The following is a 57,671-nucleotide window of genomic DNA, read 5'->3' as shown; positions in this document are numbered from 1 at the left end:
CTGACGCATCGCCCCGGCACCTGCCACGCGAGACGCGGTAACGTAATCGCGATTCACCTCCACCAGCACGGCGGCGCGTGTTAAGCGCACATAGTGCGGCAAGGCAACGAAGGTCAGCGCCAGCGCGGCGTTACCAATCGACGGGCCGAAAATCGCCACCAGCACCAGTGCCAACAGCAGACTTGGCAGCGCCAGCATGATATCGACCACGCGCATGATGATGTTATCGACCAGGCCGCCGAAGTAACCGGCGATCAGGCCGAGAATAACGCCCATAATCAGCGATAACACAACTACCAGACAGCCAACCAGCAGCGACAAGCGCGCGCCGTACATCAGCCGCGACAGCACATCACGCCCCACGTCATCAGTGCCCAGCAAGTGCGCCATGCTGCCGCCTTCCTGCCAGGCTGGCGGGGCGAGCAGTGCATCGCGGAACTGTTCCGCCGGGTTATAGGGTGCAATCCAGTTGGCAAAGATCGCGATAAACAGCACGATGACGACGTAAACCAGCCCGACAACCGCGCCTTTGTTGCGTTTAAAATAGTGCCAGAACTCCTGTAACGGGGTCATCGGCACCGGTGCGCTAATCACTTTATTTTCAGTAACCTGTGACATGATGCCCCCTTACTTCTTATGACGAATACGCGGGTTCACCACGCCGTACAGCAGATCGACCAGCAGATTGACGAGGATAATCATCGTCGCCACCAGCAATACGCCGCCCTGCACTACCGGATAGTCGCGGCGTTGCAGTGCGTCAATCAACCAGCGCCCCAGACCGGGCCACGAGAAGATGGTTTCGGTCAGAATCGCCCCCGCCAGCAATGTTCCCACCTGAAGGCCGATAACGGTCACTACCGGCAGCATCGCGTTACGCAGCGCGTGGACGATAATCACCCTAAGGCGGGTCAGCCCTTTGGCACGCGCGGTGCGGATATAATCTTCACCCAGCACTTCAAGCATCGAGGAGCGCGTCATACGTACAATGACCGCCAGCGGGATAGTACCCAGCACAATGGCGGGCAGGATCATATGGGCGACGGCATCGATAAAGTTACCGTCTTCACCCCAGATGGCGGTGTCGATCAGCATAAAACCAGTTAACGGATTGGAATCATCGAGGAACACCATGTCGCTCACGCGACCGGAGACGGGCGTCAGGTTCCAGTGCACCGAAACCAGCATGATCAGCATCATGCCCCACCAGAAGATCGGCATGGAGTAGCCGGTCAGCGCCAGGCCAACCGCTGTGTGATCGAAAATGGAACCGCGTTTAACCGCAGCCAGCACACCAACCGGAATACCGACCGCAGTCGCAAAAATCATCGCGCAGACGCCAAGTTCCAGCGTGGCCTGGAAGCGCGGCACGAACTCTTCCCAAACCGGGATGCGGCTTTTCATCGAAATGCCTAAATCACCGTGCATTACGCCCCAAATATAATGGAGATACTGCTGCCACATCGGTTTATCCAAGCCGAGTTCTGCCAGCAATTGTGCGTGACGCTCTGGGGAGATCCCACGTTCGCCCGCCATGATCATCACCGGATCGCCCGGGATCATGTGGACAAAGGCAAATGTGAGAAGGGTAATACCGATAAACGTGGGGATGACGAGTCCCAAACGTCGGAGAATAAACTGCAACATAACCCGGATTCTCTGTAGTGACCCGCAGCCTGGAACTGCGTGTCTGTATTGCTCACAAATCAATTCCCGCCCGTGCCGGACAGGGAATGAAGTATTGCTGCCGGATGGCGCTGCACGCAGAGATGCAGCGCCACCGGGTATGCAGATTGTTGACAAAGTGCGCTTTGTTCATGCCGGATGCGGCGTGAACGCCTTATCCGACCTACAAAATCGTGCAAACTCAATACATTGCAGAATTTTCGTAGGCCTGATAAGCGGAGCGCATCAGGCAGTTTTGCATTTGCCATCAGTCTTGTATGGCTTTTAATTATTCGATAGAGACATTTTCGAAGTGATGTTTGCCTAATGGATCAACCACATAGCCTTTAACTTCTTTGCGTACCGGTTCAAACACGGTGGAGTGAGCGATGATCAGTGCCGGAGCCTGATCGTGCATCACCACCTGTGCTTGCTTATACAGCTCAATACGCTTGTTGTGGTCGTCAGTAGCACGTGCCGGTTGAATCAGATCTTCAAACGGTTTGTAGCACCATTTTGAGTAGTTGGAACCTTGTTCAGAAGCAGCGCAGCTGAACAGGGTGGCGAAGAAGTTATCCGGATCCCCGTTGTCGCCAGTCCAGCCCATCATTACCGTCTGATGCTCGCCATCTTTCGCGCGCTTGAGGTACTCACCCCATTCGTAGGTGACGATTTTGGCCTGCACGCCCACTTTCGCCCAGTCTGCCTGAATCATCTCCGCCATGCGGCGAGCATTCGGGTTATACGGACGTTGTACAGGCATTGCCCACAGGTCGATGGAGAAGCCTTTTTCCAGGCCCGCTTCTTTCAGCAAGGCTTTCGCTTTTTCAGGATCGTAGGTGTAGTCCTGAACGTCGTCGTTATAGCCCCACATGGTTGGCGGGATCAGGTTTTTCGCTGCCACGCCCGCGCCCTGATAAACCGCTTTGATGATAGCGTCTTTGTTCACCGCGTAGGTCAGAGCCTGGCGAACTTTCACGTCATCGAGTGGTTTTTTCTGCACGTTATATGAAAGATAGCCGACGTTAAGCCCCGGCATTTCCATCAGGTTGATGGATTTATCCTGCTTCATGCGAGCGATGTCTGCCGGGTTCGGGTACGGCATCACCTGGCATTCGTTCTTCTGCAATTTAGCGTAACGCACGGAAGCGTCAGGGGTAATAGAGAAAACCAGCGTATCGATCTGCGGTTTGGTGCCCCAGTAGCCATCAAACGCTTTGTAGCGGATACGGGAATCTTTTTGGTACTGCTGTAACTGGAACGGACCGGTGCCGATTGGGTTGAGGTCCAGTTTTTCCGGTGTACCGGCTTTCATCATCGCGTCAGCATATTCTTTTGACAGAATAGAGGCGAAGTCCATTGCCAGGTCAGCGAGGAACGGCGCTTCCGGTCGAGTCAGCACAAACTGAACGGTGTTGTCGTCCACCTTTTTCACTTCGCTGATCAGCTCCGGCAAGCCCATGCCTTCAAAGTATTCGTAGCTGCCGCCAGAAACTTTATGGTACGGGTTTTGCGCGTTTTTCTGACGATCGAACGAGAACACCACGTCATCGGCGTTCAGTTCGCGCGTCGGTTTGAATTCTTTGTTGTCGTGCCACTTCACACCTTTACGCAGATGGAAGGTATAGGTTTTACCGTCTTCGCTGACTTCCCACTTTTCAGCGAGGCCCGGGATTACTTCGGTGGTGCCGATTTTAAATTCAACCAGGCGGTTATAAAGCGGCACGGAAGAGGCGTCATAGGTGGTACCGGAGGTAAACAGCTGCGGGTTAAACCCTTCCGGAGATCCTTCTGAGCAATAAACCAGAGTTTTAGCCTGAACACTTGCTGCGACGGTCATAGCCACCAGGCTGAGACCAAGCTTCAGCATCCCTGACTTTTTCAAGGAAATACGCATTATTCTGCTCCAATTGTGATGTTTGTTGTTTTAACCCTTTGCAGTGGGTTGTCGCCGCCTGACCTTTTTTGTTTTTTGCCCGGTCGGGTCAACGTTATGAGGTGGGGATGCCGTACTAATTAACATCAGTGTAACAGTGCGGATCCTCCATAAAATGCCCCTCGTGACCTACAATCTGTCAACAGAATGTGAAAACGTCAATACAGCCAACCGGGATTTACACCAACGGTGAGAATCCACAAACAAAGATTAAAAAAACTTCAAACAGCTATTTGCAGCAGAGAAATTTGTGCTACTCCAACATGACCAGAACAATCAGCTTAATATTTAGCAACAATTGGTGATTAAGTTTTATGCATTTAGTGAAAAAAATCTGAGGAAAAGGTGGATATCTGAGCGATTAATACCATGAACGCTAAAACGCACAGCGGAAAATGCCAGCGCCAGCCATAAGTAACGCAAAAAAAGATTTAAGCAAATATAAAAAAAGACAATGGTTTCTGTCACAAATCCGTTAATGGATAGTGAGATATGGGGCGCAAATTTGGCAGGGAAATGTGTGGTGTGTAGGTCGAATAAGGTGTTCACGCCGCATCCGACAATGGGCCGGCACATTTGCCTGATGCGACGCTGGCGCGTCTTATCAGGCCTACGTCGAATCGAACCTCCCTGCCCCCGGAGGTTCTCTTCCTCATGAGTTACAGATGCAAAAAAGCCTGCTCGTTGAGCAGGCTTTTCGAATTTGGTCGGTGATAGAGGATTCGAACCTCCGACCCCTTCGTCCCGAACGAAGTGCGCTACCAGGCTGCGCCAATCACCGAATGCGGGGCGCATCTTACTGCGCAGATACGCCCTCGTCAATCCCTTAATAGCAAAATGCCTTTTGATCGGCGAGAAAGTCAGCAGGCCGCTTAGTTAGCCGCCGCCTCTCTTGCCTGCGGGATGTGGCACCAGTTGTTGTTTTCGTTAATTCCACCATCCGGTGAAGTATAGCCAAGACAACCCATGATGGTGTCGTACAGCTCTACGTGACGGCGTGGCACTTTCATGTCGGCTTCTTTTTTCAGCTGCGCAAATGCTTGCGCATTGACCGGATTTTCCAGATATTTATCTGACATCCAGACCATCATCGGCACACGGAACTGCTCCGGCGGTGCCAGTTCACGCGGCGTGCCGTGCAGGTGCTCGCGTTCATTAATTGACTCACCGTGGTCAGCTGCGTAGAACACAATCGCTTTCTTATCGCGAACCTGATCAATCACGCTGGAGATAAAGTGATCCACATAGGTCACCGAGTTGTCATAGGAGTTGATCATCTGCGCTTTGGTACAGCCGCTATCAACACCAATACATTCCGGCTTCCACTGCGCAAAGCTGCGCGGGTAACGCTGGGTGTAGTTAAAGTGCGAACCTTTGGTATGCAGAATGATCAGATGCTTACCATCCGGGTTGCGCCCCAGCGATTGCTGCATTTCGTCTACCAGCAACATATCATCTACCGGCTTGCCACGGTTACGTGGCTCCGCACCAATCTGCTCACGATAAGCAATGTTGTCCGCCATCGTGTTGCTGTAGAACCACATTTCGCTCTGCATAGCGTAGAGGTCAGAACTGAATCCTAACTGCTTCAGCACCGCGAAAATGTTCTGTTCTTTTAATGTGCGCTGCGGATTATCTTCCGCTCCACCCTCTCGTACAAACATGCAACGCAGAGAAAGTTTGGTCGCCGTGTCACAAGAATAGCCACGGAACGCTGCCAGATTTTTCTCCTGGGCCAGCTTCGGCGTGGTATTACGCTCATAGCCAAAAATGCCCATATGGTCCCAACGCGTGGTTTCACCGATGATAAACACGACATAAGTGTCATCAACGTTTTGCGGTGCCTGATAAGTGAATTTCTTCGCCGGATTAAGCAATGAATTATTATCGGAAGATTCATCGACCCGCGCCCAGGCATACAGCCCCAACGCAGAAAGCCAGTTTGATGGCAGATAAGAGTTCGCTACGACACCGCCATAACTCGGCAAATCAACGCCGGTCGCCCTCTCCACTTTCTTCTGCTGGATATCCAGCAAACGAATCGGTGCCCAAACCATAATACCCGCCAGTACGACGACCGCTAGGCTGCGAATACGCTGCCCTGGGGTTCGCAGTTGTCGGAGCAAGGTGTAGCGACAGCGGTTATTCCAGATAAGGATAAGAGGCAATGCACTAACGGCGATTAACCAGAGAATAAGGTTCAGACCAACAACTTCTTTTGACAGGTCGATATCGGTGGTCATGACGGAAGCGATGATGCCATAACCAATGACCACATTAAGGAAGGTCATGTAATAGCTGGCACCGGCGGAAAAGAGCACAACCAGCGATGCCAGAATACGCCAGCTGCGGCGGCCAAACAGCGAAAGAAGACGTAGTAAAAAGAAGGTCACCAGTACGGTGGCGGCCAGTTCAACAACAGCAGAAATGCCTTTCCAGACGGTAAAATCGTGCGCATAGCTGCCGAAGCGGCGGTAAAAAACCGCGCCATTCATAAAAAGGCCAATATAGATTGCAAGCAAAAAGCTCAGCTTCTGCTGTGTAATCGATTTGATGTATCTCATGCAAACAAACCCTGGACAAACAGGTGATAACACCCTGCTTAGTGGCTTTTCAGGCCAGGCAGGGGAAAAGTGCGGAGGTAGTCAGATAAGTAAAATCTACACGCGCGAATAAGTAGACCACAGCAAAGGGAAAAAGTGTGGGGAAAGAGTGTGCATGAAGCACAAATTTACAAAAATGCAAGTTTGAAAAGAGACTTTAGCGTTACAAAAAGCAGTAAAAAGGGCCAGTTAACTGGCCCAAATTTTACGCGTCATTGTTTATACATTGCGTTGAAGCGTTTGATTCACACTAAGGCTAAAGCCCAGTAGCTCGCGGCAGATGATTAAAGGGAGCCATGCGCCTCACGCAACATTTTCTGCTCTGGCTGACGAATCGTCGTAGAGAGCGCCAGTGACAGAATCAGCAGGGCGAAAATCACGTAGAAGGTCACATAGAAGCCGCCAAACAGTGAGGCGATAATCGACCCACAAATGCTGCCGATACCGAAACCGAGATAAATCACACCGTAGTTTTTCGCCAGGTTATTGAGGCCGAAGAACTCACTGACCAGTGACGGGAAAACGGTAATGGTGCCGCCAAAGTTAAACGCCACGCAGGCAATCGCTGCAAAGAACGTCACTGCATTCAATGGTGCAAACAGCAGGGCCGCCATACCCACCAGCGAAATCACCTGACCAATGGTGATAACACGGATTCGGGCGATTTTGTCAGACAGTATCCCCAGAACCAGACGACCTGAAAGGTTGGCGATGGAAATAACAGTGACTGCATTGGCTGCGGAAACCACATCAAGGTGTGCCAGACTTTGGGCGATATCTTTCGCTACCCCAATCACGTACAGGCCGCTCATGCAGGCAGTCAGGAACATTACCGCTAACATCCAGTACTGCGGTTTACGCATCGACTCTGCCAGCGTGTAATCTTTCTCCACCACACCATTGCTGGTTTTCACTTCCTGTTTTGGTGCGTCTTTCATTAATGTTGCGCCGAAAACAATCATCACCAGCGCAATCGCTCCCCAAATCACAAATGTTTTTTCCAGACCCACCGTTTCCAGCAGCTGCGTGTCGATAAATTTGAAACCCAGGCTACCCAGACCATAAGAACCGATAGCGAACGCGGAGATCAGACCTTTACGCTCCGGGAACCACTTCACGCAGTTAGAGAGCGTCAGCAGGTAACCCGCGCCATCCGCCAGACCGACCAGCACACCGGCGCTTAACCACAGCATCATCAGGTTGTCAGAATGCGCTGTCAGGAAGAAGCCTAATCCCAGCAAAATGCCGGAAGCCATAGTGACGCGTTTAACGCCAAAACGTTCCTGTAATTTCCCCGCAACAGAAGATGAAATTGCCAGCCCCAGACTTAACAAGCCGAAAGAGAAAGCGACCTGGCTTACCGGCGCATCCAGCTTGGCAGAAAGCGCGCCGTTAAACAGGCTCCAGGTATAAACCGACCCAAGGGCAAACTGGGTAATGATAGTACCGATGAGTGTCAGCCAGCGGGTACGCTGATAATTTGAAGGTGTCATGGCAGTATTCCTGCAGTAATAAAAAGGAAAAATCTCTGCCGACAACCATAACGAAGTGCACTTTATGCCTGGGGAAAAACGGCATGAAATGCCATCAGAACGGAATGAAATGCCTTAGTTCAGGAATGAATGACGTGACAATTATTCACCAAATTTATTATTTGGTGAGTTAGCACCCACTATCACCACAAGCGTTGTTATTCAATGGTTTCAATTGTGACTGTTACGTTAAAATCTGGCGCTAACCCCCATCGTATACAGATAGTCGCTATTGTTAGTGGTATTTTCTGCCTGAGATAGCGCCGCATAGGCGGCAATATTTTGATTGAGCAACATATCAGCGCCTACGGTGACATCCAGCCAGTTGCCGTTCTGGTTTGTCGCCGTCATCCGGCTCAGGCCTGATTGCGCCTTCCAGATATTCTCGCCAAATTGCTGGTTATAGCTGATTTGCGCCCAGGGTCGGAGATCGCCAAGCCGGGAGTCAACACGCCAGCCTAAAGTACTCACGCTGGCATGCCATAACGGATCGGTCAGCGTGGTAGTACTGTCGCCAAACTCGTTATACATCGAGGTGGTTGTGCCATCGTAATGTAATGCCGCGACCGGGCCAGTTGTAACCTGTTCATATAAAGGAAAATTCCAGCCCATACTCATACTGCTGGTCACATCCACAGGGGTTTCTTCTGCCAGATTGACTTCCAGTCCCAGCGCCCTTTGGCTACTTTGAATACGTTGCGACAAAATATCGTTGTAATCAGGTTGATGATCGCTATCCCAGGTGTAACGCTCTGTGGAATGTCCGGGTTGCGTATAAACGATATATTCTTGTTGCCAGGCGTAAGCTGTGTTGAGAAAAAAGGCACTGATTACCACGCTCACCAGCAGGCTTAGCTGCTAGCGACCACCGCTTTTTTTTATGATCATTAACACGACTCCAGGGAAGAGCCGAATTCGGCAATATTATTGTCATTGTATGAAGGATATCGGGCGTAGTAGCCCTGTATTAAATATTGACTTTTTCACCGATGCGTCAAGAAAAGCGGCTGAAATTTTTACGATCGGGTACATAGCGAGGGAAAGTATGGAACGTTGCGGCTGGGTGAGTCAGGACCCGCTTTATATTGCCTACCATGATAATGAATGGGGCGTGCCTGAAACTGACAGTAAAAAACTGTTCGAAATGATCTGCCTTGAAGGGCAGCAGGCTGGATTATCGTGGATCACCGTCCTCAAAAAACGTGAAAACTATCGCGCCAGCTTTCATCAGTTCGATCCGGTGAAGGTGGCTGCAATGCAGGAAGAGGATGTTGAAAGACTGGTACAGGACGCCGGGATTATCCGCCATCGCGGGAAAATTCAGGCAATTATTGGTAATGCGCGGGCGTACCTGCAAATGGAACGGAACGGCGAACCGTTTGCCGACTTTGTTTGGTCGTTCGTAAATCATCAGCCACAGGTGACACAAGCCACAACATTGAGCGAAATCCCCACATCTACGCCCGCCTCCGACGCTCTATCTAAAGCCCTGAAAAAGCGTGGTTTTAAGTTTGTCGGTACCACAATCTGTTACTCCTTTATGCAGGCATGTGGGCTGGTAAATGATCATGTGGTTGGCTGCTGTTGCTATCCGGGAAATAAACCATGATTCGGGAAGCGCAACGTTCAGAACTCCCCGCGATCCTCGAACTGTGGCTGGAAAGTACAACCTGGGGGCATCCCTTTATAAAAGCGAATTACTGGCGTGATTGCATTCCGCTGGTGCGGGATGCCTATCTTGCCAACGCGCAAAACTGGGTCTGGGAAGAAGACGGTAAGCTTCTCGGTTTTGTCAGCATTATGGAAGGCCGATTTCTGGCTGCAATGTTTGTCGCACCGAAGGCCGTCAGACGCGGTATTGGTAAGGCGCTGATGCAGTATGTGCAGCAGCGCCATCCCCATCTGATGCTGGAGGTTTATCAAAAAAATCAACCGGCGATAGATTTTTACCATGCGCAGGGTTTTCACATTGTCGACTGCGCATGGCAGGATGAAACCCAACTACCCACCTGGATTATGAGCTGGCCGGTGGTTCAAACGCTGTAAGTGTCAGTTCCGGACCGTTGTATTTTTCCAGCCATGCCAAAGCCGTGTTGCCTGCACAACCATTCCCCAGCCGCGAGCTGGGGAGGTCTTTAGTCAATACATTCACCGCGCCGTTTTTACAAATACCGTCAGCGGTTAAATCCAGATCCGGCCATGCGCCTTCGTGAATGCAAATCACGCCAGGTTTAATTCCCTCGCTAATGACCGCTCCGGCAAGAATTTGCCCGCGTGCGTTCCACAGCCGAACAGTATCGCCATCTTGTATGCCGCGCGCCTGAGCATCGTCAGGATGAATGGTGACAGGCTCACGGTTTGCCACCGCGTACAATTCGCGCAGAGAACTGTAATTCAGCTGGCTGTGCAGACGATGTGCCGGATGAGCAGAAAGTACCTGCAACTGTTCCGGTTCGGCATTGCCCTGCCATTCGTCCGGCTCCAGCCATATTGGATGCCCAGGGCAATCCGGATAAGCGTAATCAGCAATACGCTGCGAGAAGATTTCAATCTTACCACTGGCAGTTTTTAATGGATGCGCCTGCGGATCGCGGCGAAAATCGGCGAAGCGAATAAACCGCTCGCTGTCCGGGTTTTCCGGCATCTCAATTAACTGGTTGGCTTCCCAGAACTCAGCAAATGGCGGCAATTCAACCTGCTGGCTTGCCCCGCGCTGCCGGGCAACGTTATAAAACGTTTCCAGCCATTGCAGCTCACTTTTTCCTTCCGTAAACCGCGCATAGCCGCCCTTCTCCCAACGTTCACTCAACTCGGCAAAGACATCAAAATCATTACGCGCTTCATAACATGGAGGCACCACTTGCTTCATCGGCACCAGATGCTGATTACTGTAATCGCCGGTCATGGTGAGATCATTACGCTCAAACGAGGTGGTCGCAGGCAGAACGATATCCGCGTGTTTCGCCGCCGCCGTCCAGAAACATTCAGAGATAACCACCAGTTCAGGTTTTTGCCAGGCACGGATCAGGCGATTGGTATCCTGATGATGAGTAAAGTTGGCACCGCCCGCCCACCAGATAAAACGAATATCCGGGAAATGTCGGTCCATACCGTTATGTTGATATGCGCCACCAGGGTTTTCCAGTGCTTCAACAATGCGGGCAACAGGGATTTTATCTACCGCATCGCAGCCACCCGGCAAGCTGCCCTGCATGGAAGAGAGCACCGCAGCGCGGCGCGTGGGGTTACCACCATTGGCAAAATGGTAAGAAAGACCAAAACCGCCGCCGGGTGTGCCGATTTGCCCCAACATTGCCGCCAACGTGACGATCATCCAGTGTTTTTGTTCACCAAACTGTTGGCGCTGCATTCCCCAGCCAGCCATCAGCATGGTGGTGTTTTGGTGGAAAATAGCCGCCAGTTCGCGGATTTTCTCTGCGTTAACCCCACAAATCTCTGCCGCCCATTCGGCGGTTTTCGCTATTCCGTCGCTCTCGCCCAGCAAATAAGAGGCGAAGACGGCATAACCTGTGGTGCAACGTGCCAGAAACGCTTCGTCGTGCCAGCCATTTTCCACCAGCGTATGGGCGATCCCCAACATCAGCGCAACATCGGTGCCCATGTGCGGTGCCACCCACTCCATTTTATTGCCAAAGAAATCGACGGTTTCCGATCGCATTGGATCAATACAGATCAGCTTTTTCCCACTGTCACGCAGTGCAGAATAGTAAGAAAGCCCCTGCTCATCGGATGCATTCCACGCAATTTTCAGCGTATTGAGTGGGTTAGCACTCCACAGCACCACGACATCGCTATGTTCCAGCACCAACGGCCAACTGGTTTGCTGTTGATAAACTTCGCTGCCCCCCACGACATACGGCATGATCGCCTGTGCTGCACCGGTCGAATAATCCCCCAGATGCCCGGTATAACCGCCTGCAAGCGCCATATAGCGTTGTAATAATGTCGAGGCCTTATGCAGCACGCCGTTTGAACGCCAGCCGTAGGAACCAGCAAAAATCGATGCCGGACCATAAGCCTCACGAATACGTTTATGTTGTTGGTGAATAAGCTCCAGCGCCTCATCCCAACTCACACGAACAAATTCATCCTGCCCGCGAATGCCTTGCGGGTTTTCCGGTGACACAAGAAAGCCTTTGCGCACCATTGGAAATCGTACCCGCGTATTGCTGTGAACCTGGTCGCGAACCGCACTCTGCAAGGAGTTTTCCATTCCTGTGGCTAACGCGCCACGCGAGCTAAGCACGGTTTCGCCGTCGGTTTCAACCAGCATGGGCCCCCAGTGGGCGGCAGTCAGAACGGAATATCGTGAGGATGAGTTGGCCAAACCGAAGGCTCCTGAAAGGTTAGATGTATTGAGCAGTTAAATATTACTTACAAATTTCCGAGTATTCCCAGGAATAATCTTCATGTTCACGCGGCATAATCTCCCGCCACGGAACCCGTGGCAAAGAATAAAAAGGTTATTAAGGATTAACAATGAAGAAACGTGTTTATCTTATTGCCGCCGTAGTGAGTGGCGCTCTGGCGGTATCTGGCTGCACAACTAACCCTTACACCGGCGAACGCGAAGCAGGTAAATCTGCTATCGGCGCAGGTCTGGGCTCTCTCGTTGGCGCGGGTATTGGTGCGCTCTCTTCTTCGAAGAAAGATCGCGGTAAAGGCGCGCTGATTGGCGCAGCAGCGGGTGCAGCTCTGGGCGGCGGCGTTGGTTATTACATGGATGTGCAGGAAGCGAAGCTGCGTGACAAAATGCGTGGCACTGGTGTTAGCGTAACCCGCAGCGGGGATAACATTATCCTCAATATGCCGAACAATGTGACCTTCGACAGCAGCAGCGCGACCCTGAAACCGGCAGGCGCTAACACCCTAACCGGCGTGGCAATGGTGCTGAAAGAGTATCCGAAAACGGCGGTTAACGTGATTGGTTATACCGACAGCACGGGTGGTCACGACCTGAACATGCGTCTCTCCCAGCAGCGTGCGGATTCCGTTGCCAGCGCGTTGATCACCCAGGGCGTGGACGCCAGCCGCATCCGTACTCAGGGCCTTGGCCCGGCTAACCCAATCGCCAGCAACAGCACCGCAGAAGGTAAGGCGCAAAACCGCCGTGTAGAAATTACCTTAAGCCCGCTGTAATCCCTTTCATGCCAGGTGATGCAAAAATCACCTGGCATTCTTCAGTTTTCCTTCATCATATTTCAGGCTAAGGTGATCGCCTTATCAGTGAATGGAGAGAAGAATGAAGCCGTCCGTTATCCTCTACAAAGCCTTACCTGATGATTTACTGCAACGCCTGCAAGAGCATTTCACCGTTCACCAGGTGGCAAACCTCAGCCCACAAACCGTCGAACAAAATGCAGCAATTTTTGCCGAAGCTGAAGGTTTACTGGGTTCAAACGAGAATGTTGATGCCGCATTGCTGGAAAAAATGCCGAAACTGCGTGCCACATCAACGATCTCCGTAGGCTATGACAATTTTGATGTCGATGCGCTTACCGCCCGAAAAATTCTGCTGATGCACACGCCAACCGTATTAACAGAAACCGTCGCCGATACGCTGATGGCGCTGGTGTTGTCTACCGCTCGTCGGGTTGTGGAGGTAGCAGAACGAGTAAAAGCAGGCGAATGGACCGCGAGCATAGGCCCGGACTGGTATGGCACTGACGTTCACCATAAAACACTGGGCATTGTCGGGATGGGACGGATCGGCATGGCGCTGGCACAACGTGCGCACTTTGGCTTCAACATGCCCATCCTCTATAACGCGCGCCGCCACCATAAAGAAGCAGAAGAACGCTTCAACGCCCGCTACTGCGATTTGGATACACTGTTACAAGAGTCAGATTTCGTTTGCCTGATCCTGCCGTTAACTGATGAAACGCATCATCTGTTTGGCGCAGAACAATTCGCCAAAATGAAATCCTCCGCCATTTTCATTAATGCCGGACGTGGCCCGGTGGTTGATGAAAATGCACTGATTGCTGCATTGCAGAAAGGGGAAATTCACGCTGCCGGGCTGGATGTCTTCGAACAAGAGCCACTATCCGTAGATTCGCCGTTGCTCTCAATGGCCAACGTCGTCGCAGTACCGCATATTGGATCTGCCACCCATGAGACGCGTTATGGCATGGCCGCCTGTGCCGTGGATAATTTGATTGATGCGTTACAAGGAAAGGTTGAGAAGAACTGTGTGAATCCGCACGTCGCGGACTAAGCCGCGACTGCGTGGAGTAAAGCCCGATAATCGCCCGGGCTTTTACTCTTTATTGGGTTGCAGTAACTGCTGTAGTCCAGGCCTGATTAAACGCCTGATGCTGTGCCGGTAATGGCGCAATCAGTTTGTTATATTCACTTGCCTGCTGTGACGTCGGGAACTGGATGCCATTTGCTACAAAGCTCACCTGAGTACCTTGCTGAGCAATGTAGTCTCCAACCATCACCAGTTGTTGCGTGAAAGTTTGTGCCGCCGGAATCAACGGTTGCAACGCATCAGCTGGCGTCGTTACCACTTTGGTGAATGCCTGATCGAAGACTGGTTTCAGGTCATCGCTCTGTTTTAGCGCAGAGTGCGCAGCATCGGCCTGCAACTTCGCATTTTGCAGCTGTTGCGCCAGTACACCCAGAGAACCGTTCATTTCACGCAGTGGGCCGCTTTGCGTAACGTAATCCTGCGGTACGCGAATTGCGTTAACGCTGTCTACGACCGGGCGCAGACCGGAATCCATCGCCTGATTCACCTGCTGAGAATAACCATACAGAATCGCGTAATCAGAGACAAAAGGACCAAACTGTTTTTTCTGATCGGCAGTCAGGGTTGGTAGACGTTCACCGCTACGCATCACTGTATTCTGCAGGAAGTCGATAAACGCTTTACGCTGATCGCCTTCTTTATCAAAACACCCACTCAGGCTAACTACCATTAATAACGCCGCAAGAGGCGCAAACCAGCGAGAGCAGGACTTTCCTGTCGCCATTTTCTTACTCCTTTCACCCAAAAAAAGCGCACAACGACACACGCGTGTCTGACGTGACAAGGATAGTCCAGGACAGGCTTGCAGGATACCCTTTCTACGTAATCTTCCTGGTAAAATCATGGAGAAAATGAAACAAGGTTAATTTGTTGTTTCATTGTTAAAAAATGATAGTGCCGTTGCTTTTTTTGTAGCCAGAGATTTACGCCTTCTCAGAACGTTAGATTTTCGAAATCTTTACAAACCGGGAGTGGTAAGAGATATATCGGCATTTATCAGATCGTTAGGTGGCTATAAGTCACGCTAAATGACTGGCTGAATCGAATCATAGCCAGAGCATGCCCTGACTACACCCCGCTGTGTCTGTTTTTCCCGACTATTCTTAATGAGCTTCGATGCAATTCACGATCCCGCAGTGTGATTTGAGGAGTTTTCAATGGAATATAAAGATCCAATGCATGAGCTGTTGAGCAGCCTGGAACAGATTGTTTTTAAAGATGAAACGCAGAAAATTACCCTGACGCACAGAACAACGTCCTGTACCGAAATTGAGCAGTTACGAAAAGGGACAGGGTTAAAAATCGATGATTTCGCCCGGGTTTTGGGCGTATCAGTCGCCATGGTAAAGGAATGGGAATCCAGACGCGTGAAGCCTTCAAGTGCCGAACTAAAATTGATGCGTTTGATTCAAGCCAACCCGGCATTAAGTAAGCAGTTGATGGAATAGACTTTTATCCACTTTATTGCTGTTTACGGTCCTGATGACAGGACCGTTTTCCAACCGATTAATCATAAATATGAAAAATAATTGTTGCATCACCCGCCAATGCGTGGCTTAATGCACATCAACGGTTTGACGTACAGACCATTAAAGCAGTGTAGTAAGGCAAGTCCCTTCAAGAGTTATCGTTGATACCCCTCGTAGTGCACATTCCTTTAACGCTTCAAAATCTGTAAAGCACGCCATATCGCCGAAAGGCACACTTAATTATTAAAGGTAATACACTATGTCCGGTAAAATGACTGGTATCGTAAAATGGTTCAACGCTGACAAAGGCTTCGGCTTCATCACTCCTGACGATGGCTCTAAAGACGTGTTCGTACACTTCTCTGCTATCCAGAACGATGGTTACAAATCTCTGGACGAAGGTCAGAAAGTGTCCTTCACCATCGAAAGCGGCGCTAAAGGCCCGGCAGCTGGTAACGTAACCAGCCTGTAATCTCTGCTTAAAAGCACAGAATCTAAGATCCCTGCCATTTGGCGGGGATTTTTTTATTTGTTTTTCAGGAAATAAATAATCGATCGCGTAATAGAATCTAGTGTTATTTTTGTGAAGAATAAATTTGGGTGCAATGAGAATGCGCAACACCGTAAGAAAGGCGGGAATAATTTCCCGCCGAAGACGCTTACTCTTTCAATTTGCAGGCTAAAAACGCCGCCAGCTCATAACTCTCCTGTTTAATATGCAATTCACACAGTGAATCTCTTATCATCCAGGTGAAAAATAAAAGCGTGAAACAAATCACTATTAAAGAAAGTAATCTATATTTCTGCGGCATTCCCAGCCCCCTATGTTGATTTCCAACGAGTAAGAGGCTAACCTTATGGTGTCTATGCATAGAGGGGCCTCACTTTGATTTATAGTCAGGTGGGGCTTTTCTCTGTCTGCCTTTCGGTGAATACCTGAGACAAACAGTCTCAAGTACCCGTGGCTATTCTAGCTTAATAAGTTCGTTTCTTCTCCTTGATATAATCCTAAAAAAATCTCATAAAATTAATATATGAGATAATCTTTATTCATCAGAAGATTATTAAAGGTTGCTGTATTATTTAGCGATAAAAAAAGCCTGCCAGATGGCAGGCTTTTTAATAACGGCGTTATTACTGTAACAGCGAAATATCCGCAACGCGCAGGAATAATTCGCGCAGTTTCTCCAGCATGGTCAAACGGTTGATACGCAATTCTTTGTCATCAACCATGACCATCACTTTATCGAAGAAGGCATCAACCGGTTCACGCAGCTCAGCCAGTTCGACCAGCGCATCCTGGTAACGACCTTCAGCAAAGTACGGCTCTAGCTTGTCACGTAGCACCACAACCTGCATCGCCAGTTTAATTTCTTCCGGCTCTTTCAGAGTAGAGGCATTCACGCGGTCGCTCAGCACTTCGTCAGATTTCGCCAGAATGTTAGATACACGCTTGTTCGCCGCCGCCAGTGCTGCAGCTGCATCCAGGGTACGGAAGTGCGATACCGCTTTCATTCGGGCATCGAAATCAGCCGGACGAGTCGGACGACGCGCCAGTACCGCCTGGATGGTGTCAACGGTGTAACCTTCGTCCTGATACCAGGCGCGGAAGCGACCGAGCATAAAGTCGATAACATCATCAACCACGTTGGCATTAGTCAGCTTATCGCCATACAGACGCACCGCTTCTTCGGTCAGCGTTTGCAGATCAAGGTTGAGGTTCTTCTCAACGATAATACGCAGCACGCCAAGTGCGGCACGACGCAACGCAAACGGGTCTTTGTCGCCTTTCGGATGCTGACCGATACCGAAGATACCCGCCAGAGTATCCATCTTGTCAGCAATCGCCAGCGCACAGGCTACCGGATTAGACGGCAGGTCATCACCGGCAAAGCGCGGCTGATACTGCTCGTTCAGCGCCACGGCAACATCTTCCGCTTCGCCATCGTGACGCGCGTAGTGCATCCCCATAACGCCCTGGGTGTCGGTGAACTCGAAGACCATGTTGGTCATCAGATCGCACTTGGACAGCAGGCCCGCACGGGTTGCGTGGTTAACGTCAGCGCCAATCTGTTCAGCAATCCAGCCAGCCAGTGCCTGGATGCGGTCAGTTTTGTCACGCAGTGTGCCAAGCTGTTGCTGGAACAGCACGGTTTGCAGACGCGGCAGATTATCTTCCAGACGTTTTTTACGGTCGGTGTTGAAGAAGAACTCGGCATCCGCCAGACGTGGACGAACGACTTTCTCGTTACCAGAGATAATTTGCTGCGGATCTTTCGATTCGATGTTGGCAACGAAGATAAAGTTCGGCAGCAGTTTGCCGTCGTTCGCGTACACCGGGAAGTACTTCTGGTCACCTTTCATGGTGTAAACCAGCGCTTCAGACGGCACAGCGAGGAATTTCTCTTCAAATTTCGCGGTCAGAACGACCGGCCACTCCACCAGCGAAGCCACTTCTTCCAGCAGGCTTTCGCTTAAGTCAGCGTTACCGCCAATCTTACGCGCCGCTTCTTCGGCATCGGCTTTAATCTTCGCCTTACGTTCTTCGTAATCGGCGATGACTTTCCCGCGCTCACGCAGAATTTCCGGATACTGATCGGCATTGTCGATGGTAAATTCCGGCTCGCCCATAAAGCGGTGGCCGCGAATTACGCGATCGGACTGAATACCCAGAATGGTAGCCGGAATGACTTTGTCGCCCAGCAACAGAGTCACGGTGTGCACCGGACGCACGAAGTGCACGTCGCTTGCACCCCAACGCATCAGTTTCGGGATCGGCAGTTTCGCCAGCGAAGTCGCAACCATATTCGGCAGCAGAGCTTCGGTGCTTTCGCCCTTCACGTGGGCGCGATACAGCAGCCATTCGCCTTTATCGGTAGTCAGACGCTCAGCCTGGTCAACGGTAATACCGCAACCACGCGCCCAACCTTCTGCCGCTTTGCTCGGTTTACCTTCGGTATCGAACGCCTGGGCAATTGCCGGGCCGCGTTTTTCTATTTCACGATCCGGTTGCGCTTCCGCCAGGTTAGCTACTTTCAGCGCCAGACGACGCGGAGCAGCAAACCATTGAACGGTGCCGTGTGCGAGGCCAGCGTTATCCAGCTCCGCAGTAAAGTTCGCAGCAAAGGACTCAGCCAGGCTGCGCAGTGCTTTTGGTGGCAGCTCTTCAGTGCCGATTTCCACCAGAAAAGTTTTCTCAGACATAGCCGCCTCTTACTTATCTTTGTTGCACATCGGGAAGCCGAGGGCTTCACGGGAAGCGTAGTATGCTTCTGCCACTGCTTTGGTCAGGGTGCGAATGCGCAGAATATAGCGCTGACGCTCAGTGACGGAGATGGCTTTACGCGCATCCAGCAGGTTGAAGCTGTGGGCGGCTTTCAGAATACGCTCGTAGGCTGGCAACGGCAGCGGATTTTCCAGCGCCAGCAGCTGCTGCGCTTCTTTCTCGTACTGCTCGAAGCAGGTGAACAGGAAGTCCACGTCCGCGTATTCGAAGTTGTAAGTGGACTGCTCCACTTCGTTCTGATGGAACACGTCGCCGTAGGTGGTTTTACCCAGCGGGCCGTCGCTCCAGACCAGGTCGTAAACGCTGTCTACGCCCTGAATGTACATTGCCAGACGTTCCAGACCGTAGGTGATCTCGCCGGTAACCGGTTTACACTCCAGACCACCAACCTGCTGGAAGTAAGTGAACTGCGTCACTTCCATGCCGTTCAGCCACACTTCCCAGCCCAGTCCCCAGGCACCCAGCGTCGGGTTTTCCCAGTTATCTTCCACGAAACGGATGTCGTGGATGGTCGGGTCCATGCCCAGCTCTTTCAGAGAACCGAGGTACAGCTCCTGAATATTGTCCGGCGATGGCTTAATGACCACCTGGAACTGATAGTAGTGCTGTAAACGGTTGGGGTTTTCGCCGTAGCGACCATCGGTCGGGCGACGAGAAGGCTGAACATAAGCAGCCGCCATCGGTTCTGGCCCCAGCGCGCGCAGACAGGTCATTGGGTGAGAGGTTCCCGCGCCGACTTCCATGTCCAATGGTTGAACAATGGTGCAGCCCTGGCGAGCCCAGTAATCCTGTAAGGTCAGGATCAAGCCCTGGAAGGTCCTGGTATCAAACTTTTGCATATTATTTCGTGCTGGATACGTGTGGATTTAAAGGAAGGGATCAGTATACCCGCTGGATGGAAGATATACAGTACGAAACGGGAAAAAGCAGGGCTTAACGCATGGAAAGATGCAAAAAATGGCCATCTGCGTCAAAAGAACAGACAAACTGCTCTTTACGGAAGGTATAACCGCGCATTTCGTAGCTCCCCTGGAACTGTTCAAATGCGGTGACGTCGATTTTTTGCGCACCTGTATTATAGCGTTTTGCCGCCTGATCTTTGCATAGCCCTTCCATATTCAACGAACGCAGAGGATCAACCTTTACCCGTTGTGCTTTCTGCACGGGTGGCGGTGTAGAACAACCCACTAGCGCCATAAGCACCATAAGCGCCATTGCCGGAAAGAAAGAGTTCATCATCATTAAATTACCGTCTGGTTTGCAGGTGAGTCTTATTATTTATATCGGTATAGTGGCTGATATCTTACGAATTTCCTTAAGCCTCTATAAGCTGTAGTGATAAAACTCAGATTATTCCAGTGCGCCAACCGAATGATTTATCGGTCAGACTTTTTTTAACCAGATACAGAGACACAGATGCAGCCCAAAATTTACTGGATTGATAACCTGCGAGGGATAGCGTGTTTAATGGTGGTGATGATTCACACCACTACCTGGTATGTGACCAATGCTCATAGTGTTAGCCCCGTCACATGGGATATCGCCAATGTTCTGAATTCTGCCTCTCGTGTCAGCGTGCCGCTATTTTTCATGATTTCCGGCTATCTCTTTTTTGGCGAACGCAGCGCCCAGCCGCGCCATTTCTTGCGTATCGGCTTATGTCTGCTTTTTTATAGCGCAATCGCACTGCTCTACATTGCGCTGTTTACCTCCATCAATATGGAGTTAGCGCTGAAAAACCTGCTGCAAAAGCCAGTGTTTTACCACTTGTGGTTTTTCTTCGCGATTGCGGTGATTTATCTGGTTTCACCGCTGATTCAGGTGAAGAACGTCGGCGGAAAAATGTTGCTGGTGCTAATGGTGGTGATTGGTATTATCGCTAACCCGAACACAGTGCCGCAGAAAATTGACGGTTTTGAATGGCTGCCAATTAACTTATATATCAATGGCGATACTTTTTACTACATCCTGTATGGCATGTTGGGCCGCGCTATAGGGATGATGGACACACAGCATAAAGCACTGTCGTGGGTGTGCGCCGCACTGTTTGCGATGGGGGTTTTTATTATCTCTCGCGGGACATTATATGAATTGCAGTGGCGCGGAAATTTTGCCGATACCTGGTATCTTTACTGTGGGCCGATGGTTTTTATCTGCGCAACCACGCTATTGACTCTGGTTAAAAACACGCTTGATACGCGTACTGTTCGCGGACTTGGCTTAATCTCCCGCCATTCGTTGGGTATATACGGATTCCACGCCTTGATTATCCATGCACTGCGCACCCGGGGAATTGAGCTCAAAAACTGGCCAATACTCGATATTATTTGGATCTTTTGCGCGACGTTGGCAGCGAGTTTGTTACTTTCTATGCTGGTACAACGAATCGACAGAAACAGACTAGTGAGTTAAATAAAAGCCCGGTCACATTGAACTGACCGGGCTTATGTGAATTATTCGCTGTATTCTTCCTGGGTAACCTGTGTTTCTTTTGGTGGGTTTATTCCGGCATCACGAATATTCTTCTGCACCGCTACTGCACCAAACAAGCTTAAGAAGAAAGCCAGTCCATAAAAACCTTTCTCGCTGAGTAATAACGTCGCATTCCACAGACCTACCATCAGTAACGCAACAGAGATAATAAAGACAGTCAGGCAGGTCATATAATAAATGGAGGTGGTCGGTATGCCTTCATACTTGTCCCGAACGGTCTTTTGATAAGACGCCGCAGAAAACAGTCCTAATACCAGTACGGCAAAATAATATCCTTTTTCATTTAACTGCATCTCTGCATTCCATAGCCCTAACAGATAGGTAACGATACCACCAACGAGAGCTATCCATGACACAATACTGAATGCCGGAGAATAGGTTGATATTTTGTTGTCCATCACAGTATTCCTTTCATTCCTGAATGTGTAAGAGCTTTATGTTGCTCATGCCGGGCGAAACAAACGCATTTGACCAAACAAGCAGACAAAAAAGGCGATGGGGTAGATCACCATTTCATAAGCATTGATAGGTGCATTTAAAACACCGATAAACAAGAGACCGATAGTGATTAACGCAACTAACTGGCAGATATGGGTAAAAAAATTATCCAGTTGCCCGAGTTTTTCTGCGCGAAGATATGCATAGTTGCCAAAAGTTGCTGTCATTAATACGCCAAGAAAATAGCCTTTTCCACTTAACAATGGGCATGAGATCCATAGCCCAAGCAGATAAACCAGCGCCCCGACAACAAATAATAGTTTTGCCACAGTCTTTGAGGTTTTCATAACGATCTCCATATCTACCAGCGATACATTACGAGTAACCAACGAAAGACAAAACTGAAAAATGCCATTAACAAATGATTTTCAGAATAAATTCATACTAAATATTAATTAATTACTGAGATATATAGATGTGAATTATCCCCCACCCGGTCAGGCAGGGGATAACGTTTACGCCATTAATGGCAGAAGTTGCTGATAGAGGCGACGGAACGTTTCTCGTCGTGGCTGATAAGCGGCATAACGCTGCGCATCTGGTAGATGCGACTGTTCTAACGGCAGTTGCGGCAACAACTCAATGAGCGATTTCTCTGGATTCGCCGCAATCTGCGCCAGCCTTGCTGCGCCCAGAGCTGGCCCCACATCCCCCCCGTGCGGTAATCGAGTTGCTGACCGCTGATATCCGCCAGCATCTGACGCCAGTACTCACTACGCGCCCCGCCACCAATCAACGTAACACTTTGCGGTTTAATGCCGCAGGCATGCACGACATCCATGCCATCTGCCAGCGCATAACCCACGCCTTCCAGCACTGCTCGCGCCAGTTCATTGGGGCCATGTTGATGAGTCAAACCAAAGAAAACCCCCTTCGCCTGGGGATTATTGTGTGGTGTACGCTCGCCGGAAAGATAAGGCAGAAACCAAACTGGCTCGGCACTTTCATCAGCCTGTTGAGCAGCCGCGATTAAAGCTGGGACATTGTTCAGGCCCGTTAATTTCGCAGCCCAATCCAGACACGACGCTGCACTCAGCATTACAGACATTAAATGCCAACGCTGCGGTAGCGCATGGCAAAAGCTGTGTACGGCGCTTTCTGGCTTGCTTAAGAACCCTTCGCTGACAGCAAAATAGACCCCCGACGTCCCCAGCGATAACATTGCCTGATTAGCATCAACCATTCCTACACCAACCGCACCAGCTGCATTATCACCACCGCCTGCGACAACTGGCACCGCCGCCATACCCCACGCTTTCGCAACTTCAGGTAGCAAAGCACCAGTAATTTCGCTGCCTTCGTATAATGCGGGCATCTGGTCACGAGATAAGTGGCAAGCCTGCAGCATGTCGTCACTCCAGTCACGCTTTGCGACATCCAGCCACATGGTGCCAGCTGCGTCAGACATATCGCTGGCAAACTCCCCCGTCATACGCAGACGCAAGTAATCTTTCGGTAATAATACTTTGTCGATTTGACGGAATATCTCCGGCTCATGCCGCTGAACCCATAGCAACTTAGGCGCAGTAAATCCGGGCATCATCAGGTTACCGGTAATCACCCGTGATTGCGGAACTCGCGCTTCCAGCAAAGTGCACTCTTGTGCACAGCGCCCGTCGTTCCACAAAATGGCAGGGCGTAATAACCGTTGCTGGGCATCCAGTAAGGTTGCACCGTGCATCTGGCCGGCAATACCCAATGCTTTAACGTCCTGCAGAGAATGCTGATCGCCCAGGGCTTTCATTGCGCGATCAGTTGCCTGCCACCACTGTTCCGGGTCTTGTTCCGACCAGAGTGGATGCGGGCGCGAAACGGTCAGCTTTTCCGTTTGCGAAGCAACCACCTCGCCCTGCTCGTTGAGCAAAATAACTTTTACGCCCGAGGTGCCAAGATCTATCCCGATATACATATCGATCGTTCCTTAAAAAAATGCCCGGTATCGCTACCGATAACCGGGCCAACGGACTGCACAGTTAGCCGTTATTTGTCGAACAGATAATGGTTTACCAGATTTTCCAGTTGCTCCTGGCGACCACTCTGATGCACCGGAGACAAATTGTGTTCCTGAGCATATTTGGCTAAATCTGCCAGTGACATTTGGCCTTTCAGGATTTGCTGGCCTAATTCGCTATTCCAGCCGGAATAACGCTGCGCGATGCGTTTATCCAGCTCGCCATCTTCAATCATCCGTGCTGCAATTTTCAGCGCCAACGCCATCGTATCCATCGCGCCGATATGACCGTAAAACAGATCATATTTATCAGTACTTTGACGACGTACTTTGGCATCGAAGTTCAGACCGCCGGTGGTGAAACCGCCTGCTTTGAGAATTTCATACATCACCAACGCATTCTCTTCCACACTGTTCGGGAACTGGTCGGTGTCCCAGCCCAGTTGTGCATCGCCACGGTTAGCGTCGACAGAACCGAACAGGCCAAGCGCAATGGCGGTGGCTATTTCATGATGGAAAGAGTGACCTGCCAGCGTCGCGTGGTTAGCTTCAATGTTCAGTTTAATCTCTTTTTCCAGACCAAACTGTTTCAGGAAGCCATACACCGTCGCAGCATCGTAATCATATTGATGTTTAGTCGGTTCTTGCGGTTTCGGTTCGATAAGCAACGTGCCCTGGAAGCCGATTTTATGTTTATGCTCAACCACCATCTGCATAAAGCGGCCCAGTTGTTCACGCTCCTGACGCAGGTCGGTATTTAACAGCGTTTCGTAACCTTCACGACCGCCCCACAGGACATAGTTTTCACCGCCCAATTTATGGGTTGCTTCCATCGCTGTAACAACTTGCGTTGCCGCCCAGCTGAAGACTTCAGGATCTGGGTTCGTCGCCGCACCCGCGCCGTAGCGAGGGTTTGTAAAGCAGTTAGCGGTTCCCCACAGCAGCTTCACGCCGCTCTCTTCTTGCTTGCCTGCCAGGACATCAACCATTTGCGCAAAATTATTGATGTACTCTTTTAACGACGCGCCCTCAGGGGAAACATCCACATCGTGGAAGCAATAAAATGGCACATGTAACTTGTGGAAAAACTCAAATGCGACATCTGCTTTACGCTTCGCCAACGCCAGTGCCTCACCAGGCTGCTGCCACGGACGATTAAACGCCCCCACACCAAACATGTCCGCCCCGTTCCAGCAGAAGGTGTGCCAGTAGCAGGCGGCAAAACGCAAGTGTTCTTCCATACGCTTGCCCAACACCAGTTCGTCGGGATTATAGTGATGGAATGCTAACGGGTTAGAGGATTTTGAGCCTTCATAACGAACGCGATCGAGCTGGTCAAAATAGGCTTGCATATTGAACTCCATAATCAGGTAATGCCGCGGGTGATGGATGATGTCGTAATATTGGGCACTCCCTTTCAGTTGCTCAATTATGTTATTTCACACTGCTATTGAGATAATTCACAAGTGTGCGCTCGCTCGCAAAATAAAATGGAATGAGGAAACTGGGTAATTCCTCGAAGAGAAAAATGCAATAAGTACAATTGCGCAACAAAAGTAAGATCTCGGTCATAAATCAAGAAATAAACCAAAAATCGTAATCGAAAGATAAAAATCTGTAATTGTTTTCCCCTGTTTAGTTGCTAAAAATTGGTTACGTTTATCGCGGTGATTGTTACTTATTAAAGCTGTCCTCTAACTACAGAAGGCCCTACACCATGAAAATAAAGAACATTCTACTCACCCTTTGCACCTCACTCCTGCTTACCAATGTTGCTGCACACGCCAAAGAAGTCAAAATAGGTATGGCGATTGATGATCTCCGTCTTGAACGCTGGCAAAAAGATCGAGATATCTTTGTGAAAAAGGCAGAATCTCTCGGCGCGAAAGTATTTGTACAGTCTGCAAATGGCAATGAAGAAACACAAATGTCGCAGATTGAAAACATGATAAACCGGGGTGTCGATGTTCTTGTCATTATTCCGTATAACGGTCAGGTATTAAGTAACGTTGTAAAAGAAGCCAAACAAGAAGGCATTAAAGTATTAGCTTACGACCGTATGATTAACGATGCGGATATCGATTTTTATATTTCTTTCGATAACGAAAAAGTCGGTGAACTGCAGGCAAAAGCCCTGGTCGATATTGTTCCGCAAGGTAATTACTTCCTGATGGGCGGCTCGCCGGTAGATAACAACGCTAAGCTGTTCCGCACCGGACAAATGAAAGTGTTACAACCTTACGTTGATTCCGGAAAAATTAAAGTCGTTGGTGACCAATGGGTTGATGGCTGGTTACCGGAAAACGCATTGAAAATTATGGAAAACGCGCTAACCGCCAATAATAACAAAATTGATGCTGTAGTTGCCTCAAACGATGCCACCGCAGGTGGGGCAATTCAGGCATTAAGCGCGCAAGGTTTATCAGGGAAAGTAGCAATTTCTGGCCAGGATGCGGATCTCGCAGGTATTAAACGTATTGCTGCCGGTACGCAAACTATGACGGTGTATAAACCTATTACATTGTTGGCAAATACTGCCGCAGAAATTGCCGTTGAGTTGGGCAATGGTCAGGAACCAAAAGCAGATACCACACTGAATAATGGCCTGAAAGATGTTCCCTCCCGCCTGCTGACACCGATCGATGTGAATAAAAACAACATCAAAGACACGGTAGTTAAAGACGGATTCCACAAAGAGAGCGAGCTGTAAGCGTTACGCCCCGGCGCAGAGCGGGGGCGTGATTTCTCTCCATGCCGCGTGAATGAATTGGCTTAGGTGGAGTCGTTATGCCTTATCTACTTGAAATGAAGAACATTACCAAAACCTTCGGCAGTGTGAAGGCGATTGATAACGTCAGCTTGCGGTTGAATGCTGGCGAAATCGTCTCACTCTGTGGGGAAAATGGGTCTGGTAAATCAACGCTGATGAAAGTGCTGTGTGGTATTTATCCCCATGGCTCCTACGAAGGCGAAATTATTTTTGCGGGAGAAGAGATTCAGGCGAGTCACATCCGCGATACCGAACGCAAAGGTATCGCCATCATTCACCAGGAATTGGCCCTGGTGAAAGAATTGACTGTGCTGGAAAATATCTTCCTGGGTAACGAAATAACCCACAATGGCATTATGGATTATGACCTGATGACGCTACGCTGTCAGAAGCTGCTCGCACAGGTCAGTTTATCCATTTCACCCGATACCCGCGTTGGCGATTTAGGGCTTGGGCAACAACAACTGGTTGAAATTGCCAAGGCACTTAATAAACAGGTGCGTTTGTTAATTCTCGATGAACCGACAGCCTCATTAACTGAGCAGGAAACGTCGGTTTTACTGGATATTATTCGCGATCTGCAACAGCACGGTATCGCCTGTATTTATATTTCGCACAAACTCAACGAAGTCAAAGCGATTTCCGATACGATTTGCGTTATTCGCGACGGTCAGCACATTGGTACGCGTGATGCTGCCGGAATGAGTGAAGACGATATTATCACCATGATGGTCGGGCGAGAGTTAACCGCGCTTTACCCTAATGAACCACATACCACCGGAGATGAAATATTACGTATTGAACATCTGACGGCATGGCATCCGGTTAATCGTCATATTAAACGAGTTAATGATGTCTCGTTTTCCCTGAAACGTGGCGAAATACTGGGTATTGCCGGACTCGTTGGTGCCGGACGTACCGAGACCATTCAGTGCCTGTTTGGCGTGTGGCCCGGACAATGGGAAGGAAAAATTTATATTGATGGCAAACAGGTAGATATTCGTAACTGTCAGCAAGCCATCGCCCAGGGGATTGCGATGGTCCCCGAAGACAGAAAGCGCGACGGCATCGTTCCAGTAATGGCGGTTGGTAAAAATATTACCCTCGCCGCACTCAATAAATTTACCGGCGGTATTAGCCAGCTTGATGACGCGGCAGAGCAAAAATGTATTCTGGAATCAATCCAGCAACTCAAAGTTAAAACGTCGTCCCCCGACCTTGCTATTGGACGTTTGAGCGGCGGCAATCAGCAAAAAGCGATCCTCGCTCGCTGTCTGTTACTCAACCCGCGCATTCTCATTCTTGATGAACCTACCAGGGGTATCGATATTGGCGCGAAATACGAGATCTACAAATTAATTAACCAACTCGTCCAGCAGGGTATTGCCGTTATTGTCATCTCTTCCGAATTACCTGAAGTGCTCGGCCTTAGCGATCGTGTACTGGTGATGCATGAAGGGAAACTAAAAGCCAACCTGATAAATCATAACCTGACTCAGGAGCAGGTGATGGAAGCCGCATTGAGGAGCGAACATCATGTCGAAAAGCAATCCGTCTGAAGTGAAATTGGCCGTACCGACATCCGGTGGCTTTTCCGGGCTGAAGTCACTGAATTTGCAGGTCTTCGTGATGATTGCAGCTATCATCGCAATCATGCTGTTCTTTACCTGGACCACCGATGGTGCCTACTTAAGCGCCCGTAACGTCTCCAACCTGTTACGCCAGACCGCGATTACCGGCATCCTCGCAGTAGGAATGGTGTTTGTCATAATTTCTGCTGAAATCGACCTTTCCGTCGGCTCAATGATGGGGCTGTTAGGTGGCGTCGCGGCGATTTGTGACGTTTGGTTAGGCTGGCCTTTGCTACTTACCATCATTGTGACTTTGGTTCTGGGACTGCTTCTCGGTGCCTGGAACGGATGGTAGGTCGCTTACCGCAAAGTCCCTTCATTTATTGTCACCCTCGCGGGCATGTTGGCATTTCGCGGCATACTCATTGGCATCACCAACGGCACGACTGTTTCCCCCACCAGCGCCACGATGTCACAAATCGGGCAAAGCTATCTACCCGCCAGCACCGGCTTCATCATTGGCGCGCTTGGCTTAATGGCTTTTGTTGGCTGGCAATGGCGCGGAAGAATGCGCCGTCAGGCTTTGGGTTTGCAGTCTCCGGCCTCTACCGCAGTTGTCGGTCGCCAGGCATTAACGGCGATTATCGTCTTAGGCGCAATCTGGCTGTTGAACGATTACCGTGGCGTTCCCACTCCTGTTCTGCTGCTGACGTTGCTGTTACTCGGCGGAATGTTTATGGCAACGCGGACGGCATTTGGACGACGCATTTATGCCATCGGCGGCAATCTGGAAGCAGCACGGCTCTCCGGGATTAACGTTGAACGCACCAAACTTGCCGTGTTCGCAATTAACGGATTAATGGTCGCTATCGCCGGATTAATCCTCAGTTCTCGACTTGGCGCTGGTTCACCTTCTGCGGGGAATATCGCCGAGCTGGACGCAATTGCAGCATGCGTGATTGGCGGCACCAGTCTGGCTGGCGGTGTGGGAAGCGTTGCCGGAGCGGTAATGGGGGCATTCATCATGGCTTCACTGGATAACGGCATGAGCATGATGGATGTACCGACCTTCTGGCAGTATATCGTTAAAGGTGCGATTCTGTTGCTGGCAGTATGGATGGACTCCGCAACCAAACGCCGTTCTTGATTTTGATAAAAATTTTCTCAAAGCCGGTAACGTATTACCGGTTTTGAGTTTTTGCATGATTCAGCAGGAAAAGAACCATGTTTACTAAACGTCACCGCATCACATTACTGTTCAATGCCAATAAAGCCTATGACCGGCAGGTAGTAGAGGGCGTAGGGGAATATTTACAGGCGTCACAATCGGAATGGGATATTTTCATTGAAGAAGATTTCCGCGCCCGCATTGATAAAATCAAGGACTGGTTAGGAGATGGCGTCATTGCCGACTTCGACGACAAACAAATCGAGCAAGCGCTGGCTGATGTCGACGTCCCCATTGTTGGGGTTGGCGGCTCGTATCACCTTGCAGAAAGTTACCCACCCGTTCATTACATTGCCACCGATAACTATGCGCTGGTTGAAAGCGCATTTTTGCATTTAAAAGAGAAAGGCGTTAACCGCTTTGCTTTTTATGGTCTTCCGGAATCAAGCGGTAAACGTTGGGCCACTGAACGCGAATATGCATTTCGTCAGCTTGTCGCCGAAGAAAAGTATCGCGGAGTGGTTTATCAGGGGTTAGAAACCGCGCCAGAGAACTGGCAACACGCGCAAAATCGGCTGGCAGACTGGCTACAAACGCTGCCACCGCAAACCGGGATTATTGCCGTTACTGACGCCCGGGCGCGGCATATTCTGCAAGTATGTGAACATCTACACATTCCCGTACCGGAAAAATTATGCGTGATTGGCATCGATAACGAAGAACTGACCCGCTATCTGTCGCGTGTCGCCCTTTCTTCGGTCGCTCAGGGCGCGCGGCAAATGGGCTATCAGGCGGCAAAACTGTTGCATCGATTATTAGATAAAGAAGAAATGCCGCTACAGCGGATTTTGGTCCCGCCAGTTCGCGTCATTGAACGGCGCTCAACAGATTACCGCTCGCTGACCGATCCCGCCGTTATTCAGGCCATGCATTACATTCGTAATCACGCCTGTAAAGGGATTAAAGTGGATCAGGTACTCGATGCGGTCGGGATCTCGCGCTCCAATCTTGAGAAGCGTTTTAAAGAAGAGGTGGGTGAAACCATCCATGCCATGATTCATGCCGAGAAGTTGGAGAAAGCGCGCAGTCTGCTGATTTCAACCACCTTGTCGATCAATGAGATATCGCAAATGTGCGGTTATCCATCGCTGCAATATTTCTACTCTGTTTTTAAAAAAGCATATGACACGACGCCAAAAGAGTATCGCGATGTAAATAGCGAGGTCATGTTGTAGCGATGATGAGAGTTGTCGGCGTCGCATCAGGTAACTCAGCACAATCACTTGATGCGAGCAAAAGCCTTATCCGACCGACAAGTCGGATAAGGCTCGAGGAAATGCAATTACATATGCGCCGCGATTAACCGTTGGTTATCCTGGTACATTGCGAACAGGTAGTTGTTATAACTCTTCCCTTTGGTCGAGTAGCCCTTCAGCTTGTGAATCATCGCTGTGGCAGTCACTTCCTGATCTGCTTTACGCAGCTGTGCACGCGATTTACGGAACGAAGAGTAAGCCGGATGCGTATTCAGGTTAGTAACATAGGCGCTCACCGATTCTTTGACAGAACTAAACTGTGAGTACCCCTTCACTTTACCCGGCGCATTAGTACAACGTCCTTTCATGCATTTCATGCCGAACAGATTGTTGTTGTTGCGCGCCAGCTTCGACGTTCCCCAACCGCTTTCTGCTGCAGCCATCGTCGCTACCATACTGGTGGGGATAATGTCTACGCGTTCAAGCAAGGTATTCCACGGGATTTTTCGCGTATTACCAGACCACTTCACCTTGTAGCGTTTGGCGATGTCTTTCAGACGCGCACGCTCAGCAGGTGACCATTGGCCCTGATACTGTTTTGAAATCAGCCAGTTACGTTCCGCAGTAATGGCCGCATTTTGGCTGGTAATGTAAGGCATTACAGTCCGGAGAAACGCCTTTTTCCTTGGTGTTCCGGAAGGGTATTTTCGCAAATCAGGAAGTGAACTACTCTTTGCACTATTGCGAGAATACTCTTGTTTACTGCTTACCTGTTTATTACTAGCTTTAGTTAAGTGGGACTTTTGACTCGCTGTTGTTGTGTGCGTCTTCGCTAACACCTCACTCGAAAACACCAGAGTGAGTAACATAAGAATCATCGCCCCATATCGTCGTATGGGAGTCAAAATCATCAGGTCTCCTGGTCGGATTTAATCATTCCAACACCTTATATTTTTCACAAATTTGAGAGTTGAATCTCAAATCATATCAAAAATAGCTGTCAAGAGCACCCCAAGGAATAGTCCAAATCTGAAACTATGTCACGAGTTAACGATTCAGATTGGCGCTAAATCGCAGAAAATGTGGGGTTTATCGCAAAATTCAGCCGTTTTTTGCGCGCGATCGCTCACCCTTGCTTCTCATCCTGTGGACTTACCGCTCAGGGATGAGTTTTGTCTGGCTTATCGCTGGCAAACTGTCTGAAATCGCAGCAATAAGGACTCATCCGCCATGAAACTCGCCGCCTGTTTTCTGACACTCCTTCCTGGCTTCGCCGTTGCCGCCAGCTGGACTTCTCCGGGGTTTCCCGCCTTTAGCGAACAGGGGACGGGAACATTTGTCAGCCACGCGCAGTTGCCCAAAGGTACGCGTCCACTAACGCTAAATTTTGACCAACAGTGCTGGCAGCCTGCGGATGCGATAAAACTCAATCAGATGCTTTCCCTGCAACCTTGTAGCAACACGCCACCTCAATGGCGATTGTTCAGGGACGGCGAATATACGCTGCAACTAGACACCCGCTCCGGTACACCAACATTGATGATTTCCATCCAGAACGCCGTCGAACCGGTAGCAAGCCTGGTCCGTGAATGCCCGAAATGGGATGGATTACCGCTCACACTGGATGTTAGCGCCACTTTTCCGGAGGGAGCCGCCGTCCGGGATTATTACAGCCAGCAAATTGCGATAGTGAAGAACGGTCAAATAACGTTACAACCCGCTGCCACCAGCAACGGTTTACTCCTGCTGGAACGGGCAGAAACTGACGCCTCCGCCCCTTTCGACTGGCATAACGCCACGGTTTACTTTGTGCTGACAGATCGTTTCGAAAACGGCGATCCCAGTAATGACCAGAGTTACGGACGTCATAAAGACGGTATGGCAGAAATTGGCACTTTTCACGGCGGCGATTTACGCGGCCTGACCAACAAACTGGATTACCTCCAGCAGCTGGGCGTCAATGCTTTATGGATAAGTGCCCCATTTGAGCAAATTCACGGCTGGGTCGGCGGCGGTACAAAAGGTGATTTCCCGCATTATGCCTATCATGGTTATTACACCCAGGACTGGACGAACCTTGATGCCAATATGGGCAGCGAAGCCGATCTACGGACGCTGGTTGATAGCGCGCATCAGCGCGGTATTCGTATTCTCTTTGATGTCGTGATGAACCACACCGGCTATGCCACACTGGCGGATATGCAGGAGTATCAGTTTGGCGCGTTATATCTTTCTGGTGACGAAGTGAAAAAAACGTTGGGGGAACGCTGGAGCGACTGGAAACCTGCCGCCGGGCAAACCTGGCATAGCTTTAACGATTACATTAATTTCAGCGACAAAACAGGCTGGGATAAATGGTGGGGAAAAAACTGGATCAGAACCGATATCGGCGATTACGACAATCCGGGATTTGACGATCTCACTATGTCGCTGGCCTTTTTGCCGGATATCAAAACCGAATCAACTACCGCTTCAGGTCTGCCGGTGTTCTATAAAAACAAAACGAATACCCACGCTAAAGTCATCGACGGTTTTACCCCTCGCGATTACTTAACCCACTGGTTAAGTCAGTGGGTTCGCGACTATGGGATTGATGGTTTTCGGGTCGATACCGCCAAACATGTTGAGTTGCCCGCCTGGCAGCAACTGAAAACCGAAGCCAGCGCCGCACTTCGCGAATGGAAAAAAGCTAACCCCGACAAAACATTAGATGACAAACCGTTCTGGATGACCGGTGAAGCCTGGGGCCACGGCGTGATGCAAAGTGACTACTATCGCCACGGCTTCGATGCGATGATCAATTTCGATTATCAGGAGCAGGCGGCTAAAGCAGTCGATTGTCTGGCGCAGATGGATACTACCTGGCAGAAAATGGCGGAGAAATTGCAGGATTTCAACGTGTTGAGCTACCTCTCGTCGCATGATACCCGCCTGTTCCGTGAAGGGGGCGACAAAGCAGCAGAGTTATTATTATTAGCGCCAGGCGCGGTACAAATCTTTTATGGTGATGAATCCTCGCGTCCGTTCGGCCCCACCGGTTCGGATCCGCTGCAAGGTACGCGTTCGGATATGAACTGGCAGGATGTTAGCGGTAAATCTGCCGCCAGCGTCGCGCACTGGCAGAAAATCAGCCAGTTCCGCGCCCGCCATCCCGCAATTGGCGAGGGCAAACAAACGACACTTTCGCTGAAGCAGGGCTACGGCTTTGTTCGTGAGCATGGCGACGATAAAGTGCTGGTCATCTGGGCTGGGCAACAGTGACTTTTCCGGCTTCCCGTTCGTCAGTACCTCGGGAAGCCGCCAACCAGGATAAAATGTCAGCTCTAATCAGCGTTGCAGGATAAAGCACCGCTCCCTCTTCAACAGAGCGATTTGCACCCCAGCAAATGTAGCGTTATTGTTACCTTCCTTGCTACAGAGTTCGACAGATATCCCGCTATGACATTCTCCCTTTTTGGTGACAAATTTACCCGCCACTCCGGCATTACGCTGCTGATGGAAGATCTGAACGACGGTTTACGCACGCCTGGCGCGATTATGCTCGGCGGCGGTAATCCAGCGCAGATCCCGGAAATGCAGGACTACTTCCAGACGCTACTGACCGACATGCTGGAAAGTGGCAAAGCGACTGATGCACTGTGCAATTACGACGGTCCACAGGGGAAAACGGAGCTACTCACACTGCTTGCCGGAATGCTGCGCGAGAAGTTGGGTTGGGATATCGAACCACAGAATATTGCACTAACAAACGGCAGCCAGAGCGCGTTTTTCTACTTATTTAATCTGTTTGCCGGACGCCGTGCCGATGGTCGGGTCAAAAAAGTGCTGTTCCCGCTGGCACCTGAATATATTGGCTACGCTGACGCCGGACTGGAAGAAGATCTGTTTGTCTCTGCGCGTCCGAATATTGAACTGCTGCCGGAAGGCCAGTTTAAATATCACGTCGATTTCGAACATCTGCGCATTGGCGAAGAGACGGGGATGATTTGCGTCTCGCGACCGACGAACCCAACAGGTAATGTGATAACCGATGAAGAGTTGCTGAAGCTGGATGCGCTGGCGAATCAGCACGGGATCCCGCTGGTGATTGATAACGCCTATGGCGTCCCGTTCCCGGGCATCATCTTTAGCGAAGCGCGCCCGCTGTGGAATCCGAATATCGTGCTATGCATGAGCCTTTCCAAGCTAGGTCTGCCAGGTTCGCGCTGCGGCATTATCATCGCCAATGAAAAAATCATCACCGCCATCACTAATATGAACGGCATTATCAGTCTCGCGCCTGGCGGCATTGGTCCGGCGATAATGTGTGAAATGATTAAGCGTAACGATCTGCTGCGCCTGTCAGAAACGGTCATCAAGCCGTTCTATTACCAGCGTGTTCAGGAGACTATCGCCATCATTCGCCGCTATTTACCGGAAGATCGCTGCCTGATTCATAAACCCGAAGGAGCCATTTTCCTCTGGCTATGGTTTAAAGATTTGCCAATTACCACCGAGCAGCTTTATCTGCGTCTGAAGGCGCGCGGCGTGCTGATGGTGCCGGGCCACAACTTCTTCCCAGGGCTGGATAAACCGTGGCCGCATACGCATCAATGTATGCGCATGAACTACGTACCGGAGCCGGATAAAATTGAAGCAGGGGTGAAGATTCTGGCGGAAGAGATTGAACGCGCCTGGGCTGAAAGTCATTAAAAATTGCCTGATGCGCTACGCTTATCAGGCCTACATGATTTCTGCAATATATTGAATTTGGAAAAATTTGTAGGCCGGATAAGGCGTTTAAGCCGCATCCGGCATAAACAAAGCGCACTATTCCTGCGTTAAAAAACGCCGGAAAAACGTTTCAAACAGGCTGTTGTCGTAGCCGATTTCGCTGCACTTTCTCAACATCCATACACTGCAACGCCTTTGTCGGGCAGGCTTCAACACAGGCCGGCCCTGTCGCCCGATGCCAGCAGAGATCGCACTTAATCGCCCTCGCCTTTGTACGCGATGAAACGACCTCCATTGCACCAAATGGACACGCCAGCATGCAGCTTTTACAGCCAATACAACGTGATTGTTCAACGAAAATATGCCCATGTTCGCGGCGAATAGCGTCTACAGGGCAGACATTCGCGCACGGCGCATCTTCACACTGATGGCAGGCTACTGCCGTGGTCCAGGTGTGGTCTTTAATAACACGGATACGGGAAATAAACTCGTCTGGTGACAACGCAGCGCAATCCTGATTCTCCTGATGCGACACTGCGCAAGCCACTTCACAGGTACGGCAACCGATACATTTCGTCGCATCCGCAATAATAAACCGGTTCATGATCACTCCTTTGCACTAAAACAGCAGAGTGCCAGAGAGCGCGTCTCTACTGCTTTGATCCAACGAAGGAAATGTTAAAGTTTTGGCACTTGTCCAAAGCGTTATGTGATCGCGCCCTGGTCGTCCCTGACAGTAAATCCCAGTTCATTAGAAATAGCCTGCGCGGTTTCACGCAGTGGTTTCAGGAGATTTTTCTCCCCCACCTGTTTCAGACGTGATGTCGAAAGCGAAATCGACACGGCGTACGGCACCCGCCCATGAATATCAAACACCGGAACAGCAATACAGGAGACGCCGAGTTCGTTTTCTTCTCTGTCCATCGCCGCTCCGCTTTCACGAATGTGCGCCAGTTCGTCGAACATCGCGGGCAGCTCGGTAATGGTATTGCGGGTTAACGGCTGGATCTCATTCTGATGGCTTTTCCAGTATGACTTCACGTAGTCCGGGTGACCAAACGCCATGTAGATCTTGCCCATTGCGGAACAGTAGAGCGGCATATGCTGGCCTATATAGGCACGGGTTCGCAGCATCCCAGTTGTGGGTTCCAGCTTATAAATCAAAATAGCGTGATCGTCTTCGCGGCTGGAGAAGTTAATGGTTTCACCAGTGGCGATGTTCAGTGCCTCAAGATGCGGAGCGGCGATATGAATGATATTCAGCGAAGACAGCGCCTTCTGCCCGACGGCAATAAATTTGGTAGTCAGGCGGTAACTCCCTGCGGCGGGCGCGGTGGTCACATAGCCGCAGGACTGTAATCCCTGCAATAAGCGATGGACGGTACTCTTATTTAAACCAGCCAGTTCCGAAAGATGCGCCAACGGACAACCGTTTGGATAGTTGCTCAAAATCTCAATCAGCATCAACCCGCGAAACAGACTCTGGCTTCCGGCTGGACGCTCTTTTTCCTGCGCCATCTCGTTCTCTTTTTTTCCCATCACTTCTTTCCCCATTTTGTCGCGTCCTGATGGTAGCGCAAAGTGTGTCGTAGTTCACGATCTCGACAGATAATTTATAACCACTTGATTTTTAAGTTTTTTGAAATTCATCAATCAGATTGCTTTGTTAAAAAGCGATCGATGTATTTGAAATTAGATTTCGCATATTGAAATTTTAAGCCAAAAAAGCGATCAAAAAAACAAGGAAGCCAGGGATGAAAGTGACATTTGAGCAGTTAAAAGCAGCCTTTAATCGAGTCTTAATTTCACGCGGCGTTGACAGCGAAACGGCTGATGCCTGTGCCGAAATGTTCGCCCGCACCACCGAATCCGGCGTTTATTCTCACGGCGTCAACCGTTTCCCTCGTTTCATTCAACAACTGGAAAACGGCGATATCATTCCCGATGCCCAACCCAAACGTATAACCAGCCTCGGCGCAATTGAACAGTGGGACGCTCAGCGTTCGATCGGTAACCTGACAGCGAAAAAGATGATGGATCGCGCCATTGAACTGGCTGCCGATCACGGTATTGGTCTGGTGGCACTACGTAATGCCAACCACTGGATGCGCGGCGGCAGCTACGGCTGGCAGGCGGCGGAAAAAGGCTATATTGGCATTTGCTGGACCAACTCCATCGCCGTAATGCCGCCGTGGGGCGCAAAAGAGTGTCGCATCGGCACCAACCCGCTGATCGTCGCCATTCCTTCTACCCCAATCACCATGGTCGATATGTCGATGTCGATGTTCTCTTACGGCATGTTAGAAGTTAACCGTCTGGCAGGTCGTCAGCTCCCGGTTGATGGTGGCTTTGATGATGAGGGCAATTTGACCAAAGAACCTGGCGTTATCGAGAAGAATCGCCGCATTTTGCCGATGGGCTACTGGAAAGGTTCTGGCATGTCGATTGTGCTGGATATGATCGCCACTCTCCTTTCCGACGGCGCATCGGTTGCCGAAGTCACCCAGGACAACAGCGACGAATACGGCGTTTCGCAAATCTTTATCGCCATCGAAGTGGATAAATTGATCGACGGCCCCACCCGCGATGCAAAGCTGCAACGCATCATGGATTACGTTACTACCGCTGAACGCGCTGACGAAAACCAGGCCATCCGCTTACCCGGCCACGAATTTACTACCCTGCTGGCCGAAAACCGCCGTAACGGCATCACCGTTGATGACAGCGTGTGGGCCAAAATCCAGGCGTTATGAGGAGATAAGTCATGATTTTTGGACATATCGCGCAACCCAATCCGTGCCGTTTGCCTGCCGCCATTGAAAAGGCGCTCGATTTTCTGCGCGCTACCGATTTCAACGCCCTGGAGCCGGGTGTTGTCGAAATCGACGGCAAGAATATTTATGCGCAAATTATCGATTTAACCACACGCGAAGCGGCGGAAAACCGTCCGGAAGTGCATCGTCGGTATATCGATATTCAGTTTCTGGCGTGGGGTGAAGAGAAAATCGGCATTGCTATTGATACGGGAAATAATAAAGTCAGCGAATCACTATTAGAGCAGCGCGATATTATTTTTTATCACGATAGTGAACATGAATCATTTATAGAAATGATACCGGGCAGCTACGCTATTTTCTTCCCGCAGGATGTTCATCGACCAGGTTGTATTCTGCAAACAGCCTCTGAGATACGAAAAATTGTGGTTAAAGTCGCATTAACAGCGCTGAATTAATCGAATAATCGTCTACGCCAGAACGCCTGGGTAATGTTATTGCTCTAACTATATTAATAATTTAGGTTGCTGCACATGCAACTTGAATTATGACAGACATAGCCTCAAGGAATAGCTATGAAAAAAATACTTGAAGCAATACTGGCGATTAATCTCGCCGTACTTTCCTGTATTGTGTTTATAAACATTATTTTAAGATATGGTTTTCAGACAAGCATTTTATCTGTAGATGAATTGTCACGTTATTTATTTGTCTGGTTAACATTTATTGGCGCGATTGTGGCTTTTATGGATAACGCCCACGTTCAGGTCACCTTTCTGGTGGAGAAACTCTCCCCCGCATGGCAGCGACGAGTCGCTCTGGTTACCCATTCCTTAATCTTATTTATTTGTGGCGCACTGGCCTGGGGCGCAACGCTAAAAACAATTCAGGACTGGAGCGATTATTCACCGATCCTCGGTTTGCCTATCGGCCTGATGTATGCCGCTTGTCTGCCCACCAGCCTCGTTATCGCATTCTTTGAACTGCGTCATTTATATCAACTCATCACGCGTAGCAATTCTCTAACGTCGCCACCGCAAGGAGCTTAATCATGGCTGTGCTGATTTTTCTGGGCTGTCTGTTGGGTGGTATTGCTATCGGTTTGCCTATTGCCTGGGCACTGTTGTTGTGCGGAGCGGCGTTAATGTTCTGGCTGGACATGTTTGATGTCCAGATCATGGCACAAACGCTGGTGAACGGAGCCGACAGCTTCTCCCTGCTGGCGATTCCGTTCTTTGTGCTGGCGGGTGAAATCATGAATGCGGGCGGCTTGTCAAAACGCATTGTTGACCTGCCGATGAAACTGGTGGGGCATAAACCAGGCGGGCTGGGCTACGTCGGCGTGCTGGCGGCTATGATTATGGCAAGCCTTTCTGGTTCTGCCGTTGCGGATACCGCCGCCGTTGCCGCTCTACTGGTGCCGATGATGCGCAGCGCCAACTACCCGGTCAACCGGGCGGCGGGGCTGATTGCCTCTGGCGGCATTATCGCGCCAATTATTCCCCCTTCCATTCCGTTTATTATTTTCGGCGTTTCCAGCGGATTATCCATCAGTAAGCTGTTTATGGCGGGCATTGCCCCTGGCATGATGATGGGCGCAACGCTGATGCTTACCTGGTGGTGGCAGGCCAGTCGCCTTAATTTACCCCGCCAGCAAAAAGCAACGATGCAGGAAATCTGGCACTCTTTTGTCTCCGGTATCTGGGCGCTGTTTCTTCCAGTCATCATTATTGGCGGGTTTCGCTCCGGTCTGTTTACCCCTACCGAAGCCGGGGCCGTTGCTGCTTTCTATGCGCTGTTTGTCGCCACAGTTATTTACCGTGAAATGACCTTCGCCACACTTTGGCATGTGCTCATTGGCGCAGCGAAAACGACCTCAGTGGTGATGTTTCTGGTGGCCTCGGCACAAGTTTCCGCCTGGCTGATCACCATTGCTGAACTGCCGATGATGGTTTCTGATTTACTGCAACCGCTGGTCGATTCACCGCGCCTGCTGTTTATCGTCATTATGGTGGCTATCCTGATTGTCGGCATGGTCATGGATTTAACGCCGACGGTATTAATTCTTACCCCGGTATTAATGCCTTTAGTTAAAGAGGCAGGAATCGATCTGATTTATTTCGGTGTCATGTTTATCATTAACTGCTCAATCGGCTTAATTACACCGCCTATCGGTAATGTGCTTAACGTTATTTCAGGGGTGGCAAAACTCAAATTCGATGATGCAGTTAGAGGCGTTTTCCCTTACGTCCTGGTTTTATATTCATTATTAGTCGTATTTGTTTTTATTCCCGATCTCATCATCCTCCCTTTGAAATGGATTAATTAAAAGGAAAATATTATGAAATTACGCTCTGTAACCTACGCATTATTCATTGCTGGCCTGGCTGCATTCAGTACATCTTCACTGGCGGCACAATCTTTACGTTTCGGTTATGAAACCTCACAAACCGACTCGCAACATATTGCGGCGAAAAAATTCAATGATTTATTGCAGGAGAGAACCAAAGGCGAGCTGAAATTAAAACTGTTCCCGGACAGCACTCTCGGTAACGCGCAGGCGATGATCAGCGGCGTACGTGGCGGCACCATCGATATGGAAATGTCCGGCTCGAATAACTTTGCCGGGTTATCACCAGTGATGAACTTGCTTGATGTCCCTTTCCTGTTCCGCGATACCGCTCACGCGCATAAAACGCTCGACGGCAAAGTCGGTGATGATTTGAAAGCCTCACTTGAAGGTAAGGGACTGAAAGTACTTGCCTACTGGGAAAACGGATGGCGCGATGTCACCAACTCCCGCGCACCAGTTAAAACCCCCGCAGACCTGAAAGGGTTGAAAATCCGCACCAACAATAGCCCGATGAATATCGCCGCATTCAAAGTCTTTGGCGCTAACCCGATCCCGATGCCGTTTGCCGAAGTCTATACCGGGCTGGAAACGCGCACTATCGACGCTCAGGAACACCCGATCAACGTCGTCTGGTCAGCAAAATTTTTCGAAGTACAGAAGTACCTTTCTCTGACGCACCACGCCTATTCGCCACTTCTGGTGGTGATCAACAAAGCGAAGTTTGACGGCTTAACCCCGGAGTTCCAGCAGGCGCTGATCTCATCTGCGCAGGAAGCGGGTAACTACCAGCGCAAACTGGTTGCCGAAGATCAGCAAAAAATCATCGATGGCATGAAAGAAGCGGGCGTGGAAGTCATCACCGATCTCGACCGCAAAGCCTTTAGCGATGCGCTGGGTACTCAGGTCCGTGACATGTTTGTTAAAGATGTTCCGCAGGGCGCTGACCTGCTGAAAGCCGTGGATGAGGTGCAATAAACCATGACGCAATACTGGCTGGGGTTAGATTGTGGCGGTAGCTGGCTGAAAGCCGGGCTGTATGACCGAGAAGGCCGGGAGGCGGGCGTGCAGCGCCTGCCGCTGTGCGCATTAAATCCACAGCCAGGCTGGGCAGAGCGCGACATGGCAGAGCTGTGGCAATGCTGCATGGCTGTCATTCGCGCCCTGCTTACCCATTCCGGCGTCAGCGGGGAACAAATTGTCGGTATCGGCATCTCCGCGCAGGGAAAGGGCTTGTTTTTGCTGGATAAAAACAACAAGCCGCTCGGTAACGCCATTTTGTCCTCGGATCGCCGGGCGATGGAAATCGTTCGTCGCTGGCAGGAAGATGGCATCCCGGAAAAACTCTACCCGCTGACCCGACAAACCTTGTGGACCGGGCATCCGGTGTCGCTGTTACGCTGGCTGAAAGAGCACGAACCGGAACGCTACGCGCAAATTGGCTGCGTGATGATGACGCACGACTACCTGCGCTGGTGTTTAACCGGCGTCAAAGGTTGCGAAGAGAGCAATATTTCTGAGTCCAATCTCTACAACATGAGTCTTGGGGAATATGACCCGTGCCTCACCGACTGGCTTGGGATCGCTGAAATCAACCACGCCCTGCCGCCTGTTGTCGGATCTGCCGAAATCTGCGGGGAGATCACCGCTCAGACAGCCGCACTGACCGGTCTGAAAGCGGGCACGCCCGTTGTCGGCGGCCTGTTTGATGTGGTTTCCACCGCACTCTGTGCCGGGATCGAAGACGAATTTACCCTTAATGCGGTGATGGGCACCTGGGCGGTGACCAGCGGCATAACCCGTGGTTTACGTGACGGTGAAGCGCATCCGTATGTCTATGGTCGCTACGTTAACGATGGTCAATTTATCGTTCACGAAGCCAGCCCCACCTCTTCCGGCAACCTCGAATGGTTTACCGCACAGTGGGGAGAAATCTCATTTGCAGAGATCAACCAGGCCGTTGCCAGCTTGCCGAAGGCTGGGGGCGATCTCTTTTTCCTGCCGTTCCTGTACGGCAGCAACGCCGGACTCGAGATGACCAGCGGTTTCTACGGGATGCAGGCCATTCACACCCGCGCACACCTGTTGCAGGCCATTTATGAAGGCGTGGTGTTCAGCCATATGACCCATCTCAACCGAATGCGCGAACGTTTTACTGATGTGCACACCCTGCGCGTCACTGGCGGCCCGGCGCATTCCGATGTCTGGATGCAAATGCTGGCGGACGTCAGCGGGCTGCGTATCGAACTGCCGCAGGTGGAAGAAACCGGCTGTTTTGGCGCGGCGCTTGCCGCCAGCGTCGGCACCGGGGTTTATCGCGATTTCAGCGAAGCCCAACGTGACTTGCAGCACCCGGTGCGCACACTGCTGCCGGATATGACCGCCCATCAGCTTTATCAACAAAAATATCAACGTTATCAGCATCTCATTGCCGCACTTCAGGGTTATCACGCCCGCATCAAGGAGCACACATTATGAGCCGACCACTTCTGCAACTGGCCCTCGACCACTCATCACTTGAAGCCGCGCAGCGCGACGTGACGCTGTTAAAAGACAGCGTCGATATCGTCGAAGCGGGCACCATTCTCTGTTTAAACGAAGGGCTTGGCGCGGTGAAAGCCTTGCGCGAACAGTGCCCGGACAAAATCATCGTTGCTGACTGGAAGGTCGCCGACGCTGGTGAAACGCTCGCGCAACAGGCGTTTGGCGCAGGCGCTAACTGGATGACCATCATCTGCGCCGCGCCGCTCGCGACGGTGGAAAAAGGCCACGCCATGGCGCAACGCTGCGGTGGTGAAATTCAGATAGAGCTGTTCGGTAACTGGACGCTGGACGACGCCCGCGACTGGCATCGTATTGGCGTGCGGCAGGCGATTTATCATCGCGGTCGCGACGCGCAGGCCAGCGGGCAACAGTGGGGCGAAGCCGATCTGGCACGCATGAAGGCGCTTTCCGATATCGGCCTTGAGCTTTCCATTACCGGCGGGATTACCCCTGCTGACTTGCCGCTGTTTAAAGATATCCGCGTGAAAGCGTTTATTGCCGGGCGGGCGCTGGCAGGCGCAGCAAATCCGGCGCAGGTGGCTGGCGATTTCCATGCGCAAATTGATGCCATCTGGGGAGGCGCGCGTGCGTAATCATCCGTTAGGGATTTATGAAAAAGCGCTGGCGAAAGATCTCTCCTGGCCGGAGCGGCTGGTGCTGGCAAAAAGCTGTGGCTTTGATTTTGTCGAAATGTCGGTGGATGAAACCGACGAACGGCTCTCACGTCTTGACTGGAGCGCCGCACAAAGGACTTCGCTGGTTGCCGCGATGATCGAAACGGGTGTTGCCATTCCGTCAATGTGCCTGTCCGCACATCGTCGCTTTCCCTTTGGCAGCCGGGACAAGGCGGTGCGCGAACGGGCGCGGGAAATCATGAGTAAAGCGATTCGCCTGGCGCGCGATCTCGGCATTCGCACCATTCAACTGGCGGGTTATGACGTCTATTACGAAGACCACGACGAAGGCACCCAGCAACGTTTTGCTGAAGGGCTGGCGTGGGCGGTCGAACAGGCGGCGGCATCACAAGTCATGCTGGCGGTGGAGATTATGGACACCGCGTTTATGAACTCCATCAGCAAATGGAAAAAATGGGACGAGATGCTCGCCTCGCCGTGGTTCACCGTCTACCCGGACGTCGGCAACCTCAGCGCCTGGGGCAATGATGTTCCCGCCGAACTGAAACTGGGCATTGATCGTATCGCCGCGATCCACCTGAAAGACACCCTGCCAGTCACCGGGCAAAGCCCCGGACAGTTCCGCGACGTGCCGTTTGGCGAAGGCTGCGTCGATTTCGTTGGCATCTTCAAAACGCTGCATGAACTGAACTATCGCGGTTCTTTCCTGATTGAGATGTGGACCGAAAAAGCCAAAGAGCCGGTGCTGGAGATTATTCAGGTGCGGCGCTGGATTGAAGCGCGTATGCAGGAGGCAGGTTTTATATGTTAGAGCAACTGAAAGCCGACGTGCTGGCGGCGAATCTGGCACTTCCCGCTCACCATCTGGTGACGTTCACCTGGGGCAATGTCAGCGCGGTAGACGAAACGCGGCAATGGATGGTAATCAAACCTTCCGGCGTCGAGTACGACGTGATGACCGCCGACGATATGGTGGTGGTTGAGATAGCCAGCGGCAAGGTGGTGGAAGGTAGCAAAAAGCCCTCGTCCGATACGCCAACGCATCTGGCGCTTTACCGTCGCTATGCCGAAATCGGTGGCATTGTGCATACCCACTCGCGCCACGCCACCATCTGGTCACAGGCCGGGCTGGATCTCCCCGCCTGGGGCACCACGCACGCTGATTATTTCTATGGCGCAATCCCCTGCACGCGACAGATGACCGCAGAGGAGATTAACGGCGAATATGAATATCAGACCGGCGAAGTGATCATTGAAACTTTCGAAGAACGCGGCAGGAGTCCGGCACAAATCCCGGCGGTGCTGGTGCATTCTCACGGCCCGTTCGCCTGGGGAAAAAATGCCGCCGATGCGGTGCATAATGCCGTAGTACTGGAAGAATGCGCCTATATGGGCCTGTTCTCGCGCCAGCTTGCGCCGCAGCTCCCTGCGATGCAAAACGAACTGCTGGATAAGCACTACCTGCGTAAGCATGGGGCCAATGCCTATTACGGGCAGTAATCCCTCACGCCGGGGCTTCATTGCCCCGGCACTACGAATTGATATGTTCCTTGCTGTAACGTCGCTTCCACGCAGCTGGCGTTAAACCGGTGTGTTTGCGAAAAATCTGCCGGAAATAGCCAACGTCATTAAACCCGCACAACGCCGCCACTTCAGTGAGCGATCGCGCTTCGCTAATTAACAGCTTTTCGGCTTCGCGCACTCGCTGGCGATGAATTGCTTCTGTTAACGTCAGATGAAACACCCGCCGATAGACACGCCCAAGATAATCGGCATTGCAGTACAGCTCGCGGGCTAAAAGCGCCGTAGAAAGCGGGCGATGATATTGCGTGCGGATCAGTTTCTGCGCTTTCCAGGCAAGCGTGGTACCTGCGGCATCGGCCTGTTCATCAAGACGCGCGTCACGGGTGAGCTGCTGCAAAATCAGCAGCACAATAAACTCCAGCGCCGGAGTGCGTTGATGCTTTTCCTGTTCGCTTAAGAACTGGCGAAACAGGGCCACCAGCGCCTGCCGATCGGCAACCTTTGTTTGTTGCAGCACGCTAAGATGAGTGAGCCAGCGCGGGTCGTTGTCCGGCGCTTTAACCTCAAAATGCAGCCAGTAAAATTTGAGATCGGCGGGAAAATCCTCTACCCCAACATGCTGTCGGTTCGGCCAGAGTAATAAACTCTCTCCCGCATCGACCAGAAATATCCGCTCTTCTTCCTGAATCGCTAATCGACCTTTTTCGACAAAGATAATTTCCCATGACTCCAGCCGCCTTGCCGGATGCCTCCCTACGCCACGGGAAATAAATAATCCACCATTTTGCACTTTAATCGGTAACGTCATGGATAATTCGAGCATTGATATGTAATTTCCCGCTTATTCATTAATGATTAAACACATTACCTTTTGATTATTAATCAAAAACATTAATTTCACCTGATCCAATTCACACTTTTAAATTCAGGTCGGAATCGTCACCTTTTTTTACTCTTTTCTCGCCTTGTTGATATTCCCGTTCACGGCAGAATTAATCAGGTCATTGCAATAAAACTAAAAATTGCTCCCTATTCACGAGGAATATCTATGACCTCTACACCGATTACTACCGCTGATATCGCTAAAGGTAAAATTGACGATGCGTTATCTGTACGGGAAAAAATAGGCTACGGCCTGGGTGACGCAGGCAGCACCGTAATAACTTGCCTGATCATGAACTTTCTCACCTTTTTCTACACCGACGTTTTTGGCTTAACTCCGGCGCTGGTCGGCACGCTGTTTATTGCACTGCGCGTGTTTGATGCCATCTCCGACCCGGTGATGGGCGTCATTGCCGACCGGACGCAAAGTCGCTGGGGGCGCTTTCGTCCGTGGCAGTTATGGATTGCCATTCCCATCGGCATTATCGGCATCCTGACGTTCACCGTGCCAGATGCCAGCATGGGAGTAAAAATCGCCTGGGCGTTCGGCACTTACCTGCTCCTTTCAGTCGGTTATACCGCCATCAACGTGCCGTACTGCGCGCTGATCAACACCATGACCACCCGCCACAATGAAGTGATCTCCTGCCAGTCCTGGCGATTCGTTCTCTGCGGCGTAGCGGGATTTCTGGTTTCGGTAGGCTTACCGTGGATGGTAGATCTCTTCGGTCAGGGTAATGCCGCGCGCGGCTATCAACTGGGCGTCGGCGTATTGTGCGCCATTGCCGTGGTGATGTTCCTGTGCTGTTTCTTCTGGGTTCGTGAACGGGTGCCACTCTCCACAATGGGGAAATTTACCCTGCGCGAACATCTTGCCGGGCTGCGGAACAACGACCAACTGCTGCTGATGCTGGTCATGTCTTTCCTGCTGATTAACGTCTTTAATATTCGCGGCGGTGGGTATATGTACTTCATTACCTACGTCTTACAAGGCAGTACGGGCTACACGTCGCTGTTCTTCACCATGGTCACCTTCGCCTCCATTATCGGCTCGGTGATTGTCAGCCCGTTAACGCGGCGTTTCGATACCGTCAAAATTTACTACTACACCAACCTGCTCCTCGCCGCGCTGGCGGTGTTGATGTGGTTCCTGCCCTCCGGCCCGGCTTATCAAACGCTGTGGCTGGCGGTGATCCTCGGTAATGGCGTGATTCTTGGCTTCACATTGCCACTGCACTTCTCATTGATGGCCTTTGCCGATGACTACGGTGAGTGGAAAACCCGCGTACGTTCTTCCGGCATGAACTTCGCCTTCAATCTGTTTTTCATCAAGCTGGCCTGGGCCTCCAGCGCCGGGATCATCAGCCTGCTGTTTATTTTTGTCGCCTACCAGCCAGGCGTGGAAAACCAGACCGCCAGTTCGCTTGGCGGGATCGCGGCGATGGAAACATTGCTGCCTGCGCTATTCCACCTGCTGCTGGCGATGGCGATCCGCTTTTGCAAACTCAATAACCCTATGATGTCACGCATAGCTAGCGACCTGCGTCAGCGTCATGTACAGCCTTAAGGAGCACAAGATGAACATTTCGGAAGTCGATCTGCATAAACTGACGGTCAGCGATCCGTTCCTCGGTCAGTACCAACAACTGGTCCGCGACGTGGTGATTCCTTATCAGTGGGATGCCTTGAACGATCGTATCCCAGAAGCGGAACCCAGCCATGCGATTGAAAACTTTCGCATTGCCGCAGGACTGCAAGACGGTGAATTTTACGGGATGGTGTTTCAGGACAGCGACGTCGCCAAATGGCTGGAAGCGGTAGCCTGGTCGCTGTGCCAGAAGCCGGATGCCGAACTGGAAAAAACCGCTGACGAGGTAATCGAACTGGTCGCTTCCGCCCAGTGCGAAGATGGCTATCTCAATACTTACTTTACGGTAAAAGCGCCCGAAGAACGCTGGAGCAATCTGGCGGAGTGTCATGAACTTTACTGCGCCGGTCATCTGATTGAAGCCGGAGTCGCCTTCCTCCAGGCCACGGGCAAGCGGCGCTTGCTGGAAGTGGTTTGCCGTCTGGCCGATCATATCGACAGCGTATTTGGTCCAGGTGAAAGTAAGTTACACGGTTATCCTGGTCACCCGGAAATTGAACTGGCACTAATGCGCCTGTATGAAGTGACCGAAGAGCCGCGCTACCTGGCGCTGACGAACTATTTTGTCGAACAGCGTGGTGCGCAACCGCACTATTACGACCAGGAATATGAAAAGCGCGGGCAGACCTCGCACTGGCACACCTACGGCCCGGCGTGGATGGTGAAAGATAAAGCCTACAGCCAGGCGCATTTGCCCATCGCACAGCAACAAACCGCCATCGGACATGCAGTACGCTTTGTATATCTGATGACTGGCGTCGCACATCTGGCGCGTTTAAGTCACGATGAAAGCAAGCGTCAGGATTGCCTGCGGCTGTGGAACAATATGGCCCAGCGTCAGTTATATATTACCGGCGGCATTGGCTCACAAAGCAGCGGCGAAGCGTTCAGCAGCGATTACGATCTGCCGAATGACACGGTATACGCCGAAAGCTGTGCTTCCATCGGCCTGATGATGTTCGCCCGGCGAATGCTGGAAATGGAAGGCGACAGTCAATATGCCGATGTGATGGAGCGCGCGCTGTACAACACTGTGCTCGGCGGCATGGCACTGGATGGCAAACATTTCTTCTATGTGAATCCGCTGGAAGTACATCCAAAATCGCTGAAATTCAACCATATCTACGATCACGTTAAACCGATCCGCCAGCGTTGGTTTGGCTGCGCTTGTTGTCCGCCAAATATCGCCCGCGTGCTGACCTCGATTGGTCATTATCTCTACACGCCGCGTGAAGATGCGTTGTATATCAACATCTACGCAGGAAACAGCATGGAAGTGCCGGTAGAAAATGGCACGTTGCGCCTGCGGGTTAGCGGGAACTATCCGTGGCAGGAGCAGGTGACGATTGCGGTCGAATCGCCCCAGCCGGTACGTCATACGCTGGCTTTACGTCTGCCGGACTGGTGCACACAGCCGCAGATCATATTGAATGGGGAAGAGGTCGAGCAGGATATTCGTAAAGGGTATTTGCACATTACCCGCGAATGGCAGGAGGGTGACACGCTGAATCTGACTTTGCCAATGCCGGTACGTCGCGTTTACGGTAACCCGCTGGTGCGTCACGTCGCCGGAAAAGTGGCGATTCAGCGCGGCCCGCTGGTGTATTGCCTGGAACAGGCCGACAACGGCGAGTCACTGCATAACCTGTGGCTGCCCGCCGATGCGCCATTTACGACATTTGAAGGCAAAGGATTGTTCCGCCATAAGATCTTAATCCAGGCTCCGGGTTACCGGTATGAACAGAGCAATCCAGAGCAGCAACCGCTGTGGCATTACGACTATGCCCCAGCCAAACGCCAGCCGCAAACTCTGACATTTATCCCGTGGTTTAGCTGGGCTAACCGGGGTGAAGGCGAAATGCGGATCTGGGTGAATGAGGAAACCAGCGCATGATGCGACGCTTAACGCGTCTTATCAGTATCAACATATCGGTGCGGTTGCCCGCCAACCATCGAAACGCGGGATTAAGCGCCCGGCAATACACGCCGGGCAGCTTCCGCCAGAAACGCACTTCTGTTGGCGTAGTCTGGGTTATTGCGCACGTAGGTATCAATCTTGTTCAGTAATCTTTTCGGCATCGTAATATTGATACGTTCAGCCCGACCTTCGAACTGATTCATATTGATATCCACCAGCAACCATTGCCCGCCAATAAAGTCCTGCGCACGCTGGACCAGATGTGTTTCCACAGAGCCTGGAAGCGGCAACTCTTCATTCATCTCGCATAAGGTTTCGAAGTGCGCGACAAGTGCACTTCGCGCATCCTGGAAAGCGTTGTCCAGCGTATCACCAGCAAAATAACAGCCTGGAACATCAGGGAAAAAACCGCTGGCGCTACCGTCAGGATCACTGTGGATATAGGCGGAATAAAACATATTGCCTCCTGAAATGTTAAAATGTTAAACCAGCCTGACGCCCAATTTGCGCCAGCGTACCGGGCTTAATATCTTTTTTAGGATGCGGAACCGTCACCAGACCCGGATGAACAGGGTGGCGGAACTGATGATGACTGCCACGGGTTCGAATATGTTCCCAGCCATGCTGCTTCAGGATGGCGATCACGTCTGCACTTTTCACATCCCTGCCCTTCCATGATTATACACACGATACACACACAATTAGCGATAACAATCACGATAGCGCGATTTATATGGGCCGTCAGGGGGATAAAGTTGACTCAGGAATGCCGCTCGGAAGGAGAATAACGGTGTGCAGTAATTGGTAGAAAATATGCGAGGAGACTCGTAATTAAGTTCAATCAATATTCAGTCATTCAAGACGTAGACATTTGAATTGGTAAAACGCGCAAACGTCGCATCAGGCAATGAATACCCAATGCGACCAGCTTCTTATATCAGAACAGCCCCAACGGTTTATCCGAGTAGCTCACCAGCAGGCACTTGGTTTGCTGGTAATGCTCAAGCATCATCTTATGGGTTTCGCGTCCGATGCCCGACTGTTTGTAGCCGCCAAACGCCGCATGTGCCGGGTAAGCGTGATAACAGTTGGTCCACACGCGCCCAGCCTGAATGCCGCGCCCCATCTTATAGGCCAGATTACCGTTGCGGCTCCAGACGCCCGCGCCCAGGCCATATTGCGTATCGTTCGCCAGCTCCAGCGCTTCTTCCATCGTTTTGAAGGTGGTCACCGCCAGCACCGGGCCAAATATCTCCTCCTGGAACACCCGCATATTGTTCTGACCAAACAAAATAGTCGGTTCGAGGTAGTATCCGTCTTTCAGTTCGCCTTCCAGCAGCTTGCGCCGCCCGCCGGTGAGCACGTCTGCGCCCTCTTTTTTACCGATATCAATGTAGTTGAGGATGGTTTCCAGTTGCCCGTGAGAAACCTGCGCCCCCATTTGCGTCACGCTGTCGAGCGGGTTACCGCTACGAATACTTTCAACACGGCGGATGGCGCGTTCCATGAAGCGTTCGTAGATAGACTCCTGCACTAAAGCACGGCTTGGACAGGTGCAAACTTCGCCCTGGTTAAAGGCAAACAGTGCAAAGCCTTCCAGCGCTTTATCGAAAAAGGCATCTTCTTCATCCATCACATCAGCAAAGAAGATATTTGGCGACTTGCCGCCCAGTTCCAGGGTTACCGGAATAATATTTTGCGTGGCGTACTGCATAATTTGTTGGCCCACTTCCGTTGAGCCGGTAAACGCCACTTTGGCGATGCGTTTCGAGGTCGCCAGATATTCGCCAATTTCCCCACCAGCGCCGTTAACCACGTTCACCACGCCCGGCGGCAGTAAATCACCGACGATTTCCATTAGCAGCAGTACAGAAAGCGGGGTAAGACGTGCGGGTTTCAGCACCACACAGTTGCCCGCCGCCAGCGCGGGAGCCATTTTCCAGCTCGCCATCAGCAGCGGGAAGTTCCACGGAATAATCTGCCCCACCACGCCTAACGGTTCGTGGAAGTGATAAGCCACAGTTTCGCTATCCACTTCACTAATACCGCCTTCCTGCGCCCGAATACACGAGGCAAAATAGCGAAAATGGTCAATCGCCAGCGGCACATCAGCAGCACTGGTTTCGCGAATGGGTTTGCCGTTATCCCAGGTTTCTGCCGTCGCTAACAGTTCGAGGTTCTGCTCCATCCGATCGGCAATCTTAAACAGTATCGCCGCGCGATCCTGCACCGAAGTATGCGCCCATTTATCTTTCACTTTGTGCGCAGCATCCAGCGCCAGATCGATGTCTCGTTTGCCCGAAGACGCCACTTCGCACAGCAGCTGCCCGGTCACCGGCGTCAGGTTCTGGTAATACTCACCATCGGCAGGGGCTACCCATTCGCCGCCAATAAAGTTGTCGTAGCGGGCTTTTAACTTGAGGGGGAAACCATACTCGCCGGGCTTAATCTGTGCTGAAGGGGGATTATTGGTCATGATCGTCTCCTTGCGGTGTGAGGTATAACAAGGGTAGACGTGACTGGCGAAATCTTCGCCAGTCGGTAACAGCTTTACGACGGCTATCACGAATTTACGGGCAAGGATTACAGAGATAACTAAAACTCTCTCAAAAATCGCAAATTTTGAGATAGTTAAAAAAATGGCTGACAATTAGCCAGCCATTGGGGGAATGATGATTACATCGCAGCGCGATAAATTGCCACAATCTCTTCGTGAGTTGCCTGAATCGGGTTAGTAAACCCACACGCATCTTTCAGGGCATTGGTGGCCAGTACCGCGAAATCCTCTTCTTTCACGTTCAGGTCACGCAGGCCTGCCGGGATATTCACTTTCTTCGCCAGTTCACGGATGGCATTGATGCACGCTTCTGCGCCTTCCGCGTCATTTTTGCCTGTCACGTTCACGCCCATAGCAGCAGCACAGTCACGCAGACGCGCAGCGGCAACTTTGCTGTTGAATACCTGAACATGCGGCAGCAGAACGGCGTTACATACACCGTGCGGCAGATTGTAGAAACCGCCCAGTTGGTGCGCCATCGCATGAATATAACCAAGAGATGCGTTGTTGAACGCCATACCAGCGAGGAACTGGGCATAAGCCATTGCTTCACGCGCTTTAGCATTGCTGCCATCTTCAACGGCTAACGGCAGGTTTTCGGCAATCATGGTCACCGCTTTCAGTGCGCAAGCGTCAGTGATCGGCGTTGCAGCGATAGAAACATACGCTTCGATAGCGTGTGTTAAGGCATCCATACCCGTTGCGGCGGTCAGTGACTTCGGCATACCGATCATCAGCGAGGAGTCATTGACAGAAAGCAACGGAGTTACATGTTTATCAACAATCGCCATTTTGATATGACGCGCTTCGTCAGTGATGATGCAGAAACGGGTCATTTCAGAGGCCGTACCCGCCGTGGTATTGATGGCGATCATCGGCAGCTGCGGTTTTGCAGAGCGGTCAACGCCTTCGTAATCGCGAATATCGCCACCATTGGCTGCCACCAGCGCAATACCTTTTGCGCAGTCGTGTGGAGAACCACCGCCTAAGGAAATCACGCTATCGCAATTATTTTCTTTAAGTAATTTCAAACCTGCAGCGACGTTTTCCGTGGTGGGGTTAGGTTGGGTGCCATCATAAATAACGCTAAAAATATTGCGTTCTTCCAGTGCTTTTTGCACATCACCCGCCATACCCAATTTCGTTAACATATTGTCAGTGACAATTAAGGTACGGGTAAATCCATAATCTGCCATCATATTCATTGCATCATTCAATGAATCAGCACCAATAACATTCACGGAAGGAATAAAAAAGGTTGAAGCTGCCATAACACACTCCTGAAAGTGTAAAAAAGGGCGGGCAGCTTACTGAGGATTTTCATTTGAAAATATGATCAGTATTATTGATTATCAAAATTAATCTAATAAAAAGCACATTGTATTCATTAAACAATGTGCTTTTTTTAAATTCATAAGAATTTTGTATTAATTTATTTTAAAACTTAATTAATCATTTCCTTATTTTTCCGGAAATAATAATGCGTCGCGCAATAAATGATCATTTCCACGACGACGCGTAAAGCCAATGCGGTCAAAATATTCCAAAATCTGAATTGCCAGCTTTCGGCCTACACCTAAGCGATCGCGGAAATCCGCCGCGCAGGTTGAACCACACTCCTGATCGAGATCGCGGATCATATTGGCAAACTCGACAATCCGATCGTTACGGTAATAACGATCTTTAACGATCGCGGTAATTATCCCCTGCTGCGCCGCCTGGCGTAGCGTCAGGCGCATTGCCTGCTCGTCGGTTCCCGTCTCTTTTGCCAGGTCACGCACCCACCACGGTTCGTCACCAAACAGCGGCTCTGCTTTTTGCCAGATGACCTGCTGCTCTTCGCTGAAGCCCGCTTTATGATCCGGCAGATGCAGCCAACCGTGATGACTGAGGATGTCGCCGCTTTCGCGCATCTTTTCAATCAGCAACAGTACCAGCGCTTCATCTTCCATTGGCAACGCCATACGTCGCAGACGTTCGCGCCCAGGACCAGGTTCATCGCGATGTTGCTCATGATAAGTCGCTAATGTGTCGAGAATTTTCCGCTGCCAGCGGGCGGCAACCGGCGCATTCAACAAGCTATAACCAGCCTGAATATAGCCAGGCTGTTGCAGCAGTTCGCGCATCCCTTCGCCGTTGAGCTGCCGTGCCCAGGCGAAATCCGCAAGGTTAACCGCTCCGCGTTCCAGATGAACAGATAACGCATCGGCATCGCTCTGCGCCCGTGCAAGAGACGCCAGCCATTGCAGATATTCCGGCTTACGCTTACCGCGACGCGGCGGGTTAAGCATCACCACACGCGCCCCCGCCAGCGTGTTGCGGGCCGAGATATCGCGCAGCACTAAGCGATCGTTATCCGCCAGCCACAGCGGCGTGTCGAACACCAGCTCGGCAAGGTTATCTTCCAGCAGCGAAACGCGTCCCGTAACGTGGCTGGCGGCGTGGTGAATATGCAGCGGCTGCCACTGGGTCAGCGGTGTATGGGTTTGAAGCTCGACAATCACCCGTGTGAACGGCTCCGGCGGCGCATCGGCAAGCAGCCAGTCGCCACGGTTAATCTGCTCTTTTTCCGCATCACCCGCGATGTTAAGCGCGATACGCTGCCCGGCATGGGCAGTTTCTGTTGGCTGATTTTGCGCATGTAGCGCACGCACGCGCATCGGTTTATTTACACCAGTCAGCCAGAGTGAACCGCCTACCTTCACTTCCCCGCTTAACGCCGTACCGGTGACGACCAGCCCGGCACCTTTTACGGTAAATGCACGGTCGATCGCGAGGCGGAAACTATGTTGGCTGGCGTGTTCGCGTTCTGGTAACTGAAGCAGATGCTCGCGCAGGGCATCAATTCCCCGACCTTCGGTTGCTGCGGTGATAAACAGTTTTGCCTCAGCAAAACCGTATTCCCGTAGCACCTCCTTTACCTGGCGTTCAACCTCATCAACACGCGCTTCGTCCACGCGATCGGCTTTGGTCAGCGCCACTGTCAGCATCGGATTACCGGTCAGCTGCAAAATCGCCAGATGCTCACGGGTCTGTGCCATCACGCCGTCATCGCACGCCACCACCAACAGCGCGTGATCGATACCACCAACGCCCGCCAGCATGTTGGAAAGAAACTTTTCATGACCGGGTACGTCGATAAAACCAGGCACGCGACCATCCGGCTGCGGCCAGTAGGCATAGCCGAGATCGATAGTCATGCCGCGCTTTTTTTCTTCCGGCAGACGATCGGCATTTACGCCAGTAATCGCCTGCAATAAGGTTGTTTTGCCGTGGTCAACGTGTCCGGCAGTCGCAATAATCATTTCAACAACATCTCCAAAAACCGTTGCTCATCTTCAAGGCAGCGTAAATCCAGCCACAATCGTCCGTCATAAATACGACCAATCACCGGCACTGGCAATTCACGCCAGCGGGCGGCTAATGACTCAAGGTGGCTACCGCGTCCATCATGGGGTGTAAACGTTAATGCCGCACTCGGCAGGCGATCAACCGGCAGCGAACCACTGCCAATCTGCGAAAGACATGGCATAACCTGTACCGCAAACTCCGCGCCGTAATGTGTGGCAAGGGGGGCCTGTAAACGTTGTGCCTGGATTTGAATGACCTCTGCGCTGCGGGTAAGCAGACGCAGGGTCGGTAATTTTTCACTCAGCGCCTCAGGGTGTAAATAAAGACGCAGCGTGGCTTCCAGCGCCGCGAGGGTCATTTTATCCGCGCGTAATGCACGCTTCAGTGGATGGCTTTGCAGGCGGGCGATCATCTCTTTTTTACCAACAATAATTCCAGCCTGCGGCCCGCCTAACAACTTGTCGCCGGAGAAGCTCACCAGACTGACGCCCGCCGCAATCAACTCCTGCGGCATTGGCTCTTTCGGCAAACCGAACTGGCTAAGATCGACCAGCGAGCCACTGCCTAAATCAGTCACTACGGGAACATCCAGCTCTTTGCCGAGCGCCACCAGTTCCGCTTCATCTATCGCTTTGGTGAATCCCTGAATGCTGTAGTTACTGGTGTGTACTTTCATCAACAGCGCGGTATTTTCATTCACCGCCTGACGATAATCATTAGCGTGCGTGCGGTTGGTGGTCCCCACTTCGTGTAGGGTGCAGCCTGCCTGACGCATGACATCAGGAATACGAAACGCGCCGCCAATCTCCACCAGTTCGCCGCGAGAAACCACCACCTCTTTCCCGCTGGCAGTGGCCGCCAACATCAATAACACCGCCGCCGCATTGTTATTAACGATACAGGCATCTTCCGCTCCCGTAATGCGGCACAGCAGCTGCGCCAGCGCCCGATCGCGATGTCCGCGTCCGGCGTCGTCCAGATCGTACTCGAGGGTCACTGGCGAACGCATAGCCTGCGCAACGGCTTCCACCGCGGCTTCTGCCTGTAAAGCTCGCCCAAGATTGGTATGCAGCACGGTTCCCGTCAGGTTGATCACCGGACGCAGCGCGCTCTGCGCCTCCTTCGTCAGTCGGGCATCGACTTCTTGCGCCCAGTTTTCACACCATGCGGGCAGCGTCTGGCTGTCACGAATCACTTCTCGCGCTTCGTCAAGCATCTGACGCAGCAATTCCACTACGCGGGTGTGGCCATAAGTATCACGCAAAGAAAGGAAGGAGCTATCGCGCAATAAGCGATCAATAGCCGGAAGTTGACTATAGAGGGAACGCGTTTCGGTTGTCATAGGAAACCTGGCTGATCAAGGCCCTCTCACACGGAGAAGGGCGTTTAACATAACCACGGATTGTAACGTGAGATGGGTCAGGAGGACATATCGCGCATCAAGCCTTTGGCGGTTCGGTGCGAGCAAAACTTTCGCGGCTAAACAGGTTTTCGACCAGTTTGACTAAGTGTGGGCGGTCGACACACCAGCCTGGCGCAACGCGGCGGAAATTGAGATATCCGACGGCACAGGCAATGGCGATAGTCGCCAGATTGACCGTATCGGTTTTGAGCGTGCCATCGACCAGATATCCTTCCAGCACATCCAGACTGCGGTTGATTTTCTCCCGCTGGCGTAACAATTCATCTTCAGACTGCTGCGCCGCCGGACGCGCCTGTTCACGCACCGATACCAGCCCGGCATCCATAATGCCATCCGCCAGCGCCTCAATTTTGCGCACCCGCAACGACTCCAGCGGATCGCGCGGCAACATCGCCGGAGCGACATTCATTAATTCAATATATTCAGCGATGATCGGCGAATCAAACCAACATTCGCCCTCTTCGGTCACCAGCACCGGCACTTTCCCTAACGGGTTAAATTGCGCCACGCCGTTGTCCGCGTTATAGGGCAGTTCATTAATAAATTCGAAAGTTATGCCCTTTTCTAACAACAGAATAGAAAGTTTGCGTACAAACGGGCTGGTGTAGCTACCGACGAGTTTCATGCCGAGTCCTTTGTGCGAGGAAAAATATCAGTATGGCCTGGTGATGGGAAAAAGGGCAGAAAATGTTGATGGTTTGTTACTTCCCAATAAATCACATATTTATCATGGTGATATAAATATTTTCCTAATTGTTCTTATCTGACGGATATCTCACTTAAGGCTTTCTTATAAATCTGTAGGGTTTCGCCTGTCAGCAGACAAATAACCCGATAAAACAAGGATGAGCAGATGAGCGGAAAACCGGCGGCGCGTCAG

50 protein-coding genes, 1 tRNA gene and 2 pseudogenes (1 of these 53 running past the window's edge) are annotated in these 57,671 nt (G+C 51.2%); 25 read left to right on the top strand and 28 right to left on the bottom strand.

What is annotated here, in order from left to right; all coding sequences use genetic code 11:
• The 7 genes from dppC to ACJHX3_RS11710 form a co-directional block, all read right to left on the bottom strand.
• Positions 1-618: the 5' portion of a dipeptide ABC transporter permease DppC gene (dppC, locus tag ACJHX3_RS11740; RefSeq protein WP_000084677.1), read on the bottom strand. It extends 285 nt beyond the left edge of the window; 618 of the gene's 903 nt are visible here — the first part of the coding sequence; it begins with the start codon at positions 616-618; its stop codon lies off the left edge, out of view.
• Positions 619-627: 9 nt separating this feature from the next.
• The gene (gene dppB, locus ACJHX3_RS11735; RefSeq protein WP_000938853.1) at positions 628-1,647 is read right to left on the bottom strand and encodes a dipeptide ABC transporter permease DppB; all 1,020 of its coding nucleotides are present in this window, start codon (positions 1,645-1,647) and stop codon (positions 628-630) included.
• A gap of 307 nt (positions 1,648-1,954) precedes the next feature.
• A complete protein-coding gene (dppA, locus tag ACJHX3_RS11730) occupies positions 1,955-3,562 on the bottom strand; it encodes a dipeptide ABC transporter substrate-binding protein DppA (protein WP_001222875.1) in 1,608 nt (535 codons plus the stop codon).
• A 743-nt stretch (positions 3,563-4,305) separates the two neighbouring features.
• Positions 4,306-4,382, bottom strand: a tRNA-Pro gene (locus tag ACJHX3_RS11725).
• A gap of 91 nt (positions 4,383-4,473) precedes the next feature.
• Positions 4,474-6,165: a kdo(2)-lipid A phosphoethanolamine 7''-transferase gene (gene eptB, locus ACJHX3_RS11720; RefSeq protein ID WP_001269217.1), complete on the bottom strand. Its 1,692-nt coding sequence runs from the start codon at positions 6,163-6,165 to the stop codon at positions 4,474-4,476.
• A gap of 323 nt (positions 6,166-6,488) precedes the next feature.
• Entirely contained in the window at positions 6,489-7,697 is a 1,209-nt protein-coding gene (locus ACJHX3_RS11715; protein ID WP_000189022.1) for an MFS transporter, read from the bottom strand.
• Between the two features lie 228 nt (positions 7,698-7,925).
• Positions 7,926-8,585 (bottom strand): autotransporter outer membrane beta-barrel domain-containing protein, encoded by a 660-nt coding sequence (locus ACJHX3_RS11710; protein ID WP_249540486.1) that lies wholly within the window; start codon positions 8,583-8,585, stop codon positions 7,926-7,928.
• A 196-nt stretch (positions 8,586-8,781) separates the two neighbouring features.
• On the opposite strand from ACJHX3_RS11710, the gene tag reads away from it, so the two are divergent.
• Together tag and ACJHX3_RS11700 are read left to right on the top strand one after the other, a co-directional pair.
• Complete coding sequence (gene tag / locus ACJHX3_RS11705) at positions 8,782-9,345, top strand: DNA-3-methyladenine glycosylase I (RefSeq protein ID WP_000438964.1); 564 nt, start codon at positions 8,782-8,784, stop codon at positions 9,343-9,345.
• The gene (locus ACJHX3_RS11700) at positions 9,342-9,782 is read left to right on the top strand and encodes an N-acetyltransferase (RefSeq protein WP_000617470.1); all 441 of its coding nucleotides are present in this window, start codon (positions 9,342-9,344) and stop codon (positions 9,780-9,782) included. Before tag ends, ACJHX3_RS11700 begins: the two co-directional genes overlap by 4 nt.
• On the opposite strand, the gene bisC is transcribed toward ACJHX3_RS11700, so the two are convergent.
• Positions 9,751-12,084, bottom strand: a complete 2,334-nt coding sequence (gene bisC, locus ACJHX3_RS11695; RefSeq protein ID WP_094308223.1) for a biotin sulfoxide reductase — start codon at positions 12,082-12,084, stop codon at positions 9,751-9,753. The two genes, ACJHX3_RS11700 and bisC, sit on opposite strands and share 32 nt — an antisense overlap.
• A gap of 152 nt (positions 12,085-12,236) precedes the next feature.
• On the opposite strand from bisC, the gene ACJHX3_RS11690 reads away from it, so the two are divergent.
• Together ACJHX3_RS11690 and ghrB are read left to right on the top strand one after the other, a co-directional pair.
• Complete coding sequence (locus ACJHX3_RS11690; RefSeq protein WP_000747625.1) at positions 12,237-12,896, top strand: OmpA family lipoprotein; 660 nt, start codon at positions 12,237-12,239, stop codon at positions 12,894-12,896.
• A gap of 103 nt (positions 12,897-12,999) precedes the next feature.
• Positions 13,000-13,974 (top strand): glyoxylate/hydroxypyruvate reductase GhrB, encoded by a 975-nt coding sequence (ghrB, locus tag ACJHX3_RS11685; protein WP_000805027.1) that lies wholly within the window; start codon positions 13,000-13,002, stop codon positions 13,972-13,974.
• A gap of 49 nt (positions 13,975-14,023) precedes the next feature.
• On the opposite strand, the gene ACJHX3_RS11680 is transcribed toward ghrB, so the two are convergent.
• Complete coding sequence (locus tag ACJHX3_RS11680; RefSeq protein ID WP_000190516.1) at positions 14,024-14,734, bottom strand: DUF3053 domain-containing protein; 711 nt, start codon at positions 14,732-14,734, stop codon at positions 14,024-14,026.
• Positions 14,735-15,167: 433 nt separating this feature from the next.
• Here ACJHX3_RS11680 and ACJHX3_RS11675 point away from each other — a divergent pair, with 433 nt between their 5' ends.
• The 3 genes from ACJHX3_RS11675 (at position 15,168) to ACJHX3_RS11665 (ending at position 16,162) form a co-directional block, all read left to right on the top strand.
• Positions 15,168-15,458 (top strand): HTH-type transcriptional regulator, encoded by a 291-nt coding sequence (locus tag ACJHX3_RS11675; RefSeq protein WP_000455798.1) that lies wholly within the window; start codon positions 15,168-15,170, stop codon positions 15,456-15,458.
• Between the two features lie 280 nt (positions 15,459-15,738).
• A complete protein-coding gene (gene cspA / locus ACJHX3_RS11670; protein ID WP_000014594.1) occupies positions 15,739-15,951 on the top strand; it encodes an RNA chaperone/antiterminator CspA in 213 nt (70 codons plus the stop codon).
• Between the two features lie 139 nt (positions 15,952-16,090).
• A complete protein-coding gene (locus ACJHX3_RS11665) occupies positions 16,091-16,162 on the top strand; it encodes a hypothetical protein (protein WP_212734239.1) in 72 nt (23 codons plus the stop codon).
• Here the strand turns inward: ACJHX3_RS11665 and hokA are convergent.
• The 4 genes from hokA to ACJHX3_RS11645 form a co-directional block, all read right to left on the bottom strand.
• The gene (gene hokA / locus ACJHX3_RS11660) at positions 16,139-16,291 is read right to left on the bottom strand and encodes a type I toxin-antitoxin system toxin HokA (RefSeq protein WP_001135732.1); all 153 of its coding nucleotides are present in this window, start codon (positions 16,289-16,291) and stop codon (positions 16,139-16,141) included. The genes ACJHX3_RS11665 and hokA overlap by 24 nt on opposite strands.
• Positions 16,292-16,613: 322 nt before the next feature.
• Positions 16,614-18,683 (bottom strand): glycine--tRNA ligase subunit beta, encoded by a 2,070-nt coding sequence (glyS, locus tag ACJHX3_RS11655; RefSeq protein ID WP_024216300.1) that lies wholly within the window; start codon positions 18,681-18,683, stop codon positions 16,614-16,616.
• A gap of 9 nt (positions 18,684-18,692) precedes the next feature.
• Entirely contained in the window at positions 18,693-19,604 is a 912-nt protein-coding gene (gene glyQ, locus ACJHX3_RS11650) for a glycine--tRNA ligase subunit alpha (protein WP_001168544.1), read from the bottom strand.
• Positions 19,605-19,698: 94 nt separating this feature from the next.
• Positions 19,699-20,007: a YsaB family lipoprotein gene (locus ACJHX3_RS11645; protein WP_000980158.1), complete on the bottom strand. Its 309-nt coding sequence runs from the start codon at positions 20,005-20,007 to the stop codon at positions 19,699-19,701.
• A 174-nt stretch (positions 20,008-20,181) separates the two neighbouring features.
• On the opposite strand from ACJHX3_RS11645, the gene wecH reads away from it, so the two are divergent.
• A complete protein-coding gene (gene wecH, locus ACJHX3_RS11640) occupies positions 20,182-21,177 on the top strand; it encodes an O-acetyltransferase WecH (RefSeq protein ID WP_094322012.1) in 996 nt (331 codons plus the stop codon).
• 41 nt (positions 21,178-21,218) lie between these two features.
• On the opposite strand, the gene yiaA is transcribed toward wecH, so the two are convergent.
• From yiaA to xylA, 4 genes and pseudogenes are all read right to left on the bottom strand, one after another.
• Positions 21,219-21,656 carry an inner membrane protein YiaA gene (gene yiaA, locus ACJHX3_RS11635; protein WP_001296808.1) on the bottom strand — a complete coding sequence of 146 codons (438 nt, stop codon included), beginning with the start codon at positions 21,654-21,656 and terminating at the stop codon, positions 21,219-21,221.
• Between the two features lie 45 nt (positions 21,657-21,701).
• The gene (gene yiaB, locus ACJHX3_RS11630) at positions 21,702-22,043 is read right to left on the bottom strand and encodes an inner membrane protein YiaB (RefSeq protein WP_001389879.1); all 342 of its coding nucleotides are present in this window, start codon (positions 22,041-22,043) and stop codon (positions 21,702-21,704) included.
• A gap of 168 nt (positions 22,044-22,211) precedes the next feature.
• Positions 22,212-23,665: pseudogene (xylB, locus tag ACJHX3_RS11625) on the bottom strand (xylulokinase).
• 71 nt (positions 23,666-23,736) lie between these two features.
• Positions 23,737-25,059 (bottom strand): xylose isomerase, encoded by a 1,323-nt coding sequence (gene xylA, locus ACJHX3_RS11620; protein WP_001149573.1) that lies wholly within the window; start codon positions 25,057-25,059, stop codon positions 23,737-23,739.
• Positions 25,060-25,424: 365 nt separating this feature from the next.
• Between xylA and xylF the strand changes: the two genes are divergently transcribed.
• The 4 genes and pseudogenes from xylF (at position 25,425) to xylR (ending at position 30,451) form a co-directional block, all read left to right on the top strand.
• On the top strand, positions 25,425-26,417 hold the full coding sequence (xylF, locus tag ACJHX3_RS11615; RefSeq protein WP_094308225.1) for a D-xylose ABC transporter substrate-binding protein: 993 nt from the start codon (positions 25,425-25,427) through the stop codon (positions 26,415-26,417).
• 77 nt (positions 26,418-26,494) lie between these two features.
• Positions 26,495-28,036 (top strand): D-xylose ABC transporter ATP-binding protein, encoded by a 1,542-nt coding sequence (gene xylG / locus ACJHX3_RS11610; protein WP_001146509.1) that lies wholly within the window; start codon positions 26,495-26,497, stop codon positions 28,034-28,036.
• A pseudogene (gene xylH, locus ACJHX3_RS11605) lies at positions 28,014-29,195 on the top strand (xylose ABC transporter permease XylH). The gene xylG and the pseudogene xylH overlap by 23 nt, the downstream one beginning before the upstream one ends.
• Positions 29,196-29,272: 77 nt before the next feature.
• The gene (xylR, locus tag ACJHX3_RS11600; protein ID WP_000494484.1) at positions 29,273-30,451 is read left to right on the top strand and encodes a D-xylose utilization transcriptional activator XylR; all 1,179 of its coding nucleotides are present in this window, start codon (positions 29,273-29,275) and stop codon (positions 30,449-30,451) included.
• A 107-nt stretch (positions 30,452-30,558) separates the two neighbouring features.
• On the opposite strand, the gene ACJHX3_RS11595 is transcribed toward xylR, so the two are convergent.
• A complete protein-coding gene (locus tag ACJHX3_RS11595) occupies positions 30,559-31,383 on the bottom strand; it encodes a protein bax (RefSeq protein ID WP_001297957.1) in 825 nt (274 codons plus the stop codon).
• Between the two features lie 319 nt (positions 31,384-31,702).
• On the opposite strand from ACJHX3_RS11595, the gene malS reads away from it, so the two are divergent.
• Together malS and avtA are read left to right on the top strand one after the other, a co-directional pair.
• Complete coding sequence (gene malS, locus ACJHX3_RS11590) at positions 31,703-33,733, top strand: alpha-amylase (protein WP_000761243.1); 2,031 nt, start codon at positions 31,703-31,705, stop codon at positions 33,731-33,733.
• A gap of 177 nt (positions 33,734-33,910) precedes the next feature.
• The gene (avtA, locus tag ACJHX3_RS11585; RefSeq protein WP_000144366.1) at positions 33,911-35,164 is read left to right on the top strand and encodes a valine--pyruvate transaminase; all 1,254 of its coding nucleotides are present in this window, start codon (positions 33,911-33,913) and stop codon (positions 35,162-35,164) included.
• Between the two features lie 151 nt (positions 35,165-35,315).
• Here the strand turns inward: avtA and ACJHX3_RS11580 are convergent, their stop codons facing one another.
• Together ACJHX3_RS11580 and yiaJ are read right to left on the bottom strand one after the other, a co-directional pair.
• Complete coding sequence (locus ACJHX3_RS11580) at positions 35,316-35,789, bottom strand: 4Fe-4S dicluster domain-containing protein (RefSeq protein WP_001469358.1); 474 nt, start codon at positions 35,787-35,789, stop codon at positions 35,316-35,318.
• 101 nt (positions 35,790-35,890) lie between these two features.
• On the bottom strand, positions 35,891-36,739 hold the full coding sequence (yiaJ, locus tag ACJHX3_RS11575; protein ID WP_000514245.1) for an IclR family transcriptional regulator YiaJ: 849 nt from the start codon (positions 36,737-36,739) through the stop codon (positions 35,891-35,893).
• 200 nt (positions 36,740-36,939) lie between these two features.
• Here yiaJ and yiaK point away from each other — a divergent pair, with 200 nt between their 5' ends.
• The 9 genes from yiaK to araD all read left to right on the top strand — a co-directional run bounded on the left by yiaK (position 36,940) and on the right by araD (position 44,988).
• A complete protein-coding gene (yiaK, locus tag ACJHX3_RS11570; protein ID WP_000869042.1) occupies positions 36,940-37,938 on the top strand; it encodes a 3-dehydro-L-gulonate 2-dehydrogenase in 999 nt (332 codons plus the stop codon).
• Between the two features lie 11 nt (positions 37,939-37,949).
• Positions 37,950-38,417, top strand: a complete 468-nt coding sequence (locus tag ACJHX3_RS11565) for a YhcH/YjgK/YiaL family protein (RefSeq protein ID WP_000576069.1) — start codon at positions 37,950-37,952, stop codon at positions 38,415-38,417.
• 117 nt (positions 38,418-38,534) lie between these two features.
• The gene (gene yiaM, locus ACJHX3_RS11560) at positions 38,535-39,008 is read left to right on the top strand and encodes a 2,3-diketo-L-gulonate TRAP transporter small permease YiaM (RefSeq protein ID WP_000721664.1); all 474 of its coding nucleotides are present in this window, start codon (positions 38,535-38,537) and stop codon (positions 39,006-39,008) included.
• A 2-nt stretch (positions 39,009-39,010) separates the two neighbouring features.
• The gene (yiaN, locus tag ACJHX3_RS11555; RefSeq protein ID WP_094322013.1) at positions 39,011-40,288 is read left to right on the top strand and encodes a 2,3-diketo-L-gulonate TRAP transporter large permease YiaN; all 1,278 of its coding nucleotides are present in this window, start codon (positions 39,011-39,013) and stop codon (positions 40,286-40,288) included.
• Between the two features lie 12 nt (positions 40,289-40,300).
• Entirely contained in the window at positions 40,301-41,287 is a 987-nt protein-coding gene (yiaO, locus tag ACJHX3_RS11550; protein WP_000776894.1) for a 2,3-diketo-L-gulonate TRAP transporter substrate-binding protein YiaO, read from the top strand.
• 3 nt (positions 41,288-41,290) lie between these two features.
• Entirely contained in the window at positions 41,291-42,787 is a 1,497-nt protein-coding gene (lyxK, locus tag ACJHX3_RS11545; RefSeq protein WP_094322014.1) for an L-xylulokinase, read from the top strand.
• A complete protein-coding gene (gene ulaD, locus ACJHX3_RS11540) occupies positions 42,784-43,446 on the top strand; it encodes a 3-keto-L-gulonate-6-phosphate decarboxylase UlaD (protein ID WP_000089481.1) in 663 nt (220 codons plus the stop codon). Before lyxK ends, ulaD begins: the two co-directional genes overlap by 4 nt.
• Positions 43,439-44,299 carry an L-ribulose-5-phosphate 3-epimerase gene (locus ACJHX3_RS11535; RefSeq protein ID WP_094308426.1) on the top strand — a complete coding sequence of 287 codons (861 nt, stop codon included), beginning with the start codon at positions 43,439-43,441 and terminating at the stop codon, positions 44,297-44,299. Before ulaD ends, ACJHX3_RS11535 begins: the two co-directional genes overlap by 8 nt.
• Positions 44,293-44,988, top strand: a complete 696-nt coding sequence (araD, locus tag ACJHX3_RS11530; RefSeq protein WP_000893142.1) for an L-ribulose-5-phosphate 4-epimerase — start codon at positions 44,293-44,295, stop codon at positions 44,986-44,988. Before ACJHX3_RS11535 ends, araD begins: the two co-directional genes overlap by 7 nt.
• A 31-nt stretch (positions 44,989-45,019) precedes the next feature.
• Here araD and ACJHX3_RS11525 read toward each other — a convergent pair whose 3' ends face one another.
• A complete protein-coding gene (locus ACJHX3_RS11525) occupies positions 45,020-45,835 on the bottom strand; it encodes an AraC family transcriptional regulator (protein ID WP_094308424.1) in 816 nt (271 codons plus the stop codon).
• A gap of 225 nt (positions 45,836-46,060) precedes the next feature.
• Here ACJHX3_RS11525 and ACJHX3_RS11520 point away from each other — a divergent pair, with 225 nt between their 5' ends.
• Both ACJHX3_RS11520 and ACJHX3_RS11515 read left to right on the top strand, forming a co-directional pair.
• Entirely contained in the window at positions 46,061-47,461 is a 1,401-nt protein-coding gene (locus ACJHX3_RS11520) for an MFS transporter (RefSeq protein ID WP_094308425.1), read from the top strand.
• A 10-nt stretch (positions 47,462-47,471) separates the two neighbouring features.
• Positions 47,472-49,436, top strand: a complete 1,965-nt coding sequence (locus ACJHX3_RS11515) for a glycoside hydrolase family 127 protein (RefSeq protein ID WP_094322015.1) — start codon at positions 47,472-47,474, stop codon at positions 49,434-49,436.
• Between the two features lie 71 nt (positions 49,437-49,507).
• Here ACJHX3_RS11515 and ACJHX3_RS11510 read toward each other — a convergent pair whose 3' ends face one another.
• From ACJHX3_RS11510 to ACJHX3_RS11480, 7 genes are all read right to left on the bottom strand, one after another.
• A complete protein-coding gene (locus ACJHX3_RS11510; RefSeq protein WP_001560104.1) occupies positions 49,508-49,918 on the bottom strand; it encodes a type II toxin-antitoxin system HicB family antitoxin in 411 nt (136 codons plus the stop codon).
• 16 nt (positions 49,919-49,934) lie between these two features.
• Positions 49,935-50,120 carry a type II toxin-antitoxin system HicA family toxin gene (locus tag ACJHX3_RS11505; protein WP_000833473.1) on the bottom strand — a complete coding sequence of 62 codons (186 nt, stop codon included), beginning with the start codon at positions 50,118-50,120 and terminating at the stop codon, positions 49,935-49,937.
• Positions 50,121-50,397: 277 nt separating this feature from the next.
• Positions 50,398-51,936 (bottom strand): aldehyde dehydrogenase AldB, encoded by a 1,539-nt coding sequence (gene aldB, locus ACJHX3_RS11500; RefSeq protein ID WP_000183978.1) that lies wholly within the window; start codon positions 51,934-51,936, stop codon positions 50,398-50,400.
• A gap of 200 nt (positions 51,937-52,136) precedes the next feature.
• On the bottom strand, positions 52,137-53,288 hold the full coding sequence (gene yiaY, locus ACJHX3_RS11495) for an L-threonine dehydrogenase (protein ID WP_094322016.1): 1,152 nt from the start codon (positions 53,286-53,288) through the stop codon (positions 52,137-52,139).
• A gap of 189 nt (positions 53,289-53,477) precedes the next feature.
• The gene (selB, locus tag ACJHX3_RS11490) at positions 53,478-55,322 is read right to left on the bottom strand and encodes a selenocysteine-specific translation elongation factor (RefSeq protein WP_094322017.1); all 1,845 of its coding nucleotides are present in this window, start codon (positions 55,320-55,322) and stop codon (positions 53,478-53,480) included.
• The gene (gene selA / locus ACJHX3_RS11485) at positions 55,319-56,710 is read right to left on the bottom strand and encodes an L-seryl-tRNA(Sec) selenium transferase (RefSeq protein WP_000206243.1); all 1,392 of its coding nucleotides are present in this window, start codon (positions 56,708-56,710) and stop codon (positions 55,319-55,321) included. Before selA ends, selB begins: the two co-directional genes overlap by 4 nt.
• A 97-nt stretch (positions 56,711-56,807) precedes the next feature.
• Entirely contained in the window at positions 56,808-57,416 is a 609-nt protein-coding gene (locus ACJHX3_RS11480) for a glutathione S-transferase (RefSeq protein ID WP_000779792.1), read from the bottom strand.
• Positions 57,417-57,671 lie beyond the last annotated feature (255 nt).

The sequence above is a fragment of the Escherichia sp. WS1265 genome, from assembly GCF_046487585.1.
In the GTDB taxonomy this organism is placed as follows: domain Bacteria; phylum Pseudomonadota; class Gammaproteobacteria; order Enterobacterales; family Enterobacteriaceae; genus Escherichia; species Escherichia coli.
Note: the sequence above shows the minus strand (reverse complement) of the source record. Positions and strands in the feature narration are given on the sequence as shown.

Coding starts and splice junctions, on each gene's coding strand:
- dppB (WP_000938853.1), bottom strand. CDS start 1,647: ATGTTGCAGTTTATTCTCCGACGTTTGGGACTCGTCATCCCCACGTTT.
- dppA (WP_001222875.1), bottom strand. CDS start 3,562: ATGCGTATTTCCTTGAAAAAGTCAGGGATGCTGAAGCTTGGTCTCAGC.
- eptB (WP_001269217.1), bottom strand. CDS start 6,165: ATGAGATACATCAAATCGATTACACAGCAGAAGCTGAGCTTTTTGCTT.
- ACJHX3_RS11715 (WP_000189022.1), bottom strand. CDS start 7,697: ATGACACCTTCAAATTATCAGCGTACCCGCTGGCTGACACTCATCGGT.
- tag (WP_000438964.1), top strand. CDS start 8,782: ATGGAACGTTGCGGCTGGGTGAGTCAGGACCCGCTTTATATTGCCTAC.
- ACJHX3_RS11700 (WP_000617470.1), top strand. CDS start 9,342: ATGATTCGGGAAGCGCAACGTTCAGAACTCCCCGCGATCCTCGAACTG.
- ACJHX3_RS11690 (WP_000747625.1), top strand. CDS start 12,237: ATGAAGAAACGTGTTTATCTTATTGCCGCCGTAGTGAGTGGCGCTCTG.
- ghrB (WP_000805027.1), top strand. CDS start 13,000: ATGAAGCCGTCCGTTATCCTCTACAAAGCCTTACCTGATGATTTACTG.
- ACJHX3_RS11680 (WP_000190516.1), bottom strand. CDS start 14,734: ATGGCGACAGGAAAGTCCTGCTCTCGCTGGTTTGCGCCTCTTGCGGCG.
- ACJHX3_RS11675 (WP_000455798.1), top strand. CDS start 15,168: ATGGAATATAAAGATCCAATGCATGAGCTGTTGAGCAGCCTGGAACAG.
- cspA (WP_000014594.1), top strand. CDS start 15,739: ATGTCCGGTAAAATGACTGGTATCGTAAAATGGTTCAACGCTGACAAA.
- hokA (WP_001135732.1), bottom strand. CDS start 16,291: ATGCCGCAGAAATATAGATTACTTTCTTTAATAGTGATTTGTTTCACG.
- glyS (WP_024216300.1), bottom strand. CDS start 18,683: ATGTCTGAGAAAACTTTTCTGGTGGAAATCGGCACTGAAGAGCTGCCA.
- glyQ (WP_001168544.1), bottom strand. CDS start 19,604: ATGCAAAAGTTTGATACCAGGACCTTCCAGGGCTTGATCCTGACCTTA.
- ACJHX3_RS11645 (WP_000980158.1), bottom strand. CDS start 20,007: ATGATGATGAACTCTTTCTTTCCGGCAATGGCGCTTATGGTGCTTATG.
- wecH (WP_094322012.1), top strand. CDS start 20,182: ATGCAGCCCAAAATTTACTGGATTGATAACCTGCGAGGGATAGCGTGT.
- yiaA (WP_001296808.1), bottom strand. CDS start 21,656: ATGGACAACAAAATATCAACCTATTCTCCGGCATTCAGTATTGTGTCA.
- yiaB (WP_001389879.1), bottom strand. CDS start 22,043: ATGAAAACCTCAAAGACTGTGGCAAAACTATTATTTGTTGTCGGGGCG.
- xylA (WP_001149573.1), bottom strand. CDS start 25,059: ATGCAAGCCTATTTTGACCAGCTCGATCGCGTTCGTTATGAAGGCTCA.
- xylF (WP_094308225.1), top strand. CDS start 25,425: ATGAAAATAAAGAACATTCTACTCACCCTTTGCACCTCACTCCTGCTT.
- xylG (WP_001146509.1), top strand. CDS start 26,495: ATGCCTTATCTACTTGAAATGAAGAACATTACCAAAACCTTCGGCAGT.
- xylR (WP_000494484.1), top strand. CDS start 29,273: ATGTTTACTAAACGTCACCGCATCACATTACTGTTCAATGCCAATAAA.
- ACJHX3_RS11595 (WP_001297957.1), bottom strand. CDS start 31,383: ATGATTTTGACTCCCATACGACGATATGGGGCGATGATTCTTATGTTA.
- malS (WP_000761243.1), top strand. CDS start 31,703: ATGAAACTCGCCGCCTGTTTTCTGACACTCCTTCCTGGCTTCGCCGTT.
- avtA (WP_000144366.1), top strand. CDS start 33,911: ATGACATTCTCCCTTTTTGGTGACAAATTTACCCGCCACTCCGGCATT.
- ACJHX3_RS11580 (WP_001469358.1), bottom strand. CDS start 35,789: ATGAACCGGTTTATTATTGCGGATGCGACGAAATGTATCGGTTGCCGT.
- yiaJ (WP_000514245.1), bottom strand. CDS start 36,739: ATGGGGAAAGAAGTGATGGGAAAAAAAGAGAACGAGATGGCGCAGGAA.
- yiaK (WP_000869042.1), top strand. CDS start 36,940: ATGAAAGTGACATTTGAGCAGTTAAAAGCAGCCTTTAATCGAGTCTTA.
- ACJHX3_RS11565 (WP_000576069.1), top strand. CDS start 37,950: ATGATTTTTGGACATATCGCGCAACCCAATCCGTGCCGTTTGCCTGCC.
- yiaM (WP_000721664.1), top strand. CDS start 38,535: ATGAAAAAAATACTTGAAGCAATACTGGCGATTAATCTCGCCGTACTT.
- yiaN (WP_094322013.1), top strand. CDS start 39,011: ATGGCTGTGCTGATTTTTCTGGGCTGTCTGTTGGGTGGTATTGCTATC.
- yiaO (WP_000776894.1), top strand. CDS start 40,301: ATGAAATTACGCTCTGTAACCTACGCATTATTCATTGCTGGCCTGGCT.
- lyxK (WP_094322014.1), top strand. CDS start 41,291: ATGACGCAATACTGGCTGGGGTTAGATTGTGGCGGTAGCTGGCTGAAA.
- ulaD (WP_000089481.1), top strand. CDS start 42,784: ATGAGCCGACCACTTCTGCAACTGGCCCTCGACCACTCATCACTTGAA.
- araD (WP_000893142.1), top strand. CDS start 44,293: ATGTTAGAGCAACTGAAAGCCGACGTGCTGGCGGCGAATCTGGCACTT.
- ACJHX3_RS11525 (WP_094308424.1), bottom strand. CDS start 45,835: ATGCTCGAATTATCCATGACGTTACCGATTAAAGTGCAAAATGGTGGA.
- ACJHX3_RS11520 (WP_094308425.1), top strand. CDS start 46,061: ATGACCTCTACACCGATTACTACCGCTGATATCGCTAAAGGTAAAATT.
- ACJHX3_RS11515 (WP_094322015.1), top strand. CDS start 47,472: ATGAACATTTCGGAAGTCGATCTGCATAAACTGACGGTCAGCGATCCG.
- ACJHX3_RS11510 (WP_001560104.1), bottom strand. CDS start 49,918: ATGTTTTATTCCGCCTATATCCACAGTGATCCTGACGGTAGCGCCAGC.
- aldB (WP_000183978.1), bottom strand. CDS start 51,936: ATGACCAATAATCCCCCTTCAGCACAGATTAAGCCCGGCGAGTATGGT.
- yiaY (WP_094322016.1), bottom strand. CDS start 53,288: ATGGCAGCTTCAACCTTTTTTATTCCTTCCGTGAATGTTATTGGTGCT.
- selB (WP_094322017.1), bottom strand. CDS start 55,322: ATGATTATTGCGACTGCCGGACACGTTGACCACGGCAAAACAACCTTA.
- selA (WP_000206243.1), bottom strand. CDS start 56,710: ATGACAACCGAAACGCGTTCCCTCTATAGTCAACTTCCGGCTATTGAT.
- ACJHX3_RS11480 (WP_000779792.1), bottom strand. CDS start 57,416: ATGAAACTCGTCGGTAGCTACACCAGCCCGTTTGTACGCAAACTTTCT.